This window comes from Bacillota bacterium (assembly GCA_012518215.1).
GTDB lineage: Bacteria > Bacillota > Dethiobacteria > DTU022 > PWGO01 > JAAYSV01.
In genome coordinates this window covers 1-57,671 of record JAAYSV010000046.1, presented here as the reverse complement: position 1 = coordinate 57,671, position 57,671 = coordinate 1, and the positions used below count along the sequence as shown (strand labels likewise).

Here is a 57,671-nt window from a genome sequence, read left to right as displayed (position 1 = left end):
TCAATATTTATGTCAAACAGCTGAAAAAGGTCAATCCCGACTTGAACTGCATGGTGGAAAACCGTTTTGAACAGGCGCGAAACGAGGCGAAAGAAATTGATGCGCAGTTGAAAGAAGGAACTCCCGGAGGGCGATTGTACGGTGTGCCAATCAGCATGAAAGAATCATTTGATGTAGCGGGAATGGTGACATCCGGTGGGCTCCTCCACCGGCGCAACCTCGTTGCCGACAGGGATGCTGACGTGGTTGCCTCCTTGAAAAAAGAAGGGGCGATCATCCTCGGCAAGACGAATACACCTGTGCTCTGTTTCTGCCAGGAGACCGAAAACAAGCTCTTTGGCCGGACCAACAACCCATGGAATCTGGAACGGACGGCCGGTGGTTCCAGCGGTGGTGAGGGTGCGCTGATCGCCGCGGGCGGGGCAGCGGTGGGGGTCGGGTCGGACATCGGCGGGTCGATCCGTTTCCCCAGCCATTTCAACGGGGTGATCGGCTTCAGAAGCGGCAACGGGCAGGTCTCCTCCAACGGTTTTTTCCCCGGGGAAGATCATCCCCTGCAAAGAAGGATGCAGGGCATCGGTGCTCTGGCCAGATCGGTACGTGATGCGCGCCTGATCGATGAAATCATCGCTCTGCGGCAGCCGGCAAGACGTGAGCTGGATGCATTCACCTTGACCATGCCTCTCCGGCAACTCTTTTATCCGGCTGATCGGGCCACGTTGAAGGCGTTGGCCACCGTCAATGAGTTCCTGAAAAGCAATTTTGAAACGATTGACGAGCAACCTCCCTATTATCATCAATCTGCAGTTCTGTGGCAACTGATCATGTCCATCAACAAGGCACATGGCTATGCCAGGCCTGCTTTTGAAGAACGCCCCATCCGGCCGATGATGGAGTACCTGAAGGAGAAAATATTCCGCTCATCGGATCTGCACTGGTATTTCACCTGGGCGCTCTGTGGTGCCGGCCTTGTTGGACCGGGCCCGCAAAAAACAAAAAAGATCGGGCAGATAATTGCCGAGGGTGACCCGAAAGTGATGGCCTACCTCGATCACCGACTGCTGGTTCTGCCCGTTTATCATACCCCTGCTGCTCCTCATGGCCGGGTTTTCCGGGAACTTTTTTCGCTATTGATGACTTATCGCCGTTATATACCCTTCGTTGCCTATGCCAACACCTGGGGCCTTCCGGCCCTGGTGGTTCCGGTTGCCGAAAACGAGGATGGCTTGCCCATCGGGTTGCAGATCATCAGCCGCGTCGGCAATGAGGACGCCATCTTCAAGCTGGGTGAAATCATTGCAGAGGAGTTCAGGGGCTACCGCCGGGCAATACATGTTGGATGATCGGCCGGCAGAAAAAATCGCCGGGTTGTTCATTTGTAACCCCGCTATCCCGCTTGCCTCCTTCCCGTTGGTCTTGAATTGACGCGATGGTATCTGGTATATTGGATCTGGCAACATGAATAACAGGGGGCGGAAGGATTTGAAATATACCAACACCGGAAAAAATCCCGGGAGCAGCAACACCAGAAACAGGAACAGTTATGAACACAAGATCGTTTCCGAAGAGACGATCTTCAGCCATATACATGCCGGAGACCGGATTTTCATCGGCACCGGTTGTGGTGAGCCCCAGTATCTGGTCAAGAAACTGGCCGCCTATGTCGAGGAAAACCCCAAGGCATTTTATGATACGGAGATCATCCATGTCTGGACCCTGGGGGTGGCTCCGTACACCTATGACAAGTTCAAGCACAATTTCAGGCACAATTCTTTCTTCATCGGTCACAATACCAGGGATGCGGTAAACCGGGGAGATGCCGACTATACACCCATATTCCTTTCCGATGTGCCGGCGCTGTTCAGGCGCGGCCTGGTAACGGTGGATGTGGCCCTGATCCAGACATCACCTCCCGATGACCATGGCTACATGAGTCTGGGTGTGAGTGCGGACACCGTCAAAGCCGCCCTGGAAAAAGCATCGCTGGTTATCGCGCAGATCAATACACGCATGCCCAGGGTTCACGGCGACACCTTTATCCATGTTGACGACATCGATTATGCGGTCTTGCATGACGAGGAACTACTTGAATACAACACCTTCGCCCCGGAAGATATCGTGCAGAGGATCGGCCAGAACGTCAGCCGCATCATAGAAGACGGGGACACCATACAGGTAGGTTATGGCAGCATCCCCAATGGCATCCTCTCGTGCCTTGATGGCAAAAAAAACCTGGGCATCCATACGGAGATGCTCGGTGACGGGATCGTTGCCCTGATGAAAAAGGGGGTTGTCAATAACACCCTGAAGACGCTCAATCGTGGCAAGACGATTGCTTCCTTCTGCATGGGCAGCAGGTCAACCTATGATTATATCCACGACAACCCCGGTATTGAATTCAGGACCATCGACTATACGAACAACCCGCTGGTGATTGCCCGGCATAACCGGATGATCGCCATCAACAGTGCGCTGGAGATCGATCTTACCGGTCAGAGTACCGCCGAATCAATCGGCGACTCATTTTACAGCGGTATTGGCGGCCAATCAAATTTCATGCGCGGCGCTGCCCTTGCCCCCGGAGGCAAGGCGGTTCTGGTTCTGCAATCCACAACCACTGACGGCAAGGTCTCGCGGATCACTCCTTGCATACAGGAGGGGGCGGGTATTACCCTGACCAGGGGGGATATCCATTATGTGGTAACCGAATACGGGATCGCCTATCTGCATGGAAAGAACATACGCGAGCGGGCCATGTCGCTTATCGCCATTGCCCATCCCCGGTTTCGCCCATGGCTGATCGAAGAAGCCAAAAAAAGAAATCTTATCTACAGGGACCAGGCGTTCATTACCGGGAAGGAAGGGGAATACCCGCATGAACTGGAGACATACAGAACCACGAAAGATAACAGGGCGATCATGTTCCGTCCTGTCAAGATCAGCGATGAACCTCTGATCAAAAACTTTTTCTACTCGCTCTCGGATGATACCATGTACAAACGCTTTCTTTCCGTGCGCAGGGACATCTCCCACCAGGAACTTCAGAAATCCTTCGTCGTTATCGATTATACCAGAGGGATGGTTCTTCTGGCCGTGATGGAGAAGGACGGAATCGAGCTGATCGTCGGGCTGGCCCAGTACCGGATCATCGAAGGAACTCTGGATGCCGACGTCTCCATCGTCGTCAGGGATGATCATCAGAACCAGGGTATCGGCAGCGCGTTGCTATTTTATATCATACAGGTGGCGCAGAAACAGGGCTTGATGGGTTTCACGGCTGATGTGCTGCACAACAATGCCGCTGTCATGCGTCTGATCGAAAAAGTGGGTTTCAAGGTAAAGAAGAGGTTGGAAGGCGGAGTCTACACGGTCAGGGCCGAGTTACAATAGTTCTGGACGGCCGGGAAATGATCTGTTCCAGGATGCGGTGAAAAGGAAAAGGTGGAAAACACCGCCACCGTGTTCCACCAATGCCGGAAAACCCCCGTTTCATTTCATGACCATGACCTGCATTCACGCATCATCCTGTCTGCGAAGCATTCCAAACAGTAACATCATGTAAAAAATGGTACGCCCGCAGGGATTCGAACCCCGACTTCAGGCTCCGGAGGCCTGCGTGATATCCCTTTCACCACGGGCGCACAGCTTCAAAAATCACATCATTATCTTAACATGGGGCCATCCTTAAGTCAATTTTCAACGGCCTTCCCCCATCGGTTTTTGAATGCCCCGGGGATTCTTTTTTTCAGCGCGGATTTGCCACTCATGACCGGGAAAAAATTTTGCGGATGGGGGGCCGCCAGGCCATGTTCGCGGGCGGTCCGAAGCCAGCGATGAGAAAGTGCCTTTCCCTGTTTATTAATCGGGGATAAAGGGGAAGAATAACTTGAAAAAGGAGGGAAAGGCATAAAATGGGCACAATCTGTTACCTGATAAGGCCCTGTAGCGGGGGGATGCAGAAACATGTGGATGAACTCCTCGGTCATTTTCGGCAATCCTACCGGCTGATTCTGGTTGCTCCGAGGGGAAATCTGCTGGTCAAAAAAGCGCGCCAGCTGGGCATCGATGTTCATGAGTTACCCCTCTCGGAAAATATTTCCCCGTTGAGGGATCTCTACACTCTGAGGCAACTCCTGGTCATCTTGCGCCGGGAACGCCCCCGGCTGCTGCATGTGCACGGTTTCAAGGCAGGGGTGTGGGGGCGCCTTGCCGGGCGTATCATGGACATACCCGTGGTTGTTACCGTTCACAACTATCCGGCTTACCCCGTCCGCGGCTTCGTCCTGCCCCGCCTCTTCCGTACTATTGAAAATGCCCATGGCCATTGGGCTTGCAGATATATCACGGTATCGGAAGCCCTTGCAGGGTATCTTCTGAAGAATACGGCCATAGATGAGGAAAAAATTGAAATCATCCATAACGGGATAAATACAGCTCCCTTCGAACAGGCGCTGCAAACTGATATGCCTGCCGCCAAAACATGCCTTGATTTTATCAAGAAAGAAGGTACCACCCTCGTGGGCACCGTGGCCCGGCTTGTCCCCCAGAAAGGAATCCGGCATCTGATCCGGGCAGCGGCTATCCTGAGCGGAAGGCATCCCCATCTGCGCTTCGTGATCATCGGTGACGGGCCGATGCGCGGCTACCTCGAAGACCTGGCGCAGAGACTGGGAATGCAAGGGAAGGTCTTCTTTACCGGGCAGATGGAAGACGTGCCCTTGCTGATGCCGATGCTGGATATTTTTGTTCTGCCTTCCTGTAGCGAGGGGCTTTCCCTGACGGTACTCGAAGCGTTGGCTGCTTCACGGCCGGTGGTGGCCAGCCGAACGGGAGGAATTCCGGAGATAATTACCCATGACCGGACCGGAAAATTGGTACCGCCCGGTGACAGCCAGGCCCTGGCCCGCGCTATCGAAGAACTGATATCCGACCCGGACAGGGCCGGGGAGATGGCTGCGAGGGGACAGGCCAGGGTGAAAGCCCTTTTTTCCAGGGAAGAAATGTTCAGGCGTACCGGTAGATTGTACCGGAAATTCATGGATACACCCGCATTGACGGAGGTGAGTGACGTCAGATGAAAACCATGTCAAAACTTGCGCAATATCTCATCTCATCGCTGTTGATTATTTTCACCATCCTCGTGGCTTCGCCCGCTTCCGGCCATGCTCAAGACAGGGATCACGAGCAAAAAGTGCTGCTGCTGATCGTGGATCGTCTGACGGTGGAAGACCTCATCGATCATGCGGGCCCGGCGCTGAATGAACTGATTGATCGGGGTGGGCTGGGGCTTCTCAATGTCAAGGGTGGGCGTGTCGGCAGTGAAAGCGGCTACCTGAGCATCGGTACCGGCAACAGGGCGGTGGCTGGCAGCAGCGCCAGGCTTTCTTTCACCGGAGGTGAGGAGTTCAACGGGCAACCGGCTTCCACCGTGTATTATCGTTACATGGGCGAGGAACCCTCCGCAGAAGTGTTCACCCTTTCCCTGCCGGAGCTTGGAAAGGCCAATGAAGCGAGGGGGTATGAAGTGGTTCCGGGCGCCCTGGGCGATGTGATGGCATGCCACGGAAAGAAAATTGCCGTTTTCGGCAATGCCGACACGGATATTGTACGGAGGCCGGGAGTTCTCGCGGCCATGGACCGACGTGGCCTGGTAGCGGTCGGCGATGTAAGTGAAAGAATGCTCATCGAGGATCCCGCATTCCCGTACGGCCGCCGTACCGATGTGGAGGCCCTTGCCAGAGCAGTCACATCCTCTCTTGAGGATGTTTCCCTGGTAGTTGTGGACTGGGGAGACATGACCAGGATAGACGAAGATAGAAACAACTATTTGCCGGCACGTGTGCAGGATCTGATGCATCTGGCTTTCACGGAACTGGACAGATTCCTGGGCAATTACATGGACCGGGTCGGTCCCGATTTTCTTGTTATGATGGTTTCCCCCTCGCCTCCGCTGCAGTACCTCAACGGGGGGCGGCAGCTGACCCCCCTGATAGTTGCCGGGGGGAGATTTGATCCCGGGGTGTTGACCGGTCCCACGACCAGACGCGGGGGGTTGGTGGCCAACATTGACATTCCGGCTACAATACTGGAACATCTCGGCATAAAGGAAATCCCGCCCCATATCGCCGGGTTTCCTCTACACAGCATCTCCCATATGCAGCCACGCGAACACATGATCATGATGGCCGAACGCATAGCACCTGTATACGAACAGAGGCAGGCGCTGCTGAAGGGGTATCTCGTCTATCTTACATTGACTCTCCTTGCCGGTGCCCTGGCCCTGATCTCCGGTTTTGTGATGAAATTCAAAAAAGCAATCGTTGTCCTTGTCGAGGGGGCAATGATCTTTCCCGTGACCCTGCTTCTGCTGGCGGCATTCCGGGGGTTTCCCCCCGGTTCCGTATGGACGACGGCCATGCTGGTCATTGCCTGCAACGGGATCCTTCTGGGATTGGCAAACCTGTTGAAAATGCTGCCTTCCGGAAAATATGTTTTCTGGGCGGTACTGGGTTCCTGCACATCATTGCTACTCGTTGCCGACCTGATCGGTGGGGCTACCTGGCAACAATATTCTTTTCTGGGCTACGACCCTGTTGCCGGGGCCCGCTTCTACGGGATAGGAAATGAATACATGGGCGCCATGATCGGGTCGACCATACTGGGAACCATGGCCCTGCTCGAAATCTTGAAGTCCCGCTCAATGGCAACCGGCATGGGGAAGAGATCCCCTGCAGAAAAAGGAAGTGGCGAAGAACCGCGAATCCGGGGGGTCCCGGTTGTATCTCCCATCATCATCCCCGTGACCCTCTATTACATCGGAATCATCTTCCTGCTGGCCTCCCCGTCGTACGGTGCCAATGTGGGAGGCACCCTGGCTGCGGCGGTTGCTTTCGCCCTGGCTGTCAGCGGCATTATCGGCAAGACCGGGAAATTCAAAGCAAGTCCGGTTTTCCTTGTCGCCATTTCCGCCCTGACTATCATTTTGTTCTGGGTTTTCAACTACCTCCGGGGGCCGGGTCTGCATTGGCACATGCAGTCATTCTGTGAAATGTGGAGCCGCGGAAACCTGGCCGGGATACAGGGGATTCTGGGCCGCAAACTGGCCATGAACATGAGGTTGTTCCGTTATTCTGTCTGGTCCTATGCGCTGGTTGCTTTCATGGGCCTGATGGCGCTCCTTTTCTATTATCCTGTAGGAAGGATAAAGATATTGAAAGAAAGAAACCGTTATCTTTTTACAGGGATCATGGCCATCGTTGCCGGCAGCATGGCTGCCCTTCTGTTCAATGATTCCGGGGTGGTGGCTGCCGCGATGACCCTTCTTTTTGGCGTGCCGCCGTTGCTGGTGTATTATCTGGATATCGGCAACTGTCGGGGGGAAGAAATAGATGAAAGCCCGGTTCCAGATTGAGAGAAAAGGAGGTACAAGCAGGAAATATGGTACTGTTTATGGAAATTAAGATCCTTGGTATCATTATAAACTGACTGAAAGCAGTGGGGAGGGTGTAGACTTGTTTGGAAAGCCGATCGTCAATGAACTTGCCAACGGCATACGTTTCTTCTGGTTGCCCACCGACAAATTCAAAACGGTGACCATGAAGATGTACATTCATCAGGAACTCAGGAAGGAACTGGCCACCGGGACTGCCCTGTTGCCATCGGTATTGAAAAGGGGAACACAAAGGTATCCCGAGACAATCTGCCTGCAGCGGGAGCTTGAGAACCTGTACGGGGCTGAACTTTCCACCAGTGTGGGAAAGAAGGGGGAACGCCAGCTGGTGGAGATTTCGCTGGATATGGTTCACCCCGGTTATCTGGAAGAGGACAATCATTTGCGAAGGGGGCTGGACATATTAAGAAGCATCCTGAGTGAACCGCTGGTTGAAGAGGGCGGGTTCCGGTCTGCATATGTCGAGCAGGAGAAGGTCCAACTGGGACAGGAGATCAAAAGCCTGATCAACAACAAAACTGCCTATGCGCTGGAACGCTGTATCCAGGAGATGTGCAGTCATGAGCGGTTTGGAATATACAAACTGGGCTACGTGGGGGGATTGACGTCGATTGAACCCCGGGGCCTTTATCGCTATTCCCGCGAATTACTCGTTGAGAACCCGATTGATCTTTACATGGTTGGGCTACGCGACCGGGAGAAGATCGAGGAAATAGTTGCCGACACCTTTTCATTTGCCCGGGAAACGACACCCAGGGAATTGCCTCCCACGGAGATTTCGGGCAATGGCCGGGAGGTTCTTGTCAGGGAGGAGTTGATGCCTGTAAATCAGGCCCAGCTCGTTCTTGGCTATCGTACCAACATTACCCTTGACCATGAACTTTACTATCCCCTGGCTTTTTACAACGGCATCCTTGGCGTTTTCCCCCACTCGAAGCTGTTTCAGAACGTAAGGGAAAAAGCAAGCCTGGCCTATTTTGTTTTCTCGCGATTGGAGAAGCACAAAGGGATCATGATCATTGCCGCCGGTATAGATCCTGTGCACTACTGCAAGTCCCTGGAGATTATACAGGCACAGACTGAAGCCATTGCCGATGGTGAAATCACCCGGGATGAGATGGAGAATACGCGCATCGGTTTTATAAACCAGCTGCGATCCCAGGCCGACCATCCGGGCAATATCATCAATTTCCATCTTGATGCCGATATAGGTGGGCGGCACCGGGGGCTTGATGAAGTGATCGAAAAAATACAACAGGTTACAATGGAAGAAGTCGTCGCCGCGGCCCGAAGAGTTAGGTTGGACACCGTCTACTTCTTGCACGGTGACGGAGGGGAGGAGAAAGGCCATGATTCCTGATTGGACCATTTTACGCAACGATCTGCTCAAGGAACAGGTTTACCACGGGGAGGTTCCTCCCGGCCTGAACCTGTATATTCTGCCCAAGAAGGGGTACCAAAAGGGTTATGCTGTTCTGGCCACCTCTTTCGGTTCCATCGATCATCGCTTCATGGTCAACGGGAGGGATGAATACGTCGAAATTCCCGATGGCGTGGCACACTTCCTGGAACATAAATTGTTCGAGGATGACCGGGGTGATGTCTTTCATCGATTTGCGGCACTGGGGGCGCAGGCCAACGCCTTCACCTCTTTTACACAGACGGCGTATCTGTTCTCCAGCACCCAGAACTTTGCTGACAGCCTTGAATTGCTGTTGGACTTTGTTCAGGACCCTTATTTTACCGAAGAGTCGGTCCGGAAAGAACAGGGGATTATTGCGCAGGAAATACGTATGTACGATGACAATCCCCAGTGGCGTATTTTCTTCAACCTTCTGGATGCGCTCTACCGTGAACATCCGGTCAAGATAGATATCGCCGGCACGGTGGAAAGTATCAGCCGCATCACACCGGAAGTTCTTTACCGTTGTTACCACACATTTTACCATCCCGAAAACATGGCCCTTTTCGTTGTCGGCGGGGGGATCGATCCCGATGAGATCGGGCGGCAGGTAGCTCGCAATTACATGGCCCGTGATTACAGCCCGCTCGGCAAGATCAGACGCAGTTATCCGCGGGAACCGTCGGAAATCAACAGGCGCCGGGTGGTGCAATCCATGGTCGTGGCCGAGCCGCTTATCAATATCGGCTTCAAGGACAGATCCCCGGAGTCTCTACCGGCAAGAGAGGCGTTGAAACATGAGATCGTCAACGATCTGGTCATGGATATAATCTTTGCCGAAAGCGAGCCCTTTTACAACGAGCTTTACGAGGAAGGCCTTATCAATGACCAGTTCGAAGCGGGGTACGTGATGGACAAAAACTATGCTTACACGATAATCAGTGCTGAAACCAGGGATCCCGAACTGCTTTACAGCCGCATCATGGAAGGGATAGAGAAGACGAAGGCAGAAGGCTTTGGCCGTGAACAGGTGGAACGGCTGGCAAGGGCCAAGCTGGGCAATTTCATGCGCCGTTTCAATTCTCTTGAATATATCGCCAACAACTTCCTGGCATATCGTTTCAGGGGGTTGGATTTCTTTGCCTATCCGGAACTGTTGAAGGAGGTAACGGCGGAAGAAGCCAACAGATGCCTCCGCGAACACCTCCGCGATGAAAACCATGCCGTTTCCATAATAGAAAAGATAGAATAACGGAACCGAAGCGGGTGGTCTGCCCGTTAAGCCTTCAATTTGAAAAAATTGCAGACCGCCGTTCAACGAAAGGGCGGCGGGGCGATGGGGAGGAAGAGTGATGGTTGACAAAAACGTAGAGAAGGAATTTGTAAAAGAAATCACCTCGCAGTCCGAGGATTACTCCCAGTGGTATGTTGATATTATCCTCAAGGCCGAGTTGATGGATTATGCACCGGTGAAGGGATGCATGGTCATCCGTCCTTACGGCTATGCAATCTGGGAGAATATCCAGAGGTTGCTCGATCGGCGTATCAAGGACACCGGGCACGAAAATGCCTATTTTCCCCTGTTCATACCCCGGAATCTCCTGCAGAAGGAGGCCGATCATGTCGAGGGCTTTGCCCCCGAGGTGGCCTGGGTAACCCGGGGCGGGGACGAGGAACTCGCCGAACCGCTTTTTATCAGGCCGACTTCCGAAGCAATCATCTGTAACATGTATTCCCGGTGGATCCAGTCATGGCGGGATCTGCCGGTCCTGATCAACCAGTGGTGCAATGTCGTCCGCTGGGAAAAATCAACCCGTCCCTTCTTGCGCACATCCGAGTTCTTGTGGCAGGAGGGTCATACCTGTCACCGCGCGGAAGAGGAAGCAGAAGACGAAGCCTTGAAGATGTTGGATGTTTACCGTGAATTCATCGAAGATGAACTGGCCATTCCCGTGTACACCGGCCAGAAAACGGAGAAGGAAAAATTTGCCGGCGCCCTGCATACTTACACGGTGGAAGCACTGATGAGCGATGGCAAAGCGCTGCAGGCCGGAACCTCGCACAATCTGGGCCAGCATTTTGCACGTGTATTTGACATCACTTTCATGGATATGGATGATCAGCTCAAATATGTCTGGCAGACTTCATGGGGGGTGTCGACGCGGCTCATCGGTGCCGTGATCATGGTCCATGGAGATGACCGGGGACTGGTTCTTCCCCCGGCGATTGCCCCGCTGCAGGCCGTGATCATCCCCATCATCACCAAAAAGGATCGGGAAACAGTCCTGGCGGAAGTCGGCAATATTGCGGCAAAGCTGGAAAATATCGTGCGCCTCAAGGTGGATGACCGCGAAGGTTATTCCCCCGGGTGGAAATTCAACGAATGGGAGATGAAGGGGGTTCCCTTGCGCATTGAACTCGGTCCCCGGGACATCAGGAATGGGAGGGTGATTGCCGTACGCAGGGACACGGGCGGGCGGGAAGAAATTCCTTTCGAAGATGTTCCCGCCAGGGTGCCGGAACTTCTGAAAGAAATACAGGGCGATATGTACCGCCGGGCCCGGGCTTTCCTTTCCGAGCATACGGTTACCATGGACGATTATGAACAATTCCAGACCCATATGGCAGACAGCAGGGGGTTCGTCCTGAGCGGATGGTGCGGCAAGGAATCATGCGAGGAGTGTATCAAGGAAGAGACCGGGGCGACGATCAGGTGTATCATTGCCGAACAGGACAACGGGGATGGACCTCGCACCTGCCTCTGTTGCGGGGAGGAAGCGCGTTACCGGGTTTATTTTGCGCGTTCCTACTGATCCGGTCCTTGCCATCGCCCTCTTCATGCAGCAAGGGTCGGGTTCCGGCTACGCGAATTCAAAGCATACCATTGCCGGGGTTGACAATTTGTAACTTTACGAACAACAGGGCAACCAAGGTTGCCCATGGAAGCCGACAAGATAAAATATGGTATATTGTCTTTATCCAGGAAAGGAGTGGAACCGTTGCCGCAGGAAAAGAAGCAATTGCGACGCAAAATTCTGAAAATCAGGGATCTATTCACGGCTGCCGAGATCAGGGAAAAAAGTCTGGCCATCACCGAAAATTTTGTAGGACTGGAGGCTTACCGAAAAGCAGAGACGATCATGTTCTTCGTTCCCTTCAGGAATGAAGTGGACACCCGTTATCTGGCGGAAAGAAGTATGGAATTGCACAAAAAGGTACTGGTGCCGCGAACCATAAAAGAAAAAAGAGAACTTATTCCATCCCTTTTGTTGAATTGGGATGATGATCTTGTTCCCGGGGAATACGGGATCCCCGAGCCCCCGCCCGAAAAATTGCGCCCTGTGGAACCCCGTTTGATCGATATGGTAATTGTACCCGGGGTGGCTTTTGACCTGTCAGGGAACAGGCTCGGTTACGGGGGCGGTTACTATGATCGATTTTTTGAGCGGCTGCAGGAAAACACCCCACTCGTGGCCACGGTTTTTGATCACCAGATAGTGGAACAGGTACCGGTGGATCCCTGGGATCGCCGTGTTGACGCCATCGTCACCGAGGAAAGGGTACTCTCTTTCTAACTCAATATCTTGAACAGGGGCGATTTCTCCCGTTCAGACAGCCCCTGGATAAACAGCTCTGTCAGGGTATCGGTCAGCGGGTCCAGTTCGGATTCCCGGTCATGTACAATCTCCCACAGGAAACTTTCCAGCATCAGGATAATTGCCTTGGCTGACAATTGCAGGTCCAGGTTGCGGGATACCAGGCCAATTTCCCTCCCTTTTTCAAGGTCCCTCTTGATGCGAGCGATGAAGTGATCGATGATTTTGTCCCAGTGTTCAAATACGGCATCGGATTGCCCCAGTGATTTCTGCAGCACTTTGAAAAGGGGGCGCCGGGCATCGGCCATGACCAGGGTGGCGTGGATTTTATCCCGGAAAGTTTCTTTCAGGTCTTCCAGATTGTTGATGGGCTTGTCAATGTTGAGCAAGCTGTTGAAATTTTCCATGGCCCGATCAACAACCCTGTTCATGAGATCTTCTTTTCCGCGAAAATGGCTGTAAACAGTACCGTATCCCACATTTGCCTCCTGACTGATTCTGGTTATTGTGGCTTTGTGGTACCCGTATTCCAGAAATACTTTCTCTGCGGTCTCGATGATCAGTTGCTGGGTGATGCGGCTTCTAAGGTAGGGTCTTTTTTTATAAACTTTTCCTCTCAAGGTGGAAACCTCCTTTTTTCCCTTTGTCGGATTCAGCTGGAGCGGAATGCATTCACCGTTGTTGCAATAATTCCGTACAAAAAGTATATAATATGTATATTGATGCCATTACCAAGATTATGAAAGGGAAGTTTTGTTCATTGTATCACACTTTTCAGAAAATGTGAACTATTGAAATAAAAAAAATTATTTATATATGGAGTGGTGAAAAATGACAACGATATGGGCATTGGCCGATCTTCATCTCCCCGGAGAAGATAACAAACCGATGGACATATTCGGACCGGAGTGGGAAGATCATCCGGACAGGATCATGCAAGGCTGGCAGTCCAACATCAAAGATCATGATCTGGTTATCATTCCCGGGGATATTTCCTGGGCCATGCACCTCGAGGGTGCCCGGGGTGATCTGAACTGGATTGCAGCTCTCCCGGGTCAGAAGATACTGGTGCGGGGCAATCATGACTACTGGTGGAAATCGATTTCCAGGGTGCGGGCTGCCCTTCCGTCTGGAATGTGGGCCATACAGAACGATCATTATTACTTTCAAGGGTGGGCAATCTGTGGAACGAGGGGATGGATCTGCCCGGGGGATTCACGTTTTGACCCCGAAGAAGACCAGAAAATATATCTTCGCGAGACGCAAAGGCTGGAGTTGTCGTTGAAGAGTGCTCATGATCGCGGATATCGGCAGATAATAGCGTCGTTACACTTTCCCCCCTTCAATGTCAAGAGAGAGCCTTCGGGATTCACGGAGCTGCTGGATGCTTACGGGGTCAAGATCTGTATATATGGCCACTTGCATGCCGAAGCCAGGAAGCTTGCCTTTGAAGGGAAACTGGGCGGGACACGTTATATTTTTGTCGCCGCCGATCATCTTGGGTTTGTACCGACGCCAATTGTCACCGGTATAGGGGATCGTGCCGGGCAGGAATGACCTGCGGGATGTCGGAGGGGTTGCCACCTGACATGTGTTCCATATCGGTGACGCTTCAACGCATGTTGAGACGGTAGTATTGATGTCAAGGGCCTAAGACATGGCTCGTGAAAAAGGCTTGATACAAGCCTTTTTCGTAAATTTAAGTCTAAAATTTATTGGGGGGAAATGTGAATTTTTTGCTTTGCGGGAACATGTCAAAACAGGATCAAATGCTTGCGAGTGGTCGATTTAGATGTCAGTGTTTAACCAGTGGTCGATTTAGATAACATGGGTTTGCGAGTGGTCAATTTAGATGTTTTTTTGAAAATGGCGAGGTTGTGTGGTCAGGATGGATGTAGAATTGGTAATTCATTATTATACATTTAAAGTATTATTAAGGCAAGGTGAAGATAATGATTATAGTGAATGACTTGCTCAGGAAAAAAAAGCGTAGAAGAAATACGGGAAAAGTTAAGGTTGATTTATATGCATATGCAACGGAACTCTATGAAGAGTTAGATTCAATCGGAATAATTGAACGCATGAAGGCTGTTCCTCAATTAGGTGTTATAAGGGTCGAAAATAAATTATTGAAAAGTAGATATGATTATGTATTTTTACAATTGTATTTTCATCAATTAATAAAAAGGGAATTACAAGATCAATTAAAATATACATATAATAATCCAGTCAAATCATCAGAATTTTATACGAACTTACAATATCCTAACGGGTGTAAAATACCTACTATTGGAGATCTGCTTCAAATTTTAACAATAGTATATAATATAGGTCATTTTTATAACACCTTCGTCGCGTCTCGTTCAGCGGTATTACTTGCAGACCAAAAAGCAGATTTTCATAAAATGATTGTTTATAGTTCGGATAATGAACGCTTCCATGCTGAAGCTGAAAAAATTTTGAGGGATAATAACTATCAGAGATTTCACTTATTAAATTCGCTGTTAGTTCTCGAACGATGTGATCATAGCAAGCAATCTGTAGTTCTTGCCGAAGAACTTATATATGCATATATAAATGACAAAGTATTCAATGATGAAAAAAAATTAAGTTATATTTTCAAACTTTTCCGTTCTGTCCGGAGTGTTTCTTATATTTCTTACGATTTACAAATAGCAAAAACACCGATTACTATTGATTTATGCGAAGACAAGACAATTCTGATACTGTTTCGGGAATTGTTATCGATTTATAATAATAACAGTTCAACTGAGCAATTATTAAATTCAATTAGTAAAATGTTAAATGATACTGTTTATAATGAAATCTCAAATGCTATTTGCTATTATGCTATTTCCAAGAAAATTATAAAAAAGGTTCTAACCCCACAAAAGAATCCGAAAAAATATTATGAGGATTTTTGGTTAAATAACAATAGCCCTTTTAACATATCGTATCCACAAAAGAAGGATTTTTGCAAAGATGGCATATTAAAGCTGACATTTGATGCTATTGACAACGGGTTGTCTAAAAAACTATTTCAATCATTAGAAAGAATCAATAAATCCCGTGTAGGTTATTATGATAGGCATCAAGGTGAGAGAACCATACTGGTGTCAATAAAAAAGCATTGTGAAGACAAAACGCATGTAGCACTCAATATTTTACGAACTGTTATTATCTATTTGAGGGCTGTTCCCAATATAAACATTAATGATGTTCGTTTTCTCTTGTCAAGCAAGTTCTTTCTTCGATATTTTTTCAATGAATACCCTATATTAATTAAACCTACTATTGATCAAAATATTTGTGTTCTATGTAATAGAGGGAAAAAACAAAGAATTGATGCAGTACAAGCACTTCTAAAAAATAAGATTGGAACCGTAGATGAGCGCCATGAGGCGGATCATCTATGCTACATATTAAGTGAAGATGCAAAAAATGATACTACTATTACAATACCAGCAAGCATCCTCGTTTATAAAAAAAATCAGCCTGGACATAAATTATGTGAATTTGATGGGATTATTATTTTTCCAATGCGCAAAGAAAAACAAGTTGTTTTACTTGAAGCAAAAAATACAAATCATTCGCCCTTGTATAGTAAAAAATGTTTATGTCAAAAGCTCGAAACACTGGGGATTTCCTACAATACAGACGATGTGGAATTGCATGGTAACGATGCCTCACTTTCATTAACCATATAAAAGGCACCCTACGTTATAATTCGTAGGGTGCCTTGCTCTCTTTCAGCCTTATTCTCTCACATCCGCCGTCACGCCAGACTTGAATTCCACGGTGAATTTATCCTCGTAGACGGTGATTTTTTCAACCAGCCGCCGGACAAGTGACTCATCATATTCGGTAATCGCTGTGGGCTGCCCTTTTAGGAATTCACTCATATCGTCAATGTGTTTTTTCAGTTCGTCCCGCCCGATTACCTCAAGCTGTACTTTTTGCTTTTCGTCACGCAGGCGGTAAATTTCCTCGCCCACTTTATCGTAGTCTGCTTTGGAGTTGGCCAGTTTCACAAGCTCTGTTTGAAGCTCCTCCAGCCGTTTGTCGATGCCGGCAAGTTTTGTATCGTTTTCATGACTTATGACGGTCTCAATATTATTTTTAAGAACAGAGAGGAAGGAATCCTTATCGCATAGCGTTTGGTTGATTGCATTGACCAGCACCTGCTCAATGGTGCCTTCCGGTACCGTGCGGGCATTGCAGAACTGGCCGGTGTTTTCGAGCCTGCTGATGCAGCGCCAAACGATGGACTTTTTCCCTCGATTATTCCAATGAATTCTGCGGAAAAATTCTCCACAGCCACCGCAGATAATCATATTTGAAAAGCAGTGCGTACTGCTGAAGGTCCTCTTCTTACCATTTGGGCTGGTGTGGACGATGCGGCGGCGGATAAGTTCTTCTTGCACCTGCATGAAAATTTCTCGCGGGATGATGGCCTCATGGCTGTTCTCTACATAATACTGAGGGACAATGCCATGGTTTTTCACTCGTTTTTTCGTTAGAAAATCAGTAGTATATGTCTTTTGCAAAAGGGCATCGCCTATATATTTTTCATTCCGCAAAATCTGGTTGATGTTGCTGGTGTGCCATTTTTTCCTCCCTGCACCGTTTAGAATACCATCGGCCTCAAGGCCGCGGGCAATTTTTAGCATACTTGCGCCCTCAAGATATTCTCGGTATATTCGTTTTACAACCTCAGCTTCTTCCGGAACAATGATTAGCTTCTTGTTTTCATTCTTGGTATAACCAAGGAACCGTGCACAGTTTATTTGAATTTCACCCTGCTGGTAGCGGTACTGCAGCCCAAGCTTTACGTTCTGGCTTAACGATTGGCTTTCCTGCTGGGCAAGGGATGCCATGATGGTGAGCATAATTTCGCCCTTGGAATCCATGCTATCGATATTTTCTTTCTCAAAATATACGGGTATGTTCTTGTCTTTTAATTGTCTAATGTAGTTCAAGCAATCCACTGTATTCCTTGCAAAGCGGCTTATTGATTTGGTGATTACCTTATCTATTTTGCCTGCCATGCAGTCCTCAATCATGCGGTTGAATTCCTCGCGCTTTTTGGTGTTGGTGCCCGAAATACCATCGTCGGCATAAATACCGGCCAGCTCCCAATCCGGATGCCCGTTTATATAAGCAGTATAATGCGTAATTTGTGCGTCATAACTGGTTTCCTGTTCGTCGCTATCGGTGGAAACGCGGCAGTAAGCAGCTACGCGAAGTTTTGGGTTTTCTTCATCATTTTTTACTGAACACGCTTTTTTCCTTGCCGGAAGCAGCGTTACAGTCATTTTTTCTTCCATTTTTACGGGTCCTCACTTTCTATCAAGCTGTAGGCATATTCCGCCTGCTGGAACGGATCATCAAATTGCTCTGTACCCTGGACGATGCGGAATGTAGAGGGGTAGACGATTTCCTTCTTTATTTCTGATTCATGGATTCGGCCGAGTTTTTCTGCCCGCCTGATGCGTTCTGCTTCAGCGGCTTCAAAAGTGTCGGGTTCAATAATTGCCGGATAATAACCATCACCGAAATAGTATTTATTTCTGAGCATCCTGCCGATTCCTGCGTGGAAGGCCTTAATATCTGCCTTCTTTGCGGCCGAGGTTAACGAATCGCCGCTCAGATAAGATTGAAATAATGTTTTTATTTTCTTAGCAGCTTGTTCATCAACAACGGCTTTTCCATTTTCAATTAGATATCCGTATGGGATATGGCTCATTTATCTTATCAACCTTTCTTTTAGCGTTAAGCCGCATTTTAATTCAAACCCGATTTCCGCCCGGGAATACACAATAATTCGCTCTACGAAGCGGGTGAACAGCTTGCCGTCAAAGGTATCCAACATTTCCGACTTCGTAGCGTACTGCAAAAGTTCGCTGACTTCATGCAGGTTTGTATTGTCGCTGTTTATGAAGCGGGATAAGGATTCTTTTTGGCGTTGTATACGCTCGGCTTCTTGTATAAGCTCATTATTGCTTCTATTGTATACGGCAGGGTCAAGATAACCACGGGTCTGCAGAGCAATCAGCACCTGCCGTTGTTTTTCATTTTCTTTAAGCTTCTCATCAAGGTCGTGAAGCTTTTCTATGCTATCTTCGGATTTGATACCCCGCAGACTCATGAGTAGCGGCTTTAAAATAATCTGATGCCCAAAGATGAGCTTGTTCATCATAGTTACAAACGCATATTCAAAATCCGTCTCCGGAATGTATTTCATTGAGCACCTTTCAATATCCAAGATATGTGTTAAGCAGCACCATGCGATATTATGTCTGCCGGTAGAATGTATTCGGCGCTTAAACTTGCCGCCGCACTCACCGCAAATTATTTTGCCGGAAAAGGGGTAACGGTTCTGATACTTTTTATCCTGTTTTTCCAATCCTTTTTCCTTACCACGCTGCTCTATAATCATCTGCGCAGCTTCGAAATCTTCATGGCTGACAATCGCATCGTGGTGGCTTTTAATCAAGTACTGGTCTTTTTCGCCGTAATTGTAATGGCGGCTGAAGTGTGCGTCGGTATAGGTCTTTTGAAAAATGGCGTCCCCGGTATATTTTTCATTACCGGCTATCCCGCGAATGGTAGTCGCCGTCCAGTGGCCGCCTTTCTTAGAGGGAATGCCCCGCTGATTTAATGCATTCGCAATTTTTTGCGTACCTTTGCCGGATAGAATTTCGGTGAAAATATGGCGGACGATTTCTGCTTGGGGTTCATTTATTACAAGCTTTCCATCTACGGTATCATATCCGTAGGGCGGGCAAGATATTTTGTATGTCCCGTTTTGAAATCTGCGTATTACAGACCATTTACTGTTTTCCGCAATAGAAACCGATTCACTTTCGGCCAGCCCAGATAGGATTGACAGCATGAGTTCGCTTTCCATTGACCCCGTGTTTATGTTTTCCTTCTCAAAATAGATAAAAATGCCGAGGTCAAGCAGTTTTCTGACAAGTTCCAAACAGTCCGTTGTATTCCTTGCAAACCGGCTGATTGATTTCGTTACAATAAGATTGAATTTCCCGCTTTCGCCGTCGGAGACCATTTGAAGTAGTCCTGCTCGCTTTTCCTTTTTTGTGCCTGTAATACCTTCGTCAAAATAGATTCCGGCAAATTCCCAATCAGGATTTGCCTTGATATAGGATTCATAGTGCTTAATCTGAGTATCAAGACTTTCTATCTGTTCGCTGCTGTCAGTGGAAACGCGGCAGTATGCCGCAACTTTTAGCCTTGGATTCTCCGCTGTTTCAGCTGTATTTGGATCAATTTTTGTTACTTTTTTCAAATCCTCACCTCCTTGGTTAGTGTCACATATTACCTCTGCTGCTCAGTAATATCAACGCCTTTCAGGCATTATCTGCGCCAGTGCGGGGGAGAAGGATTTGCGGTTTAGTGCAGTTATCCTGTTAAATTCGTACAAAGAGATAAGCCCATTTTGAAGCATGGAATCGAGTATACTCTGGGCCCGTATATAATCAACTTCGCGCTGTAATTGTTCATGCGGGATAGTGCTTTTTTCGCCAGCAATTTGTTGCCTGTTTTCCAATAGATTATTATTTTGATCATTGATCATAAAAACTCCCTCCTCGCTATACGGAGAAAAGCGGAGTATTTTATACACCCATAAATAAAAAAAGCCCGCAGAGGTTTTATACTCTGCGGGCCTTACAATATCTATTACGAATATTTAATGAAGGCATCGGTAAATCCCGCCGCCTTCGCTTTTTGAAGCATGGCATCGGCGTTTTCTTTAACGGCAAAGGCGCCAATCTGGACACGATAGAGCTTGCCGGAAGGCGCAGGGGGCTCTGGCTTTACAATAGCCGCGTCAAGCAGCTTTTTAACATCTGACCTAAAGGTATCCATATTCTTGCCGTGTTTGGGGAACCAGTGCATCACATCGGAATGGTTACTGGCAATGCCCCGGGTATAGCCTTCAGAGTGGCAGATTAAGACTCCATCTTTTAAAGGATCGAGGCTATATTCTTTGCAAAGGTATGCGCAAAGCTCGCTTGCCTCTTTGTATACGGCGTTAAAATAAACCGGGTCTGCCAGACCGTCTTCGCATATTTCAAACCCTATATGGGTATCGTTTCCCGAACCTTTAGGACCTGAAGCGCAGTGCCAGCCCCGCATATTCCAGGGCAAGGTCTGATAGGTGGCAATCGAGCCATCGGCCAGCTTGCCAATAAACGCGTGCACGCAGACTTGTCTGCCGTCCGGTTTATCTTGGTTCCAATGGTTGCCGTATTGGTTTTTGCCAAGCAGTCCATCATCAGGTCCTACATAGCGTTTCAAATTTGGGTTGTTCGCTCCCGTTGAATGGACCATGACGCCCTTTGGCGTTAGAGGTTTGCCCGCCTTATAGCAGGCATTGTTCGTTAAAATAAGTTTATGAAGATTCATTTTATTCGCCATCCTTTCCATGAAGTTGCGCCAACACATCTTTTAACTTATCCGGCACAGGCAGCCCTATGGCAGCGGCATTTTCCAAAAGGCTTACGCCCTCGTTTGCAATATAGAAGAAAATAACCGCGGTCCGAAGCGGTGCGCCTTCACCGCCTAAAAGATAGGCGTCAATCAGGTGCCCGATGCCTACCACAAGGAAAAGAGCCACTTTTTTTGCAATTCCTTGAGCGCCGATTCGGCTTGATAATTTCCTTTCGACGATGGCGCGCAGTACGCCCGTGATGTAATCGACAACCACAAAGGCTATGAGGGCATAAAGAAAACCGTCAACACCCCCGAAATACCAGCCCAGTATACCGCCTACGCCCGCAATGGCTGTTTGTGTCCATAACCAGATCGTTTTCATTAGGTAATACCTCCGTTTCGTAAAATTTGTATATAAAAAAGCACACCCTGTTATATTAAAGGCGTGCTGAATGTTTAAATAAATATGGTTGCTTGGCTAAGTTTGTTTGGGAAGGGCTGCCCAAAGCCGCAGATCCTCCTGCCCCAGGGACCATAGTGCAAAGCCGCGCAGGCCCCAGCGGTACGCAGCCTCGTTCGCCCAGTAGACAAGACTGTCTACGTCCTGGTAATAAACGATGCCAAAGCCGTCCGCATCCCCGAGAAAAAGCCTTGAGCACCACACATTTATATCCCGCGGGATAAACACAGCGGTATAATCTGCATTGCATGGAATAGAAAGCATGGGCGAATGTACGAAATCGTAGTCCATTGAAATGTCTTCGCTTCGGGTAGCGGATTCTTCAACGTCATTTTGTAAAGTAAATACCTGAAATTCGCTATCCCATAGAACATTCGCACGGTCTATCCTGCCATAGCTTTCAGTAGAGCCATCCGGCATTTTTACATCGAAGGCTTCATACGGTTCGTACGTCCAGGCGTCCCCTAAGCGCAGAAGTTCGCATTTAATCTGTCCGTCGGATTTAAGTCCGCTATAGCCGCTTGAAGGTGAGACCTGGGCAGTAAACCTGAGAGTGTTGCTGTTCCCGGAATAAACCCGCACTTTATTACCGCGTTTTCGCATCTCAAACAGATACATATTAGGTTCATCATGGATATCCTTATCCGGTGTTTTAGAATATGAACCTTGCCATGAGCCAAGTAAAGATGCGCCTTGGTAAAGCTCTATTCTCTGGTTGTCTATATTTATGGCGCAGTATATATCGCCAAGGAATACACCCGCTTTGCCGCCCCCGTTTTGAGGAAACGCTATTCTTGCCCTTATATGAACGTCAGAAAAACCCTCATAGTTCCATGCAAGCTGGCCGCTTCCTTCAAGCTGGGAATACACACGATCCTGTGAATGTTGATCGCTTCTCCATACGGCCCATGAACCCGAGATAACTTTCCAGTAGGTGTTCTGAAGTGTTACAGGGTCACGGAAATCCTCGTACCAAATAAGCGCCGAATCAGGTTTTCGTCTAAGAACTTCGGTAGTCAGTTTAAATCCCTTGTCAGGCACAGCCACGTTTCCATCAACATCTTTGAAGCTTCGAGGCGAGAGCGCAAAAGACGCTGAACCCGAAAAAGGCTTCTCAGAGAATGCGGAGCAGACCCTGAACCCATAGAACTGGGTGCCATAAGCGCCGCCTTTTATGGTTAAGGTGTGCGCTCCTTCGGAAAGCTCAACGCCGGTGGAATGCGGTGCCCAGAAATTTTTTCTAAAGTACGGCCACCACAGCCGGTTTTCTGTGAAGGTGCGGGATATCCCGTCAAGCTCTATCGTTATCTCGTTTCTGTCCCAGAAAGGGAAACATAGTTTTACGGCAATATCGTAAATTCCTGCCTGTTCAATATTAAAATTATATGTGGCTGCACCGTCTTTTGCGGACAATGTAACCATACCGCTGCCTACGATGATACCGTCCGTATAATCATCCGGAGTCCCATCTCTGTCAATGAAAACTGTACCGAACTCCGCTTTTTGTTCCTTGCCGTAGCAGGTAAGATAACGGCGCCGATTATAGGTGTCGCTAATGATTGGCGGTTCTTTCGATGATGCATCGCCGCCTTCGGCATAATCGTATATGTGTGGGAACATATATGGCACTTTGTTGTAATCATCCCAATAGGCAAGCCATGGTATAAAAGGTTCCGGGGGCTCATTGCCGGTAAAATTATAGCCGCCCTCAGCCCAGAGCTTAGCTGCATAGTAGGTCACTGATACGCCGCGGTATTCTTTTCCAAGGTCAGAAGGTAGCGCATATATTTGCCACTCCCAGCCGTATCCCGGAAGGCCCATGAAGATTTTCTTTGGATCCATTGCCTTTACCGCATAGTTATAAATGCCTTCAAGCCAGTCACGTGGAGAAACAGGACCGGGAGCCGAGCCTGCCCATGCCATGCCGTATGACATAATTGCCGCAGTATCACAATAAGCATCAAGGTCAGCATATACGCACCAGTTTTCGCCGCCTACCGAACCTTCCACGCCCGTCATGCCGGGAAGACAGATGTTGACCTGCTTTGCGGCGCTGTAGCCTTTAACTGTGGAATAAATAAGGGAGAAGAGCTGATTTGCTGCATCCTTGTTTTCATATCCGCCGCCGCGCTCAAGGTCTATATCAATCCCCGCGCACCACGGATATTTTTGCATTATCCTGATCAGTTCCGAAAGAAAGGTATCCCTCGCTCCGTTTGTGTTATTGCGAAGGGCAGTGAAAATAGCCGCATCGCCGTTATTCATGCACGTACAGAGCCATTTTATATGGGGCCATTTCGCGCGATAGGCTGAAAGGCTCGAAACAGGGACCCCCGTTTCATTTATAGTGCCGTCTAAATTTATGTTAAAAGAGAACATTCCTACGGTGCCTATTCTGTCCCCGTAGTCATTTATGGCGTCATACATGCGGGTATTGCCCATGAAAGTCCATACCATGTTTTTCTTGCCTTTAAGGTAATCGAAATACATTACAGCACCTGCCCTTTGAGCATTTCAGCATATTCAAGATAGACCCGTGCGGATTTTTTATCCTCAACCTTTATATGATGCTTGCTGTCATAGGCGGCGGTATACTGGAAAAATCCCTTTTTATGGGTCAATAAACCGTTTTTTAAGGACTCCCGGGTAGAGGCTTTAAGCGCAAGCACATCGCCTGCGTTGACGCTCGTCAAAAATCGACAGCTATGCGAACCCATGCCCTGGGAGACTTCAATCATATTTTCTGCCATGTTTTCCTTTGGATAAATAAATATATCAAGACCGGCTGAGGTTTCGCCTGTGTTAAAAAGTATAACAGTCTCCTCCCCGCGGACCACGCCGTTCTGGTACCGGGGCGGATTGCCGGCTTTTTTTAACATTGAGGAGGCGCATACGGTGTACCCTGTGAGTTTATCTCCTTCCTGGAGCTGGATATCGGTGAAATAAATTTCACCGGTGCAATCGGCAATAAGAGGACGAATCGTCGCAGCCGTTATGCGTTTGTCCGATTTTAGCCTTATGATATCAGCAAAGCGGATAAAATTATTAATTTTCATAGATCTATCCATCCTCCGTCCATTGTATTTCTGAGACGTTTCCGATCCAGCCTGTTGCGATCTGGCCCGCCTGGAGCATAAAATCCGTAAACCATACATCCCCTGTGCAATCATGTATCAGAGGACGGATGGTAATACCCACGACCCTTTCAAAGCTTTTCGGGGATGCGTCCCTTACGACCAACTGAAATACTGCCACATCATAACCCCCTTAAAATAAGTCAATAAATCGGGTTTCCGTGCTCCCGTCGTCATATTCGAAAACGACCTCAATACCTACCTGCCCGTTTTCACCTTTTTTAAGATTATCCGAACCTATCTGCGCTGATAACGTAAAGCTTTTGCGTGATGCCGGAACCACCGTCTGCGCCATAGATTTAGTAACTCCCAAAGCTCCCGACGCTTTAAAAGAAGCCTCTCCTGTAACGCCGCTTTCTGTATCTATTTCAAAACCGCTGTTTTGCCAATATGCAAAGCCGTCGTCGGCACGGGAATTCCGAAGCAGGTTAAAAGGGACCATGTCTTTGATTTCCTGTCCCATAAGGCTTGACTGACCAAACTGATCGGCAGTCACATCGGATGATGAATCTCCCAATTCCCTAAGCTTAGTCGAAAGTTCGATTACCGTTTTCCAAGGCTCCTGCAGGTTATATGCCCGTCTTATCACCCGCGTCTTTACAGTCAGATCAAGGTCATTATCGTTCACAGTCACAATATCGCCTAAATCCCAATGTTCATGTTCATACCCTGTCAGAACGGACAGATCCATGGCCGTTAAAACATAAGAGAGCCTCGGCTTTGCATATTCCGCAAGGCGTAAATTGGCGTATTCGAGCATTTGGTACGGGTTGGTGAACGATGAGCAATCGAGAGTGGAAACTCTGACCTCATTTGAATAGGAATAGTCCTCCACATAATTTTTCCCACCGTTTATTGATGCAAATGTCATGCCGTCCTTGCCTACGGCATAAAGCCTCGTTACAAGGCTCCTGGTATCGACAACGCGCTTTATGCCGGTTAGATTTTTCCTGTATGAAAAAAGCGCGCCGCTGTCACTGCCGCTGAACGTCAAAAGATCAACGGTACGGCTATCGTTTCTAAAAACGAGATCGCCTCCGTGGATCTGTTGGACTTTTCGTAATATGGCAAGAGAGTTTTTCTCCTGACAGCTCCACGACCGAAGCGTTGAAACGTTTATCCTTCCGACTTTCCAGTCAGTGCCTTCAAGGGCGTACTCCATAGCCTCATTGGGTAAAGCCGCATTAAATTCCTTTTGTTCTTTCTCCTGCGAAAAGGTAAGGTCATAAAATGCCGCCTCAGCATAAACTGTTGTGACTACCCCGTCGATATCAGATCCTTTTTCATCAGTAAGAGTTCGCACCCGATAAATTTCACCCGCTATTTGGACCTGTTTTTCGTTGTCCAGCACCATACGCTTTGCATCCGAGTATGGCAGTTTAAATTCCAATGTGTCAGCCCCGTTGACCTCGCCTGTTACTACGACATCATAGGCGTTTTCAAGCACTACCTCCCAGGCGCCGGTTTTATCTAAAACCACTGGCCGAGCAAACCCAAGTTTTTTATAAGGGGCAATCGGGATATCGTTTAGCGAAATATCAAGGAGCTTCGGGGTATAGGATGGGTTGTTTGTAGACAAAGTCACACGGTACCTTATATATTTGCGGTTAGGCGATGCAAGCTCACCGTTTGAACCTACGGACTGCCATACCGACCAGTCGCCTAAGTCGTCCGATGTTGAAGTCTCAATAAGGCTTACCGATGTGACGCCCGCCGTATACTCGCTTGTTACGGATACCCGCCCGTTGCCCGAAAGGGAACATTCTGCGGCTATTGTCACAAGCTGCCCGCTTAGCGGATAATTGCCCGACGAATCTTTACGGAGAACGACTGCGCCCCGGACGGAAACGGCATCCACCTGCCCGGCGGTATCACCGCCATTTGCCATCATCGCCATTTTAAAATACCTGCCGAGATCCTCCACGGTCAGATCGGTGTCGGTTTCGAAAAACCAGTCGTCAAAACCCCCTGCGTAATAATAAGTATCTGCAAGCATTCCCATCACTATATCGGCAACGCATGATTGGTTCAAGGTGCCTGTCAACGTACGGACAGGTGCGTACCAAACCGTTCCGTCTGAACGGTTACATACTACCATTTGGGAAGTGCCGCTTTTGACGTTGATTATACCGCCTATAAAATACCAACCGTTATTTACGAGAGTAAACGGCGGCGTTTCGCTCGCATCAAGGACAAGCGTGCCTGCTGAGTTATAAAGCATCATGCGGGGCCTGCCCTGATAGAGGGATATATATATGAGGGGCTGTCCCGGACCCTGTCTTGTGTTAAAAATAGGGCTGTATGTCTGGCCGACGGAATAGGTTGTCGGGTTGATCCATCCGCCGACTGCTATTTTTTCACCAAGATGGGAGAAGAATGAGCCGTCGTTTTTCGCGGTTAAGTATGTTTTCTCCGATGTGGGATTATTTAAATTCTGCTTGAAATACCGCCCGTGCCTGCCGTTTACGAGAGAGGCGGTCGTTCCGCTCCAGCCTGAAATAGTAAAATGTCTGCCGTTTCCGGAGGAGTCGGCAAGGCGCAGCTCGCTGTCAGGCACGGTTTCGTTGAACCTCCAAATGGCAGAGGTTTTTGGTGTTACGGGAATTTCACCGGTAAAGTCGGTTTGCAGAGTCAGAATAGATTTTAACGCCATTTTGCCACCTCCTGTTCACCGTGTAATTTGGTATAAAATAAAATAGGCCCGTAAACTGCTGAAGCCTGTTCAAAGCTTACCTCCATCTGCTCTTTGCCTGGATGGATAGCTGCGAAAAGGTAGCGTCTTTTTCCGAAATTACAACTTCATTTGCACCTTTTCTAAACACGGGAAAACTCAATTCCAAAAGCAGAGGCAGGCCGTTTCTTAAAGTTTCGCCGGAATCGTCCACAACCTTGGCCGTCATAAGAGCACTGTCTATTATGAGGGTTTCATCGGCTCCAAGTGGGCCAGTGACCTTTAATTCAGCGCCGTTTATGGCAATAGAAACATAGGTTGAATTTCCCGAAGGGATATTCGCCTTAAGACGGTAGACAGGCAGAGAATCTGTGTTGCCCTTTACCCTTGTTAAAGTTGATTTGCCTGCAGCGGTTATATCGAAAGTTTCGTCTGCAATGGAATATCCGTAAGGATCAGGGCACACAAAGTTAAGGTCAAAGGCGCCAGCTGATAAAACGAGCCTTTCACAGTCCAAAGCGTCTGAAAGCCGGGCCATAAAATAGCGGTCAGGCACATCGTCTAAAATAAGTTGTCTTAAACCATTATCAGGGTTAAGCCATTCTGCGATGCCGTCGAGAACAGATACAAGGGAGGAGAATACAAGCCTTGGATATATGTTGCACTTTATAGTGATTATACGCTCCGCACCATCACTCCCGAAATCGGCTACTCCGGCTTTACCGGGTATCTGTAAAAACGAATTTCTAAGGTTTGGCACGGCAATCCATTTTTCAAGCCGCGCTTTCATCCCCATATCTTGAGATGGCGTTCCGTTAAAAATAAAACCCATAATTTAACCTCCCATTAAGCAGGATTGAATCTTCCCTGTGCTCTGGAACCTGTCTGCATCAGATTGTAGAGCTCTTGCGAGATTTTGCGGATATCGTCTTCGCTCCGGACTATCATCTGCTGTATGGTAATAAGGGAAGGCCAAGAGCTTGAGGCGGAGTTTGCCGCCCCAAAACCGTCGGCTTTGATTCCGGGAACGTCAAAAGCGGTTGGCACAGCGTTTTGCATATCCTCGCTGACCTGCGCCATAGTTTTTTCAAAACCGACACCTAAACCTTCAGCCATATTGTCTCCAAGGCCGGCAAAGAGGGCAGATGGAGAATGTATACCGAAAAAGCCCTTTATCTTGTCAACCACGCCGCCGAAGAAACCGCTGATTTTGTTCCAGAGCCAAGCTCCTGCGTCTGATATGCCCTGCCAAAGGCCTTTAATCAGATTACCGCCCACTTGGACAATCTGCCCTATGCTGCCGGTGAAGCCCTTAACAAGCGCCGAAATTATCTGGGGAACCGCTTTAACGATTTCTACTATGATTGCGGGCAGATTCTTTATAAGGGAAACAAAGAGTTCTATGCCGGCTTTGACAAGCTGCGGAATAGAGCCTATCACCGCTTTTATCAAAGAAGCGATGATCTGTGGTATTGCCGCGACGATAGTTGTGATAATGAGCGGCAAATTTTCCACAAGGGAAACAAGCAGTTTAATTCCGGCGTCAATAAGCTGCGGGATTGAACCGAGAATAGCTGTTACAAGGCCCTCTATAATTTGAGGTATAGCCTCAACGATTGCAGAAATAATCTCCGGCAGGGCCTGAACAAGAGACACTAAAAGCTGAATACCCGCGTCTATAATTTGGGGAATTGAGCCTATTATAAAGGCTATGATGCCGTTTATAATTGCCGGCAGAGCCGCTATTAATTGTGGCAGGGCATTTAAAAGCCCCTGCGCCAGACCGAGTATTAACTTTAGAGCTGCGTCAAGGAGCATGGGAAGATTATCAATTAGTCCCTGCACTATCGTCATTAACGCATTTACTGCCGCCGGCACCAGATTTGGCATGGCATCGGCAATGCCTTTAACAAGGGTAGTTATCACTTCAGCCGCGGCGCTTAAAACGGCAGGAAGGTTCTTTAATATTCCGTCTGTAAGTGCAAGCACAAGCTGCAGAGCCCCTTTAGTCAGTTCAGGCAAAGCTTTAACGATACCTTTTACAAGCGACATTACAAGGGTGGTCGCGGCATCTATTATGGATGAAAGGTTGCTCGTAATGCCGGATATAAGGGCGCTTATAAGGTCGGGGGCGATATCTGCGACAGTGCTTATAATTGCTTTTACCGTATCTATCAGACCGGGGAGTATTTTAGAGATAGAATCAACAATGCTTTTTGCGCCTTCCTTTATAGATTTTGCGGCATTTTCATTCCCGCTTAAAAGCTCGGAAAATCCGGTCGTAAGCTGTGTTAGCCCCGGCAGGAGCTGAGAGCTTATGGAGTCTTTAACGCCTGCAAAGGTTCTTTTCAATGTGTCCATAGAGTCAGTGAAATCCACCGACGCTTTTACGGCTTCATCATCTAAAATCATTCCAAGATCATGGGCCTTTTGTTTTAGCGCGTCTGTGCTTTCGGCCGTTGAATTTAAAAGGGGCATAAGTTCCTGCCCCTGTTTGCCGAACAGTTTAAGGGCGGCCGCGGTTTTTTCAGCCCCTGCTGGCATATTCTGCAATGCCTTGACTGTCATATCAAAAGCTTCCTCTGGGGATTTGCCTTTTATATCGTCAAAGGAGATGCCTATAGCTTTAAATGCTTTGACTGAACTGTCGCCATCTTCCGTAAGGCCCGCCATCGTTTTTTGAAGGGTTTTCATTCCGACCCCGAGACTATCTATGCTGCCCCCCGCTTGGGAAATAACATAATCCCACTCCTGGTACGCCTTTGCCGACATCCCGAGCCTTTGGGAATCCTTATCGACTCGATCGCCTGCCGCCGCCGTATCAGTTGCCATGTCATACAGTTTTTTTCCGGCAGCGACAGCGGCGGTCCCAATCGCAGTCATGGCGGCGCCGATGGCGATACCTACGCCTTTGACTACCGAGCCGAGCTTTTCAAATTTTCCCCCGGCGGCATCCGCGTCTTTTGAGGATTCGGTTATTTCCTTGCCGAAATCTTTAGCTTCTTTGCCGGCCTCATCAAATTCCTCTGCTCCTTCTTCGAGAGTTTTATTGTTATCGTTTAACTCCCGCTCCATCCCGTTTAATTCAGCCTTGGCATTGTTTAATTGTATTGCCCAGCTTTGCGTGCGCTTGTCGTTTTCTCCGAAATTTTCCGAGGCGTTTTTAAGGGCTGCCTCGAGGGTTTCGATTTTACTCTTTTGCGCATCTATGGCCTTGTTTAATACCTCGTTGCGCGCGGTTATTGCCTGAACGCTTTTGTCATTTTTATCGAACTCGGAGGAGACGAGTTTCATCTCAGATCCTAAAACCTTAAAGGATTGATTGATGTCGCGCAGGGCGCTTTTAAACTCTTTTTCCCCTTCAAGTCCTATTTTTAGTCCAAAATTGTCAGCCACGACATCACCTCCTAAATTAGGTCGCTTGGTATAATTTCATCGACAAAAAGCTCTCTTTTGGGTTTTGCCAATCTGAGGAACTGTCTGTGGCACTCCCACAGATCAAGTAAAAATCCTACCGGAGTAAGCCATGTCTCCTCCTCGGTGCGGTTTAAATGAACAGTTCCAAAATATAAAAGTCGGGTAAAGACTTCAGCGTCCGTTACCCGATTCATGCGTTTTTTGGTTCTTCTTCGCTTTCTATGTTCCTGGCGGTTCCCTTAAACATAGCTTCCGTAATCGCCGCCTTGTAGGTTGACAGCTCCAGCGGCGAGGTTAGCAGCTCAACTTCGTCCTCCGTCAAAAGCGCTTTTGGCTCCTCTTTGCTTTTAAGGTTGTAAATCAATATAGACTGATTGGCAAGGAGGGTTATAAGCCAGATTATTTCATCCAGTGCGAGCTCAAAATTTTCAGCCTTTAATAATTTCTCGCCAAGGTTTTCAAGTCCGCCGTAGCGTCTGGCTATTTCCTTGGTAGCCCGCGTTGTCAGGATCAGTTCGTACTCTGAACCGCCTATGCGGATTTTTGCACTTCTATCGCCATCCATAGAGATTTGCCTCCTTAATCCTGTGAGAATGTCGGCTCATATACGCTCGTATACCAACCGCTTATCACATTTTCACTGATATCGGTGTCGTCTTCGTCTACTTCGGCTTTCCAGGGATGCAGGTTATCATTTCCGTCCGCCGCTTTATTTCTCCTTAGCACCGTTCCTTCAATGGTCGGGGTAGAAAAAGTGATGCTGTCGCCCTTTGTAGCAAGATTAGTGCTTGGAACACCGAATTTTACCCTGTAGAGCCAAAAGTAACGGTAGCGGCCGTTTGCTTTCTTAGCCCTAAATCCTATGGCGACAGGTGCTCCGCCATCCTCCGAAGCGGAGATCAACACGCCGTTTTCATCAACCTTAGAACCCGTCAGCGCCGCCGCCACACTTCTTCCTATGCTGTCCACTCCGAGGGTCAGCTTTCCGCTTTTAAATTCTTTTACAACTTCCGCCGCACCATCGTCGGCGTATAGAGTGGCCTCCGCCAATTCAACCGAAAGCTCTGCGCTTATGGCTTTTGCAAGCATCATAGGGGTCCCGTAGGTCTCAGCACCTGTCAAAGGCTCTTCGGTTATAGGGGCGTAGTAAAGTTTGTCAAGTCCGATTGTAGCCATATTTATTCCTCCAATTCATAAAATTTTGCCACGTCTATGGCAAAGTGATGATAGCCGCTGTCATCCTCGTGGCCGATATAGCGGCGGTCCGTAATTGTGAAGCCTGCATTTAAAAGGATGCCTATGAGCCTTTGCTTTATTTGCTGGTAATTGCCTTTTGAAAAAAGTGAGATCCGCACCTCCGAAACATCTATAGCCGGTTCATTGTCGCAAAAGAGCGCAAATTCGTCGGTCATAGGCGTTAAAACAAGATACTCGTCCGGAGGAACACCACTAAAAACGCCCGTTTCAACAGGAAGGACGGGCGCCAAGATCGTATTTAATTCGGTCAGTATGCTCATATATCATTGACCTCCGATTCGAATCTCATTTTCATGGCTTCAATGGCGGCGTTTTTACTTGAAGTCTTAGCTGGTTTTAAAAACGGCTTTGCCGGTTGCCCATGTCTGCCGTATTCTAATATATTTGCAATCTTGGCATTGGAATCCCCGTCGCTTCTCGGCTCTTTAAAGCCAATCTTGATATCCCAGCCCGTACCGTCCCGCTTTTGCATGGCAGGGGAAAGGCCCAGGGATCTTTCAAGTTCTCCCGTCGAGCGGCTTTCTCTTTTTGTGTCTTTGCCAATCACGGAGGAAAGATTGCTTTTAACTTTGGCAAGCACCACTTCGCCGCCCGTTTCAAGCACTTTTTGTATTATCTCGTCAGTCTTTTCGTTAAGGCGAGAGAGACGCATTTCAAATTCATCAGGTAGTTTGAATTCAACCTTAGCCATTATTTTACGCTCCCTTCAAACTTTTCGCAGACACATTCCACATACATACCGCGGCCGCGCACATCCTCGGATGAAATAACGCGGTACCTGCCGGCGGAGCAGGTTATGATATGCGCCGCGCTAACGTCAACTCCGGGTATTTTGCGAAAACGAAATAATGCCGATGCTTCGGAAAATACGGCCATATTTGCCCAACGCTCGGAACCGTGCTTATCTTCCTTGTAGGCCCTGGTGGAAGCAAGAACAACTTCGCCAGTCCCGGCAAAGCCTTCCGGGTCCTTAATGGGAGACGTGGCCACAATATCTATAAAGGTATTCATTTTTCCAAAACTCATATTTACACCTTCCAGTCCCGGTCAAGCCGGAGCAGCAAATTCACAGTGCTCCAGACCTGCTGACCCGCCTGTACGTTATCAGAGTAAAAACCTGCCGTCGAGCCATCCCGGCTTTCATAGAAATGGCTCGACAGCATGATTACAGCCTGTTCAGTGGTAGGCGGCATTATGTTTTCTTTGTAATATCCCTGAGCGATATGCTGGTAGCTTTCCGCATAGGAGACGGCAGCCCCTATATATTGCGAAAGCAGGTTGTCGTCCTCGCCATGGGTGAGAATGAGGTTTGCCTTTACTTTTGGAAGAAGATCGTTAGTTGACATAGCTGCCGCCTCCTTTTAATCATTCTCCGTCTTTGGCCATTATCCCGGCTGCCTTTAGTTTGGCAAGCAGTAAGTTAAAATCTGCGGCAAGGCCTCCCGCGTCCTCGGCTGTACTTTCCGCTTGATTTTCCGCAACAGGGATCTCCGGATAGGCAGGGACATAGAGAATATTGTCTTCGCCTATTTTGGCCGGGACGGTATCGGTTTTTGTTTTTTCAGCCGCCTTTATGCCGCCGAGGGCGTTTGCGGCAGCAGGCAAAAGGGGATCAGCGGACAGCCCCGTTACGGAGGCTCCGGGGAGAACTTCCAGAGTACCGCCGATAGTCCATTTTTCGCCGCCTTGTTCCATATGGTTTTTCGTGTTATATCCCACAGTTTTGACCTCCTTACGCTTTTTGCTGGAGAACCTTTATAGCCTCCGGTAGAATTAATTTTCCGTCAACCCGCTGAGTCGCCATAAATCCAACCTGACCGGTGGTGGCAAAGAGCTCGTTTAATCTTTTAAAAGATCTGCCTTGCCTGTCCGCAATCCAGTAGTACCCGAAATCCCCGAAGGCCATGGATTTTGCGCCTGCCGCTATTGTCGGAACGAAAGAGGAAGTATAAACGGGGCGGTTCAGGATAGTATCGGGCGTGCCTGCTGTCAGCGAGGGCTGCCACAAATATTGGCCCTGTCCGTCTTTTAACTTCCTGATTGCCTTTACTGTGGAATCGTTCATAACAAATACCGCTTTTTTGCGGTAAGGAGATTTAAGCGAATAGAAAAGATCCATGACTTCGTCTATTGTAATGGCAGTTGAACTGGCAGCTGTGACCCCGATCTGCGCACCGCCGGTTGCGGCAAATATCCCTGTGGGTTTACCCGAACCGTCGCCAATAAAGAAAGCCTCTTCTTCCTTAGAACCTATTCTTCTGGCAAACTCGGTGCTTATATAGTTTTGAAGGTCGAATACCGAATCGTTTAAAAGCTCATCGGAAACCTTTATGAAGGTGCCGAGTTTATACGCCCCGATGGAGGTCTGGCCGAATGCTTCATCGCTTTCGGGGTAAAGTTCCTCTTCATCGAGCCATGAAGCCGAACCATGGGTTGTAACTACGGGTATTTTGCGGTCCCCGCTTGACGTTTGGATGATTTTAGCAAGGCTCCTGAAAATGTTCTCCTCCTCAAGGGCCTGTACGAGGGTACGCTCAAACTCATCGGGTACGAGAAAACCGCCTTCACTGTCAGTGCCGACTTGAAGAGCGTTTTGCAGATCATAATGCATATTTTTATTGCGCATCGCATTCCAAAAGGCTCTTTTATATTCATCTGAAGCCCTTCCTGTTTTCATATCTGAGCCGGGAAGTGAAGGCTTCCCTGTAAGAGGGGCGTTAAGAGGCTTTGACATTTCGCGGTCCAGGGCCTCCTGTCTTTCAAGTCTGTCTATTTCTTTTCCGAGTGCTACGACATCAGCCTCCATTTTCTCATAGGTGGCGGTGTCATCGGCGGAAACAATTCCGTCCGTGCCGCGTTTACTGTCAAGAAAGGCCTTTGCCGCCTCCCATGCCTTCGCACGTTTTTCACGCAGTTCAAGAATTTTATTCATATTGATATCCTCCTAAATTTTAGTGTGAAATTAAAGAAAGCCGCTTTTCAAGCGACTCAATGGGTGTACCTTTGTTCTGTTTAGGTATCTTGGGCTTGACCTTATTTAGCAGCGAGTTCGTTACCGCTCTGCGGCTGAAAGCATAAGTTACACCGTCCGGTTGTACTCTCTTTTTCTCATCCTCCAAAGTTCCATCGGCAAACCCTAATTCAATTGCTTTGTTGGCGTTTAACCATGTTTCCGCATCCATGAGGTGAGATAGTTTCGCGCGGGATTGCCCCGTCTTGATTTCATAAGCATTGATGATGCTTTCTTTGACCTCGTCAAGCATGGCGATTGCTTTTTGCATTTCCTCACTGTCACCTATAGCAACCGTCAGTGGATTGTGCACCATCATAAGTGCAGTGGGGGCCATTAACACTTCTGTTCCCGCCATAGCGACGACGCTTGCCGCCGAGGCCGCAATGCCGTCGATCTTGACCGTTACTTTGCCTTTGTAATCTATGAGCATTGCGTAAATCTGGCTTGCCGCGATACAGTCTCCGCCGGGCGAATTAAGCCATATTACGATATCGCCATCTCCGGCATTTAATTCAGCTTTAAAAGCTTTCGGCGTGATATCATCGTCAAACCATGATTCTTCTGCTATTACGCCGTCAATATAAAGAGTGCGCATTCCGGTTTCCTCATCTTTTGCCCATCTCCAAAATTTGCGTGAAGCAGCCGAAGTTGTATTGCCTTGTGTAGGTTTAGACAGTTCTGCTTGCTGTGGTAGTTTCATCTGAAATTTCCTCCTTTCTTGCTTTGTTAGCCGTAGAGCCAGTTTGTTTTGAAAACGCCCCGGCATCCTGTAGTTTTGTCATCGCCCCGTTCACGAGATAAAGGTCGCCGCCGAGTTCAGCCGGAATCCTGTTAAGGTTCTCAAGTTCCCTAATATCATTTGCACTCATCCAGCCGTTTTGTCTTGCGGTTGCATATCCGTTCATGCGGCTTGCATAATCACCTCGAAGAAGGCCGTCTACATTAAATTTAATAAAGACTATAGGTTTCTCGCTCTCCGAAAGCAAAGAACGGCACATGGACTGTTCCCACCGGACCACCCATGGGTCAAGCGTATATTTCACAAACTCAAGACTCTGCTGCTCGATGTTGCTGAAGCTTGATTTCTCGAGGTCTGCCAGCATATGGGGAGGCACCCTAAAAATACGGGCTATCTCATTAATCTGAAACTTCCTTGTTTCAAGAAATTGAGCCTGTTCCGGAGATATGCCGATGGGCTGGTACTTCATTCCTTCCTCTAAAACTGCCACGCGATGGGAGTTTTGCGACCCTTGGTATGCAGCGTTCCAGCTTTCTTTTACCTTTTGCGGGTCCTTGATAGTTCCGGGATGCTCGAGAACGCCCCCTGGAGCGGCGCCGTTTGCGAAAAATTTAGCTCCGTATTCTTCGGTGGCAATGGCAAGCCCCACTGCGTTTTTAGCCATAGCAATAGGGGAATAGCCAATAAGCCCGTCAAAACCAAGGCCCGGGATATGCAAAACATCGGAAGGCGCAAGGTATATCTGGCTGTCACTGCCAAGGGTAGGCACATCCTCGCTTGATCTGGAATAAAGATAAAAAAGCCGCCCTTTACTATCCCGGTCAACCGTCATTTTATTTGGCATGAGGGGATAGAGAGCTATCACTTCACCCCGCGCATTTCTAATTATCTGTGCGTATGCATTTCCCCATAATAAAAGATGACTCATCAGCGTTTCACGAAACGCGAAGGAAGTCATCTCTGGGTTCGGCTCATCATGGATTAATTTATAGAGCGGATGATTAAGGTATTTTTCTTTTCCGCCCGAATCGTTATATCTGTATACATGAAGCGGTAGTCCGGCTAATGTTTCAGACAGTATTCTCACGCATGAATATACTGCTGTCATTTGCATAGCTGTGTATTCGTTTACTGCTTTTCCTGCAGATGTTGCTCCAAATAGGAAACTGTAGCGGCCGCCGCCAATAGCATCCTTAGGCTTATCACGAGCCTTGAAGATTCCATGCAAAAATCCCATAATATCAACCTCCTTTTCTAAAAAATTAGCATACCCCGTTTGTCATAAATACTTTCGCTGTTGTCGTTCCCGCACCTTATAGCCCGGTCAAGAGCCATGATAGTTGCGACCGCACCGTCAATCTTCTCCGTCGATTTCTCTTTATCAGGCTTGATGTTTCCGGCAGGGTCCGTGCGGATAAAGATATTATCCATCATCCAGCGTAGTACCGGATGTCCTCCGTGAGCGATTTTTTGCTCAAGGGTCAATTTCATCAGTTCTTTAGTTGGCGGGGACATATCTTTAAAGCCCTGGCCAAAAGGGACCACAGTAAAGCCCAGGCCCTCGAGGTTTTGCACCATTTGGACGGCTCCCCAACGGTCAAAGGCAATTTCCCGAATGTTATACTTAATTCCAAGCTCCTCAATAAAAGTTTCTATAAAGCCATAATGCACCACATTGCCTTCAGTGGTTTTAAGGAAACCTTGTTTCTGCCACAAATCATAATTTACATGATCCCTTCGGACGCGGAGGTCAACATTATCTTCCGGTATCCAAAAGAAGGGCATAACAGTGTATTTATCATCCTCATCCAATGGTGGAAAGACGAGCACAAATGCCGTTATATCGGTGGAAGAGGAGAGGTCAAGGCCGCCATAACAGACCCGCCCTTTTAAAGCTTCTGAGTCAACCGCAAAAGCGCAGGTATCCCACTTATCCATGGGCATCCAGCGTACAGCCTGCTTTACCCATTGATTAAGCCTTAGCTGCCTGAAACTATTCTCCTCGGCAGGGTTTTGCATTGCACTTTCACAAGCTGTCTTCACCTTGTCCAATCCTATTGTGATACCAAGGGAAGGATTTGCTTTCTTCCATACCTTTGGATCCGTCCAGTCGTCCGTTTCTGCGGCTCCAAAGATGACAGGATAAAATGTTTTATCTGTCTTTCGCCCTGATAGAATATCCATTGCTTTTTGATGCACTTCATAACAAATAGAGCTCGAATTGTCACCAGCAGTGGTTATTAAAAAATACAGTGGCTGCATACGGGCATCTCCGCTGCCCTTGGTCATTACATCAAAGAGCTTTCTATTAGGCTGCGCATGCAGCTCGTCGAATATAACGCCATGTGTATTGAAGCCATGCTTATTTGCCACGTCAGCCGAGAGCACCTGATAAGTACTTTCCGTAGGCAAATATATAAGGGTCTTTGTCGATTCAGTGATCTTGACACGCTTAGACAATGCCGGTGATTTTCGCACCATCGCCATAGCGACATCAAACACAATCTTTGCTTGGTTTTTATCCGAAGCACAGCTATACACCTTTGCGCGCTGTTCGCCATCGCCACACGTCAATAAAAGTGCAACTGCTGCAGCAAGCTCTGACTTTCCATTCTTTTTTGGTATTTCTATATATGCTGTATTAAACTGACGGTAGCCGTTTGGCTTCAGAATACCAAATACATCTCGAATGATCTGTTCCTGCCAATCTATAAGCTCAAAAGGCCGACCGTCCCATATGCCGCTGGTATGGCGCAAGGCCTGAATGAAAGCGACAGCATAATCGGCGGCTTCCTTACAGTAAACGGAATCCTTAGCCATAAAACGGGTTGGAGTGTATTTCTTGAGCTTTCGTATACCAGCCGCCTCCTTTAAAAATAGTATAAAAAACGACCTGCCATAGGCAAGCCTTCTAAAACCGTTTGTACGAGAGACAACCCCTTTCGGGGTGTTCTCGAATGTTTAAGATTTTAGGTTAAGGTTTTTCCATTAGTTTGCCATCTACTAGAATGTAGCGGTGTTCGTAATCTTGCGTATCTTTGGCGATAATTCTTAATTCTCCGTTTTCAAAAGCGTTGTATACCTTAACAAAAGTGTATCCGCCGCCAAGCTGCTCGCTGATAAGTTTTCGGTAGTCCATGTTTTTCTCCTTTCTAATCGAGGTTTATAAACCCGCTTTTGTGTCGTGAAATCTTGGCGGGATTCACATCGGCCGGTTCGCACATGGCTGCGCTTGCAAGCCATTTGGTACCGTCATTCCAAAGCGGGCGAAGTATTGGGTCGCCTGTGACTTCATGGAAACCGATAATCTTGGCGAGGACGCCGAGATTGCGAACTGTCTGGTTCAGGTGAAGTTGGTTTGTCATGTTGTTGGCCTCCTTATAGTGTGTTTTCCCTTTCGGTAGGTTACATATAGCCATAGAAAACACAGCATAGCAAGACGATCACACGATATAAATCGGCATATACTACACAATTTTTGCTGTTAATAAAGCAGCAGTAATTGTGTATTCTATAGTAAAATTTTTCTGCAACTATCCTCGCCATATACGACATGAAGCGAGCTGCCGTTATCCCACAAAACCATTATGCTTCCAATGTCGTCCACACCCGTGACAGTGCCTTTTGTGCCAATAGGAGGAGCCTGCAAGTCATCCATTTTTACCAGCTCTACGCGACATCCGACGGGATATTGAGCGCGAATACGTTCGATGATTTCTCTTGAAGGAAATCTATTGTTCATCGCCTGCATCACCTTTCGGAGATTTGAATGCGCTGCTGCCGGAGAGGTTTTTCAGCAGGATTTTTCTGCTAACCTTGTATTCGTCACCAATAAAGCCGAGGGAGAGGAGCCAGCAGCGCATGGCGTACTTTGGATTATCAACCTCACGTTCTTTGGCATTGACTCGCAGCTTTTCTTTTGCCGTTTCACAGAGTTTCGTTATTAGTGTAGTATAGGCGTGAACCGAATTGCTGTCTAAGCTTCCTTTGAACCATGGGAAGCGTATAGTGTTTTCTGTCTGCTGAATAGGCAAATCTTCAGCATCTAATGCTGCCTTGAGAAGCGATCCCTTTGCGGTGACCAGTTTAGCAAGGTTCTCAAGCTTTTCAGGAGTGAACCCCGCCAGCGGCATCTCAATAACAAGCTTGTCGCCATCATTAGAGTCACCGCCGTTCTTTTCTGCTTCAAAGCCCAATTCATGCAGCTTCTCTATGAGCTTTTCGATTTCCAAACTATCACTGCGGTTATTAAAAACAACGGTGCCATTTTTATCAACAGTGAAATAATCAATCTCGTAAGCGAAGCTCGGAGCACCCAAGTATTTTGGTGCAGCTTGCAAAATGTCGCCCATTGCCCGGACGAGACGCTTACGCTCATCGCCGGTAACATTAAACCGGACTTCAAATGTGTTTTGTTCCATTGCATTTGCCACCTTTCTGCGTTATACGCAGATCATATAGAGCCATAAAATCTGTAGAATGGCAAGCATTATTTCACAGGTTTTTCGATATCTCTATATGCAGTTTTTTGTGTATCACGCATTAGGTAAACGTCGGTATCCGAGCTTTTTTGCTCTATGTACCGTTTTACAATAACGTCGGCATAACGCTCATCCAATTCAATCGTATAGCAAATGCGCCTTGTCTGCTGACAGGCAATGAGAGTACTGCCGCTGCCGCCAAAGGGGTCAAGCACGATATTATTTGGCAGTGAGCTGTTTATAATCGGATATGCGCATAAAGCTACCGGTTTCATGGTAGGATGATGTTTGCTCTTAGTCGGCCTGTCAAAATTCCATGTCGTACGCTGTTTACGGTCGGCATACCAGTTATGACCGGCTGTTGGCTTCCAGCCAACGAGAATAGGTTCATGGTTGTATTGATAATCACAGCGCCCCAAGACAGGTGTATTCTTTATCCATATACAGGTCTGGTGACAAAAGAAACCTGCTTCGGTAAATGCTGTTCTGAAATTGACGGTCTCACGATCGGCGTGGAAAACATAAATGCCGCCACCGTCTACGAGTGCATCATACATATACCGATAAGCTGAAAGCAGGAAGTCATGAAATTTAGTGCTTTCCATATTGTCATTCTTAAGTTTTCCCGCAGTGCCTTTATAATTCACGTTGTATGGGGGATCTGTAATCACGAGATTTGCTTGCTGGCCGTCCAGCAGATTTTTATATGTTTCCGCTTTTGTAGCATCGCCGCAGATTAGGCGATGCCGTCCAAGCAGCCAGATGTCTCCCTGCTTAGAAATGGACGTTTGGGGTAATGGTTCGTCAAAATCATCCTCTTTGATTCCTCCGACTATACTATCCCTGAACAACGCATCCATCTCTGTAGCGTCGAAGCCCGTAAGAGATACATCAAATCCGCTTGCACCGATGTCTTTCAAAAGGTCGGTCAAAAGCGGGATATCGAACTCACCGGATATCTTGTTAAGCGCCACATTTAAGGCCTTTTCCTTTTGCTCATCGATGTCCAGCACCACGCAATCTGCATTCGTATACCCAAGTGCCACCAGTACTTTGTATCTTTGATGGCCACCAACAATATTTCCCGTGCGCTTATTCCAGATAATAGGCTCAACGTAACCGAATTCCTCGATGGAGCGGCGCAGCTTTTCATATTCAGCATCGCCGGGTTTGAGGTCTTTGCGCGGATTGTATGCCGCAGGGTTTAATTTTTCTATTGGTAATTTCTGTATATCCATATCATACCTCCAGCTTCACGGCAGTTTTACCGGTGAATGTTTCCCAGCGCTTTATAATGAGGTCACAATATACCGGTGATATCTCCATCGCATAGCACCTGCGCTCAGTCTGTTCACAGGCGATGAGAGTCGTTCCACAGCCCGCAAAAGGTTCTAATACAATACCGCCCCGGTCAGAGTGCATTTTTATGCATCGCCACGGAAGCTCTACAGGAAACATAGCAGGGTGATCTTTATTGGCTCGCACAGTAGATATTTCCCAAATACCGGCATAGCCCCATTTTTTACGTTCATCTTTGGTGAGCCGCTTTACAAACTTATATGAATGACCGGCGAAAGCTGAAACCCAGGCGAACTCTTGGTCGTTGTACTCCTCGGTTACCTGCGCAGCCAGTGCCGTGATATATTCGTACTGCTGCACCGGTTTATTTGTCACAAGGTGATAGGGTGCGTTGCCGAAATTCATGCCTTGCTTTTTCCAAATGCGAATCCAAATGGGACGAAAGCCGTTGTCGCCAAATAGCCCAATGCTATACATTTCGGTTGGTTCAATAAACTGGGTTCCCGTTGCATATAGGTCTCCTATATTCCAACAGACGATATCTGCGTTTTTACAGATGTTTTTTATAGCGGGTCGCATAGTTTCAAACCAAGGTTCAATCCCGGCCTTTTCATATTCTTTTCCGACACCATATGGAGGAGAGGTAACAGCGCATTGGGCATGAGCACCGTCCATCAGACGGTTAAAATCTACCTCGCTTGTGCTGTCGCCGCACAATAGCCGATGCTGTCCAAGCAGCCATATATCGCCTGAATGAGTTCGTGTTTCGCCAGCAGCCTCAATGGCTTCCCTTTCTTTGTCTACGTCGAAGTCATCCTGTATGGCTTCTTTCGAGTAAAATTTATTTAAAAGCGCATCAACTTCGTCGGCATCAAAGCCAGTGAGGGATACGTCAAATGTAGACGCGTCAAATTCCGCCATAAGTGAGGCCAGCTTTGTTTCATCCCAATCACCTTGTATTTTATTAAGAGCAAGGTTGAGTGCCTTTTCGCGGTTGTCATCAAGCTCCACGACTACGCAATCAATTTCTGATACACCAAGGTCGAGTAATACTTTCAACCGTTGGTGACCGCCGACCACGTTACCAGTAGCCTTATTCCAGATGACCGGTTCCACATAACCAAACTCCGCAATAGAGCGCTTGAGCTTTTCATATTCTTTGTCGCCGGGCTTCAGATCTTTTCGTGGGTTATATGCAGATGGATTAAGTTTTATTGCGGGTATTTTTTCAATCAGCATATTCTTTAGCCGCCTTTCTTAACTCCTTATGGCAATCCAAGTTCTCCCATGTAAAGAGACATGAGTTGAAATGCCCATATGCCGCAGTGTTTTCATATATGGCGGTTCTCAAACGCAGTTTTTCGATGATGGCGGCAGGGCGCAAATTAAAGACTTCCTGTACAATAGAGGTAAGTTGTTCATCTGTTAGTCTGCTTGTCCCAAATGAAGTAACTGCTACCGCCACGGGGTTTGCTTTGCCGATGGCATAAGAAAGGGCGACCTCGCATTTTTCAGCTAAGTCGCTCCATACAATATTCTTTGCGATGTACCGTGCCATGTATGCGCCGCTGCGGTCAACCTTCGTCGGATCTTTGCCGCAGAGGGCACCACCACCGTGAGACGCAAGCCCGCCATAAGTATCTACCATAATTTTTCTGCCCGTTAGCCCCGTATCGGCAGCGGGACCGCCTTTGACAAATCTGCCAGAGGGGTTAATAAGTATTTCGGTATCATCGTCTAGTGGAAAATCTTCAAAGCATTGCCATAAGACATTATTCATAATATCCGTGCGCAGCTGCTCTTGTGTTTTGTTCGTCTCATGCTGGACAGAAATAACCACGGTTTTCACACGTTTTGGCTTGCCATCTTCATATTCGACCGTGATCTGACACTTGCCGTCTGGTAAAATGCCCTTGATGAGCTTTCCTTCGCGGCAGTCATCAATGCGCTTGGCAATACGATGCGAAAGAACCAATGGTAAAGGCAAATACTCATGGGTTTCCTTTGTTGCATATCCGTATACTGTGCCTTGATCACCTGCGCCGATAGAGCCATAAGGATCGCAGGTACCGTTTCGTGCTTCGAGCGCAGTATCAACACCGGCTGCGATGTCAGCGCTCTGTCGATGAACGAATACTAACACTATAAATTTCCAAGGACTATATCCGGCCTTTCGCAGGACTTCTCGCACGATAAAACGAATATTCACTTTTTCGCTACAGGTGATTTCGCCCGCTACGATGATTTTTCCCTTAGTCGCCATTACCTCGCAAGCCACGCGAGATGCTCTATCCTTTCTAAGACAGGCATCCAAGATGCTGTCGGCGATTAGATCGCAAAGTTTGTCTGGATGGCCTTTACAAACACTTTCCGCTGTTTTGTAAGTTGTCATTTAAAATTCCTCCGTTTTTAACAGTGTGCCCCGACGGGCATTGAGCAGCTTTTCCATTACATCGTCTTGGGGCGTTGCACCGCGATATTCTGTAGTGCAGTTTTCCCGCACTACTTGATAAATCTGGAACCAGATGTTGTTGACCTGCTTCATGAAGTTTTGAGACATCGAAACATAGGGGGATGGAATAGCATTGCCGGTGGTGGGGTGCTTTGCAAGAAAGCCAAACTCGCTGATTGCCTGTTCGCACTGAATCCACCGAGCCACACTCTGAGCGTACTGTTCTATAAGCTGGGTGGTTACTAATTGCGCGCAACCCCGTTCCTTGAGCCATTGCCATGTATTATTGAAAATTTCCGCCGCCAGTGTCGTGGAACCGTCTTTTTGTTTTGCTATAAGGTAGCCTCTTGGTTTTGGCATTGAGTCTCCGGTCAGATCCGCTGTGTTTGAAAAATCCATGATGGTCAATTTTCGATTACCGGGATTGCCGTCTAAAATTTTGTCGGCGAGGGCTTTCTTTTTTTGTCCTGAGCCGATTCTTGCACCACCCCTGTTGGTGCCGTCTTTTGCCATATTCAACACACTCCTTAATGGTGGGGGATATACGCCGTTTGAAACCGCGATTTCACACGCGAAGCCCCACGCCGCTGTCCGCTAAAAATAGTTTTAGAGATTTGACCGCCCCCACCTGTCGCCGCTCTCTGCAGTAATGCGTGAATGACACGATTTGCAAAGCGACATAAGATTGCTCACATCATTTGTTCCTCCGCGACTGAGCGGGAGAATATGGTGTACCTCTTCTGCGGGGGTTAAGCGATCAGCTTTTTTACACTCCTCACATAGCGGGTGTGCCTTGATGTAACGGTCGCGTATGCGTTTCCATGCACGGCCATATTTTTTGTTGGTTTCAGGCTCGCGCTGGAAATGATTATAGTGGCGAGTTGCCTGCCGTTGATGTTCCACACAATACAAACCATCCGTCAGTTTTGGGCAACCAGGGTATCGACACGGCCGCTTTGGTTTCTTTGGCATAGAGTCACCTCCTCGGGCATAAAAAAAGCCACGGGGGATTTTCCCTCGAGGCTCTGGTTTATTATGCGTTCCTAAATATATACTATCACAAAGGAGTTCATGACAAACAGTGACATTTACTGCTGAGTTTGCGGAACAGAAATATTTTTTATTGCCTCATCGTGAAGTCGGTATACATGGCGTACATTATAGCCCATATCAACAGCTATCTGCTCCCAAGTTTTAAAGCAGAGGTAGCGCAGCTCCAGAAGCGTCTGATGTTCTGTGTTATCTACGGTTTTGATGAGCCTTACAATTTCACGCTTAAGGTCGACAAGCCTATCGATGTCGCGATTGATTTCCGCTTGCAGGTCGATAATCTTTGCCACAGCATCGGCTATCGTTGATGTACTGCGATTTGGATTGCGGGGCATTCCCGTTAGGGTGTAGGTGCATTTTGTCGCCAGTTCATTTAGAGAAGCAATCTGCTCCAGTTTGGAATTTATACGCTGGTCGAGCCTGTATGCCTGCCTGAGATATGCTTTAACAGTCATGACATCACCTCAGCTTTCAGCTTGGTGATTAGCATTTCCGGGTCGATGCTCGTCAGCACTCCAAACCAGCCAGAACGGAAGAATTGTTCAATGCGCCTGCGCTCATACTGTGCTGAACGGTTGTTGGGGTGACGAAAGAGGGTACGCAATTCCTTGCGATAATCCTTCACAGCTTGAAGAATGATGGCGTTAGCTAAATTATTATAATTGTCAATCATGTGTGACACGCTCCTTATTTTTTATTCTTGAAAGAAGCGCTGCCGCATTGTTGGCGTTGTATACGTAGAGCACGGATGCATTATTTTCAAAATCATTGCAGGGAGCCGTTTATAACAGCTCGCACCTCGTCAACTGAACGGACGACCGAAACGGCGCCGCCACAGGCGAGGATTTTACGAATAGTTGCTTCTTGAAGTTTTGTTGTTTTGCCAATAGGTGTTTTTACTTCAAAGGCGTAAAACCTGCCGTCGATGCAGGCGATGATATCCGGGATGCCGGCTGTTCCATAAATACCGCCGTGTTCCTTCCAAGCGAAGCACTTCGGAACGGTTTTTAAATAACGAAGGATTTTTGATGCAATTTCTTTTTCAGACATTGGAACCTCCTTGTAACTTATTTGCAGCTAATAACCTCGTAACTTGAAAATATATAGGTGTGCATATATTTACACGCACATACGCGCTCGCGATGGGGAATTGTTGCTTTCGCGTGTATACCCATAATTTTAGAAGTTACAAAGTTACAAAAAATAAGAAAACTCAAATTGTGCTTTTATATAGCGGTTTTTGGGCGTAACTTTTCTTGTAACTTTTCCTCTTCGGAAAGTTGCGTATTGGCCTGTAAGGTTACATTTAAATTGTTCATAACGGTTCTATATCTGTGATCTCAAACCCGGATACATCACATCGAGCTTTCATCAGCTCATAATTGAGTGTCCAAACACGCCGATTTTCTGATCCGATGCGTTTTTGCACATTGCTTTCAAGAAAATAATCCGAGTGAGCAAGCTGCTTTTTAAACTGAGCGTAGGTCAGTGTTTCGCCGACAACGGCGTAATCCTTGCGGTATTTAGTATATTTGTCGTATACGGGGTTGAGCCTAAGCGCCAGCACGGTGTCACCATCGCAGAGGGTGTATTCACTTTTTGGGTCCAGCCCCATGCGCGACATAATTTCGAGTGTCTGTTCAACTACACTTTTATTGCTTAAGCCGCCATCTAGCAAATATTCCTTTGCCGCAAATTCGACATACCTTGTGCAGTGTTCGATGCTATATGGGAGTGCCTCATGCCAAGAAAGCCCGAGCGCCTTGCATAGCTTTTCGAGCAGCCGCAGACCGGTTAGCATACAGGCGAGGTTATTAACGATACGCGACGGAAGCTCATTGCTGAAGAATCCGAGCGCTTCTTTATACCATGAATAGCACTCGCTTGCAGTTATTTTCAGTGCAATATTCAATAAACTATGCCCGAAGCTGCCGAGTAAATCGGCGCATCGGCATAACTCCTGAAAATTCATACGATATCCTACGGGTTTTAGATCTCTCTTAGAAAACAAAAGCTCGATGGTGCGCTCCCTGATTGCCGCTTCATCAGCCGATTCCTCACCGGCGACCACAAGCGGGGCAAGAAGCTCATAACTTACAATGCTTTGGTCGGCACGCCCACGAATACCTTCTTGCCCGTCATAACTATTACGAAAATGGTTTAGCAGCGCATCAAGTCGATGTTTATCAATCTTTGACGGCTTGAATTCATCCAATGCCATCGGAATAACATTAGAGGATGCCGCATCTTTCATTAGAGTGAATGCCGTTGTCTGGCCGGCTGCGATGATTTTTGTCCTTGAAAACACTGGCATAATGATCCGCTCCAGTGTATTGCTTTTACCGCTGCCTGCTTCGCCGATGAGCATGAGATGAGGAAACTTGACGTTCTTTTTTCGTAGGTGTTCTTTTATGAAGCAACCGCATATCCATGCTAATATAGAAATCGTTTTTGCAGGTTCATTGTAAGACATCAGTCTTTCACCTAATTTCTGAAGCTGGAGTGCCGTTAAGGGCTTTACTGAGAGTATAGCGGAGTCAATGCTGCGGTATTTTTCTAATTGAATGATGTTATCGATTGCTGCGCCGCTTGCATCAACCGCACCGTCCATAGAAACAAATACCATCTCTTTTCCTCGTTCGTAGATGCCCATTGCCTTAACGCCTACTTTTACCGGCCAATCTAAGTCGGAGATATATGCTTTGAGCAGTTCCAAATCACCATCAGAGCCGGTGTAGCTAAGAGCAATGGTGCGCTTGTTAAGTGCATTTTTAAATTTCTGCTGGTTGGCAAAATCCGTTGTCATGAAAGTCAACCGATGTTTTTCGCCGCGTATGGTCACAAGGTCGGCAGTAAGCTGTGTTTCCTCATCGGCAACAATCATTTCAACTGGCACAAACACGAAGTTTGTAAGCAAGTAGATGTTATCGTTTCTTTTGCGGTAATATTGTCCCTTATATTCAAATATAGGTGCATCACCGCCGAGAGCATATACATCTTCGGTGATGTCGCAGGCCTTTGACAGTGTTTCTTCACCATAGGTTGCCCCGCTTGCATGATGCCGTGTATCCCATTTTTCACGAAACAGGCCGCTTTGCCGAAAGAGCCTATCCATCTGCTCCTTATTTTTGCCAGACCAGAATGCCAGCTTGCAGCAGAGTGCCATATCCGCTTCGGATTGACTGGCATAGTTTTCTTGCCAGTCACCTTCCCATAGTTTCGTAAATGCCTCGCCGTTTTCGGCATTCTTTGCAAGCTCTAAAAGGTCATTGTCTGTAAGTTGTACGGATATATTCCTTTGCGCCTTTTTATTTTTTCTTCTTGGGGGGCGGATATATGTTTCGTGAATCCATTTAAGCGTTCCGTAATCCTCAGCAACGGTATTAATAGCACAGTCAAGCTTATTACCTGTCATGGTGAAGTAGCGGGTATGCTCGTACATTTCCACGCCGGTTTTAGTATTCTTGTTGCCGGTACCAGGTATTTTGCCTTTATAAAAAAGATGAACGCCAGTGCCTGAGGGCGAAAATTCCATGTATGTTGGTTGTCTTGCGATGATAGCCTTTGCCATATCGTTAAATGTCTTTGTCTTAGGGTCATAACAGTGATCAATGTCTACGCCTACAAAATCATCGTCACGAGAGAACATAAAGCCCACACCCGTAAAACCATAGCGACCTACTGCGTCAAAAGCGGTTGCATAATCTGTCCATGTCGCCGGGTTATTGGATGCGGCACCCTTGCCTGACACCGGATTAAACGGCATTTTTTTATCCCTGCCGCCATCCTTATCAGGGACAAGCCGCCAGTTGACCCATTGCTTTCGTTCCATCAGCTCTTTTGGGTAGGGCATATCGCTTTCACCTCACAATCTTCCGTAAAATAGCGTATCGGTATATTTTTCTTCCGTGCTTTGCGTATTTCATAGCTCATGCCCTCGGATACGTTATCGCCAAAGATCCAAAGTTCCTGGCATTTTCCAAGCAGAACACGACCAAAGAATAGACCAAGGCTACGGCTATCCGGATCATGCTCATCCATAAACTGCGGGTATAGCAGGTGGGGTGCGACAGGGATTGCATATTGCTCCACAGCGAAGCGGCAATAGTTTTTAGTGCGCTCTGTATTTGCTTTTATATCTCCGGCAAATGGCGAACATATGAATACAAGAGGGCGGTGCCCCGTACCATAACAGCGTTCTAATTCATCGCGCAGTATTTTTCGCATGGCCTTGTATGCCGTTGGGTCATAATAACCTTCAGAATTACATTTATCTATCCACATCACGCACCCTCCATTTCAATCAGATTACCGAAATTCGCGCCGTATGCAGCCTCAGCAATGATCGGCACGTCGAAATCTCTAAAGGGTGTCTCTTCCATGCAAGTTTTAACGAAAGAGACTGCTTCATCGAGTTTGCCCGCTGGAATTTCAAATACCAGCTCATCGTGGATTTGTAAAAAAGGTTTGAGCCACGGACGTGCCTTGATCCCTTGGACTATGCGCCCCATTGCCAGTTTGATTATATCGGCGGCAGTACCTTGAATCGGGGTGTTCATAGCGCAGCGTTCGGCAAAAGAATGCTTGCCCCAGTCAGGCGAGAGGATGCTAACGATGTATCTTCGGCGGCCAAGCCATGTTTCCGCATATAACGTAATGGCGGCTCGCTTTTTTGTTTCATCCTGCCACTGCGTCAAGCGCGGATAGCCGCTTTTTAAGTTGTCGATGATTCCTGCACATTGTTCCTTGGACATATCGAGCCCCGCCTTGAATTTCAGCGTTTTTTGAAGCCCACTTGGAAATAACCCGTAAAAGACTCCGAAATTACAATTTTTTGCGATAGTACGGCGCTCCTTGTAATGTGGCGAATTTTTATCCGCCGCCGTTTCGAACGGAATATGAAATATGACCGAAGTCGTGGACGCATGAATATCACCGCCGGCTCGATAGGTTTGCAGCATTTGTTCATCACGACAATAGAAAGCGCCGACGCGTAATTCTATCTGGGAAAAATCTAAAGAGACAATAAAGCTGTCCTTTGGCGCTGCGATGAAGTTTCGCACACCTATCGGGTCGTTATCCTTGCGCGGGCAGTTTTGCAAGTTCGGGTTACGCGATGCAAAACGCCCTGTCTCTGTACCGAGGGGCATGAGGTCAGGATGGATTCGCCCTGTCGCCGTATTGATATGTGTTAAGTACCCGTCAATGTAAGTGCTTTTGAGTTTGCCCCATTTACGGTATTCCTGTACCAGTTCAAACAGGCGAACAAGCTCCGGACGCTTGTCTTTGCAATATTCGGCAAGCATTATCATTGTCGAATCATCCGCCGCCTCCTGATGTTTTTCTGTTGTTTTCAATACCGGAAGACTAAGGTCACTAAAGAGGTACTTTTTGAACGCTGATGTAGATGCGTTTGCCCCGATGTCTACGCCACCGGTCATCTCGCCGATTTCATTACGGAGGGCAGTAAGCTTTTCCTCGGCTTCCTTCTGTCTTTTCAGCATTGTATCAACATCCATCGGAACACCGTTATATTTCATAATGCCGCAATAAACTGCAGTAGGCGATTCAATGCGCTCCACGATTTCTCTGTGATGCGGCAGGTTTTTGGCAAACCATTCGTTGAATTTATGATACAGCCGCAAGGTGTAGTCACTATCGGCACAAGCATAGCGAAGGGTTTCTTTATCTTCTGGGTCCATCTCATCAAAATGCCTGCCCGCCGTCACCGTTTCAAAGGACGGCATATCTGCACCGAATAAAGATGTCGAAAGCAGCTTTAAACCGCTGTCCGACAGGTTGCGAAACTCAAATTTACTCTTAAGCGTCAGTTGCGCTGCCGCGATGGTATCATAGCAAGGCTCGCATACGACGATACCCAGCGCATATAGGAACATTGCCTCAAAGGAGAGATTGTGCGCCACCTTGATTATTCTTGGATTTTCAAACAGGGATTCTCTTAGGTATTCCGCCACTCCAGTGGGGTTAATGGCATTAATTCCAACCTTATGTGAGAGGGGTATGTACACAGCGCTGTCCTCTTTGACTGAAAGGCTAATGCCAATAATATGTGCCTTATGCGCATCCAGTGCCGCCTTCGGCTCGTCGCGCCATTCATCGTCCGGCGCTGTTTCAAAGTCAAATGCAACGATGCCCGCACCGCTGATATAATCGTGTATCTCTTTATTTGTATAAATAATGTTGTAATCCATAAATTGCTCCAATCTGTCGCATGGGGTCGGGTAGCACATGACCACCCGACCTGCGGCTTTATTCTTTAAGCGAGCGGCTCTATAACTTCACCTGTTTCGGGGTCAATGTTTGCAGCTACATCAACGGAGGATTCGTTGTCGTGGCCGACACGAACGGAGAAAGCTTTGACTTGTTCGGTAAGTCCTGAAATAAGCGCAAATTCCTCATTGGTTAAATCACGGTCGACTGAGAATTGCGCTTGGGAATATGCGATACCGCTGTTGTTGGTAGCCTTTTTTAGGGTGAATTTAGTGACTACCGCGTTGGATTTTTTACCTTTTGAGAGCAGACGCATAATGTAACGGGTAAAGTCCTTAAGCGATCCGGTTGGAAGGGAGAGGATCATCGGAAAAATCTCGCCCTCCCTTAGCAGATAAATGCGGCGGCGGTTTTTACAGGCTTTCGCTCCGTTCTCGCCTGAACCGAATTTGTTAAACGGACACTTGGAGCAATCTCCGCCGGGGTTACCTACACCGGTGATGCCGTCAAAACTGCCGCAATCAGGGGGATTTGAACCACCTGTATACTTGTCAGTATAATAGGCATACAGCGGATGGTGGTGCAGGATAACTGCCGAAAACTCCTTAACAGTTTCGGGACTGTCGGGATTTTCACCGGGAATTTCAAATACCGTCATACCGGCTGCAGGAATTTTAATGCGCTCAAAGCTGCCTGATAAACCGGAAAGCTCCTCAGTGAGCGCATCGTTTAAGTCAAAGTCCTTTAGTGCCATAAACGCACTGTTCTTGGTGGTAAGAGTCCTATTTTCATTGTTTTTCATGATATTTTCATCCTTTCATTAATTGCGGGTAGCTTTGCGGACACCCACGGTTGTTTTTTCAAATACATTGACCAGACCATTAAGCCAATCGGGTAAAACGTCATTGTTTATTGATATCTGTTCTCTTACAAAAGCCGATAAGCTGTTGGCGTTGACGGTTTCGTAAATCAGCCCGCCATGCCCTTCGGTACGAAGCGCTTCGAACAAAGCTTCTTTGCGGTTGGCCATCGCTGATGCACGTGTGGTACCCATAAGACAGAACATAGTGCCTGAGCGGGTGAAATTCTGCGTCTCGGTATCAGTCATTAGCTGAGCCAGTGCAGCGTCGACCTCCTCCAGTTCAGCATTAATATCTTTGAGGTTTTGCTCAATTTCCTTTTTCTCATCGCGCAGAGCTTTAAGCTTATCTGCAAGTTCAAACATTTTTTCTGAATTGTCCATAATAAAAATCTCCTTCATTAAACAAATGGGTTATTCCCGTAGCGATAATCATCAACCAGCGCCTTGGCGAGGTTTGCCTTGTTCTTTAATGCTTTCAGTACTTTTTCGTCGACTGTACCCTGCGCGGTGAGATAGATGTAAGTGCATGGCATACGCTGACCGGCGCGATGAATACGGGCTTTGCATTGTTCGAAATTAGACATCGAATAATCTAAAGAATAAAACACCATTGTGCTTGCCGCTGTGAGTGTGATGCCCAATCCCGCAGTCGCCACCTGTCCTACAAAGATAGGTACATCGAGGTCATTCTGAAATCTTGCAACCTGTTCGTCGCGGTCTTTTACACCGCCTTTGATGAGCGAATAGTTGATGCGTTTTTTCTCAAGCATGGCGCAGATTGCATCCAGTTCCGGCACAAATCGGGCGATAATGACGAGTTTACGGTTCTCCTCCAAAGCTGAATCGATGATATCCTCAAGCACGTCCAGTTTTGCAGTGCTGACTTGTTCAGTGGTGCTGCTCTCGTCACTGCCGATGAAACCACCTGTAAGTTGGGAGAGTCGCAGTAACTTGGTCAGAACATTGGTGATGGTGACCTCACCATTAGCCAGCTCGGCATAGCTTTCTTTGACAAGGCCATGATACAGTTTCAGTGACTTCGGCTCCAGTTCAACTTTTCGGATAATGTCGATCGTTTCCGGCAGGTCAAGGCAATCCTTTTTTGTTGCACGAAACGCGATAGAGTGCATACGGCGAGTGAGTTCATCCTCCATGCTCTTTTTCAAAACGGGTGTGTGATTGCCGTAACCGGTCATGAAAAAGAAGTGGTTTCTGAAGCTGTAAAAACTCTGACCGAAGATACGTGGGTCGAGAAACTTGTACTGGCTGAATACATCGATTGCCTTGTTAGTCACAGGCGTTCCCGTTAAGAGCAGCCGATATTTAGCAACTAATCCTAACCGGTGCATTGCTTTTGAAGCGGCGATATTATGCGTTTTGATTTTGTGTCCTTCGTCGGCGATGATAAGGTCAGGCTTCCATGCCGCAAGCTCGCGTTCTAGCCGCCATGCCGATTCATAGTTCACAACGACAATCTGAAGCGGCTGACCGGTCATATGCCTGAGAGTATCGAGCTTTTTTTCGCCACTTCCTTTGAGTACAGCCAGCGTGTAATCAAAATCTGCGTATGCATCGTGTTCATCTTTCCATACGCCCGTAACTGAAAGCGGAGATACAACCAGCGCTCTGCGGATACGTCCGGCTTGATACAAAGCGCCTTCGACAGCTATCGCCGTGAGAGTTTTTCCGGTACCCATTTCCATGAGAAGCGCAGCTCCATAGCTAGCTGGCGAATACGCGCCCTCCGGCAGAAGTCCGAATTTCCTAAAAACAAAGTTGAAAGCTGTGATCTGATGAGTATAAGGCTTTACCTTAATTGGCATTGTCAGCATTGGCGCATTGTCGCTTCTCATCGTCAATGTCACCCCCGCCCGGCACTTCCGTAATAGACACACACTCAACGCTGTCGCCTGGCACGATTACCATCACACGGCGCTTTTCACCGAAGAAATGTCGAAGTAGTCGTTCGCGCATTGATACACGCCGACATCTGACGACACCGCCCTCAGGGGGCTTCTTCGAAACACTGATTTTTAAATTGTGCTTCATTATTTATCTCCGTCCTTTCCGAGGGACGCTGCAGATGTGTCCCTCGGTATACGGAGAAAAGGCGGGTGTTTTATACACCCAATTCTAAAAATGCTTTTTAAATTTTTTCTTTGCGCCTTCAATTGATTTCCACGCAGCGTTTGGGGCGACGTCTTCGATACGGGCAATCTCATTAACCGACAAGCCATCCGATAACATAAATAAGCGACGCTTCTGCGTTTCTGAAAGCTTGTCCAGTGCAGTATTGATACGGGCGGCTTCTTCTTCACGTATCAACTCCGTTTCGGGAGTAGTACCTGTCGCATACTCGGGTCCCTTGTAATCGATAGCGTCGAGCGAATAGCAGTGGTAACGTTCTTTGCGGGCGAGATTGCTTTCCTCGCGTCGTGATGCTGTGATGTAATTTCCGATTTCCTCGTTGACCTCAACTTCTGATGTGGTTCCGTCTGCAAATTTCCATTGAATTTTCATGCGTTGTGTCCTTTCCGCCTGTGTGCGGATCAGGGCAGCAAGGACACATAAAAAGCCGGTGCTTCGATGTACACCGACCGTTATGCCTGAAAATGGGCATGACAAGGCACGGTGGGTACATCTGAGGCTCCGAAGACGGCGTTTGCCGTGCTTGGAACTTCCTATGTATCCCGCCGCCTTAATGCGCATCTCAGGCATTGAGATTTATTTGTTCAGCAAAAAGCGTTCAATTTTGCATTTAGTATGTTTACGAAGATGAACTAACTATTGACATTTGCGAAGTCCTGGTATATAATACCTTTGTTTATTGCATCAAATGTCGTAACAAGCCTCGTATTGTTTTTTTTGTCCTGACATGAACTATCTTGCTGACGATATAATTGTATTTGATAATCTGATTTCGCCACGGAACGCAACGGACTTGTTCGGACCATTTCGGATTTTATGTAGTGAAAGGGGAGACGCTTGTGAAGCCGGATGAATATTTTAAAATGATGTATCCGTATATCGGACAAGCCAAACAGCCAGCAGAGTATTTAGATGACCTACTCTGCAATTTTGTTGTGGATGATGCAAACTTCACAGGAAGCCCTTTGACCGATAAAACTGCAGATTATAAAAATCGTATATATAATGGGGCGAAGCCGTTTCCAATATCACTTGCGGCACAGCTCCTTGATGTAAGTGACCCTATGCGTTTCTCTGCTTATATAAATGACTGTCTTTCTGATGATCTTGCAGAAAATCTTGAAATGGAATTAACGGGGCTGGACATTGATATTCAAGGCTATGATGTGGCCGATAAATGCGCTAAGCTTTTTGTTTTGATTTTGACAGAAACTGCGAGGCGAACAAAAAGAAAAGACACCCCCGCTGGTGTTGCTTCATATGAGAAACAGAAACCAACAGGAGTGCCAATAGCAACTGTATATGTAAGGGATGGGAAAATCTCAATTAACGGTCAGGTATTTAACTTACATAAAAAAATAACGCCGCCCGAAGATATTGCTCAAGAGGAATTGCCATACATTAAGGCGTTATTTGCTGCGTACGCACAGGCTACCGGAATGGCATGTGTAACGAAAGATGATTTGCCTTCACTTAATGCCAAATATCGTCGTAATTACTCGGATCAGCGTGAAAACTATTATAATGCTGTTCGGGTAGAGCGTTCAGTGCGTGAAATATTCGAGAATGGTGATGTGGAATTCGGCAAGATAAAAGAAGATGCTTACAACGGTATCATTGATGTATGTTGGAATGATTTTGATGACGGGTTTAAACGCCTATTGGCTGTTTTAAATCAGGTATCGCAGATAACGCTAACAAAATCTTTTCTCACGCAAATTAAAGACCTTATAAACAACAGCGAAAAGAAAGGCATTTGCCATATGCTGGTGAATGACGGGAAAATCCAGTGGGTATTTGATAATGACTGAGCTGTTTAATACCCCGTTCGAAACTTCGCTCCGCGTTCTTCTGACACTTCGCGTATTTGGAGAAAATATGACATTGGACAAAATTGCTGCCGCTGATTTTATGACAATTTATTCTCGTGATTTTGGCCTTGCCGCGTACAACCTGAATGGTGACAACAGCTTAAGTTTTAGTGAGGTGGCGTCAAAGAGAGTGCTTGTTGGCAAGGCAATTAAGCAGCTTGTACTTAATAGGCTCATATCGGCAGTACAAAACCGAAGCGGCTTTACATACGAAATAACAGCACAAGGAGCGCACATATGTGACGAGCTGACTTCAGACTATACTGAAGAGTATATTGTCATGTCTCAAGCGGTTTGCAAATACTTTGAAAGCAAGTCAGAAGTTGAAATTCTCGCAGAAATTAATAAAAGAGCGCTTAAAGGAAAGGAGGAGTGAACTTGGCAGATTTTCATATTAAAAAGCTTGTAGTCGAGGGTGTAAATAAAAAGGATGCTGTTGCAGAGTTTGACAGAGAGCTTACGATTATATCGGGTCCCTCAAATACAGGAAAAACTACAATCCTTCGTTGTATTGATTATATTTTTGGTAGTGATAATCTCCCGTTTGCGAGTACCACGGGTTATGATACTATTATGCTTTTTGTCGGCACGGAAAATGGCTCGATTCAATTTACGCGTAAACTGGAATCAAACAACATTGACGTAGTTAGTTCTGACGATAGAATCGAAAGCGGTACATATAAAGCCAGAAGCGCGACAAAAACCATGGAATCTATCAGCAAGGTTTGGCTTGCTTTAATTGGTATAGAAGATGACCATGACATAATTGCCAACGAAAATTTTAGACCACAACATCTGACATGGCGCACCATCCTGCCTATTATCCTAATAAAAGAACGTCAGATAGAACGTGAGAGTTCTATCCTTATGCCTGAAGGCGGTGCAAAAAGCATACAGGGGCGCACAGCTTTCCTCTCATCTCTATTGTTTTTGATATACGGCAATGACTTCTCCGATTTTGATGAACGCGAAAGCAAAAAAGAACGTGCTATACGAAAAGCAGCAGTAGAAAAGTATATCAACAAAGAGCTTTCCGGAGTTGCAGACCGGAAACAATGTATCCTTGATATGATTGGTGCATTTGACGGGTTGGACGTCCAAAAAGAAATTGACAGTGCAGTTCAGGCATTATCTGATATCGAAGAAAAAATATCAGCCGCGATGTCAAACAGCCAGTCGTTACTCAACAGCATGATAGCGAAGAAAGAGCGCCTGACAGAATGCCAAATGCTTATATCACGCTACGCTGCACTGAAAACGCAGTACAGCGCAGACATAAAGCGGCTTTCCTTTATCGTTGATGGCGAAACCGTTATGAAACATGTGTCGCATGATTCTACCTGCCCGTTTTGTAACGGGAAAATCCCGACGCAGAATACGAAATCCTACATTGAGGCTGCCCGCTCCGAGCTTTCAAGGATAGTTGCTCAATATAACGACCTTGTTGGCGCAGAAAAAGATATCGAACAACAAATACAGGAATTACAAACAGAGATTACGCTGCTGACAGAACAGAAAAGCAGTGCGGAAGAGCTGATAGCCAAAGATCTAAAACCACAAGCCAGAGCTCTTTCTGAGACCATTGATGCTTATCGCGTATATATACAGTTAAACTATGAGCTCGATGTAATACACCGCCTCGCTGATGGATGGTATAGCGACCTGCGTGATATGCAGAACG

57 protein-coding genes and 1 tRNA gene (1 of these 58 running past the window's edge) are annotated in these 57,671 nt (G+C 47.4%); 13 read left to right on the top strand and 45 right to left on the bottom strand.

All coding sequences use genetic code 11. The annotated features are described in order from the left end of the window. Both GX364_07355 and GX364_07350 read left to right on the top strand, forming a co-directional pair. Positions 1 to 1,343 carry the 3' portion of an amidase gene (locus GX364_07355; GenBank protein NLI70662.1) on the top strand. Its footprint begins 97 nt before the window's first position, so the window shows 1,343 of its 1,440 coding nt (coding positions 98-1,440); its start codon lies off the left edge, out of view; its stop codon occupies positions 1,341 to 1,343. A 115-nt stretch (positions 1,344 to 1,458) separates the two neighbouring features. Next, complete coding sequence (locus GX364_07350; protein ID NLI70661.1) at positions 1,459 to 3,390, top strand: GNAT family N-acetyltransferase; 1,932 nt, start codon at positions 1,459 to 1,461, stop codon at positions 3,388 to 3,390. A gap of 176 nt (positions 3,391 to 3,566) precedes the next feature. Here GX364_07350 and GX364_07345 read toward each other — a convergent pair. After that, positions 3,567 to 3,641: transfer RNA gene (locus GX364_07345), tRNA-Arg, on the bottom strand. Between the two features lie 270 nt (positions 3,642 to 3,911). Between GX364_07345 and GX364_07340 the strand changes: the two genes are divergently transcribed. The 6 genes from GX364_07340 (at position 3,912) to GX364_07315 (ending at position 12,427) form a co-directional block, all read left to right on the top strand. Beyond that, the gene (locus GX364_07340; protein NLI70660.1) at positions 3,912 to 5,078 is read left to right on the top strand and encodes a glycosyltransferase family 4 protein; all 1,167 of its coding nucleotides are present in this window, start codon (positions 3,912 to 3,914) and stop codon (positions 5,076 to 5,078) included. Further along, positions 5,075 to 7,411, top strand: coding sequence for a hypothetical protein (locus tag GX364_07335; GenBank protein ID NLI70659.1), 2,337 nt, complete (start codon positions 5,075 to 5,077; stop codon positions 7,409 to 7,411). The genes GX364_07340 and GX364_07335 overlap by 4 nt, the downstream gene beginning before the upstream one ends. Positions 7,412 to 7,511: 100 nt before the next feature. Next, positions 7,512 to 8,810, top strand: coding sequence for an insulinase family protein (locus tag GX364_07330; GenBank protein NLI70658.1), 1,299 nt, complete (start codon positions 7,512 to 7,514; stop codon positions 8,808 to 8,810). Further along, a complete protein-coding gene (locus GX364_07325) occupies positions 8,800 to 10,104 on the top strand; it encodes an insulinase family protein (protein ID NLI70657.1) in 1,305 nt (434 codons plus the stop codon). The genes GX364_07330 and GX364_07325 overlap by 11 nt, the downstream gene beginning before the upstream one ends. A 100-nt stretch (positions 10,105 to 10,204) precedes the next feature. After that, positions 10,205 to 11,665, top strand: coding sequence for a proline--tRNA ligase (locus tag GX364_07320; protein ID NLI70656.1), 1,461 nt, complete (start codon positions 10,205 to 10,207; stop codon positions 11,663 to 11,665). 126 nt (positions 11,666 to 11,791) lie between these two features. Beyond that, positions 11,792 to 12,427, top strand: a complete 636-nt coding sequence (locus GX364_07315; protein NLI70655.1) for a 5-formyltetrahydrofolate cyclo-ligase — start codon at positions 11,792 to 11,794, stop codon at positions 12,425 to 12,427. On the opposite strand, the gene GX364_07310 is transcribed toward GX364_07315, so the two are convergent. Further along, the gene (locus GX364_07310; GenBank protein ID NLI70654.1) at positions 12,424 to 13,068 is read right to left on the bottom strand and encodes a TetR/AcrR family transcriptional regulator; all 645 of its coding nucleotides are present in this window, start codon (positions 13,066 to 13,068) and stop codon (positions 12,424 to 12,426) included. The genes GX364_07315 and GX364_07310 overlap by 4 nt on opposite strands. A gap of 211 nt (positions 13,069 to 13,279) precedes the next feature. Between GX364_07310 and GX364_07305 the strand changes: the two genes are divergently transcribed. After that, positions 13,280 to 14,005, top strand: coding sequence for a serine/threonine protein phosphatase (locus tag GX364_07305; GenBank protein NLI70653.1), 726 nt, complete (start codon positions 13,280 to 13,282; stop codon positions 14,003 to 14,005). A 392-nt stretch (positions 14,006 to 14,397) separates the two neighbouring features. After that, a complete protein-coding gene (locus tag GX364_07300; GenBank protein NLI70652.1) occupies positions 14,398 to 16,155 on the top strand; it encodes a hypothetical protein in 1,758 nt (585 codons plus the stop codon). 48 nt (positions 16,156 to 16,203) lie between these two features. Here the strand turns inward: GX364_07300 and GX364_07295 are convergent, their stop codons facing one another. The 43 genes from GX364_07295 to GX364_07085 form a co-directional block, all read right to left on the bottom strand. After that, entirely contained in the window at positions 16,204 to 17,763 is a 1,560-nt protein-coding gene (locus GX364_07295) for a recombinase family protein (GenBank protein ID NLI70651.1), read from the bottom strand. A 14-nt stretch (positions 17,764 to 17,777) separates the two neighbouring features. Then, a complete protein-coding gene (locus tag GX364_07290) occupies positions 17,778 to 18,194 on the bottom strand; it encodes a recombinase (GenBank protein NLI70650.1) in 417 nt (138 codons plus the stop codon). Further along, the gene (locus GX364_07285; protein NLI70649.1) at positions 18,195 to 19,757 is read right to left on the bottom strand and encodes a recombinase family protein; all 1,563 of its coding nucleotides are present in this window, start codon (positions 19,755 to 19,757) and stop codon (positions 18,195 to 18,197) included. Positions 19,758 to 19,808: 51 nt separating this feature from the next. Further along, positions 19,809 to 20,000 carry a hypothetical protein gene (locus GX364_07280; GenBank protein ID NLI70648.1) on the bottom strand — a complete coding sequence of 64 codons (192 nt, stop codon included), beginning with the start codon at positions 19,998 to 20,000 and terminating at the stop codon, positions 19,809 to 19,811. A gap of 149 nt (positions 20,001 to 20,149) precedes the next feature. Next, on the bottom strand, positions 20,150 to 20,878 hold the full coding sequence (locus tag GX364_07275) for an amidase (protein ID NLI70647.1): 729 nt from the start codon (positions 20,876 to 20,878) through the stop codon (positions 20,150 to 20,152). A gap of 1 nt (position 20,879) precedes the next feature. Further along, positions 20,880 to 21,287, bottom strand: a complete 408-nt coding sequence (locus tag GX364_07270; protein NLI70646.1) for a phage holin family protein — start codon at positions 21,285 to 21,287, stop codon at positions 20,880 to 20,882. 96 nt (positions 21,288 to 21,383) lie between these two features. Beyond that, positions 21,384 to 23,807: a glycosyl hydrolase gene (locus tag GX364_07265; GenBank protein NLI70645.1), complete on the bottom strand. Its 2,424-nt coding sequence runs from the start codon at positions 23,805 to 23,807 to the stop codon at positions 21,384 to 21,386. 47 nt (positions 23,808 to 23,854) lie between these two features. After that, complete coding sequence (locus GX364_07260) at positions 23,855 to 24,421, bottom strand: hypothetical protein (GenBank protein NLI70644.1); 567 nt, start codon at positions 24,419 to 24,421, stop codon at positions 23,855 to 23,857. 4 nt (positions 24,422 to 24,425) lie between these two features. Continuing rightward, positions 24,426 to 24,620 (bottom strand): hypothetical protein, encoded by a 195-nt coding sequence (locus GX364_07255; GenBank protein NLI70643.1) that lies wholly within the window; start codon positions 24,618 to 24,620, stop codon positions 24,426 to 24,428. 12 nt (positions 24,621 to 24,632) lie between these two features. Beyond that, the gene (locus GX364_07250) at positions 24,633 to 27,152 is read right to left on the bottom strand and encodes a hypothetical protein (protein ID NLI70642.1); all 2,520 of its coding nucleotides are present in this window, start codon (positions 27,150 to 27,152) and stop codon (positions 24,633 to 24,635) included. 76 nt (positions 27,153 to 27,228) lie between these two features. Then, a complete protein-coding gene (locus GX364_07245; GenBank protein ID NLI70641.1) occupies positions 27,229 to 28,002 on the bottom strand; it encodes a phage tail family protein in 774 nt (257 codons plus the stop codon). A gap of 14 nt (positions 28,003 to 28,016) precedes the next feature. Then, on the bottom strand, positions 28,017 to 30,566 hold the full coding sequence (locus GX364_07240) for a phage tail protein (GenBank protein ID NLI70640.1): 2,550 nt from the start codon (positions 30,564 to 30,566) through the stop codon (positions 28,017 to 28,019). Positions 30,567 to 30,577: 11 nt separating this feature from the next. Beyond that, positions 30,578 to 30,781: a hypothetical protein gene (locus GX364_07235; protein NLI70639.1), complete on the bottom strand. Its 204-nt coding sequence runs from the start codon at positions 30,779 to 30,781 to the stop codon at positions 30,578 to 30,580. Continuing rightward, positions 30,778 to 31,152, bottom strand: a complete 375-nt coding sequence (locus tag GX364_07230; protein ID NLI70638.1) for a hypothetical protein — start codon at positions 31,150 to 31,152, stop codon at positions 30,778 to 30,780. The genes GX364_07235 and GX364_07230 overlap by 4 nt, the downstream gene beginning before the upstream one ends. A 14-nt stretch (positions 31,153 to 31,166) precedes the next feature. Continuing rightward, complete coding sequence (locus tag GX364_07225) at positions 31,167 to 31,763, bottom strand: phage tail protein (protein ID NLI70637.1); 597 nt, start codon at positions 31,761 to 31,763, stop codon at positions 31,167 to 31,169. Between the two features lie 2 nt (positions 31,764 to 31,765). Beyond that, positions 31,766 to 32,104, bottom strand: a complete 339-nt coding sequence (locus tag GX364_07220) for a hypothetical protein (GenBank protein NLI70636.1) — start codon at positions 32,102 to 32,104, stop codon at positions 31,766 to 31,768. Next, positions 32,101 to 32,535, bottom strand: coding sequence for an HK97 gp10 family phage protein (locus GX364_07215; GenBank protein ID NLI70635.1), 435 nt, complete (start codon positions 32,533 to 32,535; stop codon positions 32,101 to 32,103). Before GX364_07215 ends, GX364_07220 begins: the two co-directional genes overlap by 4 nt. After that, the gene (locus GX364_07210) at positions 32,535 to 32,870 is read right to left on the bottom strand and encodes a head-tail adaptor protein (protein NLI70634.1); all 336 of its coding nucleotides are present in this window, start codon (positions 32,868 to 32,870) and stop codon (positions 32,535 to 32,537) included. The genes GX364_07215 and GX364_07210 overlap by 1 nt, the downstream gene beginning before the upstream one ends. A gap of 2 nt (positions 32,871 to 32,872) precedes the next feature. Continuing rightward, on the bottom strand, positions 32,873 to 33,190 hold the full coding sequence (locus GX364_07205) for a phage gp6-like head-tail connector protein (GenBank protein NLI70633.1): 318 nt from the start codon (positions 33,188 to 33,190) through the stop codon (positions 32,873 to 32,875). Positions 33,191 to 33,209: 19 nt separating this feature from the next. Continuing rightward, positions 33,210 to 33,563, bottom strand: a complete 354-nt coding sequence (locus GX364_07200; GenBank protein NLI70632.1) for a hypothetical protein — start codon at positions 33,561 to 33,563, stop codon at positions 33,210 to 33,212. Positions 33,564 to 33,576: 13 nt separating this feature from the next. Next, positions 33,577 to 34,776, bottom strand: a complete 1,200-nt coding sequence (locus GX364_07195; GenBank protein ID NLI70631.1) for a phage major capsid protein — start codon at positions 34,774 to 34,776, stop codon at positions 33,577 to 33,579. 19 nt (positions 34,777 to 34,795) lie between these two features. Continuing rightward, positions 34,796 to 35,557: a Clp protease ClpP gene (locus tag GX364_07190; GenBank protein NLI70630.1), complete on the bottom strand. Its 762-nt coding sequence runs from the start codon at positions 35,555 to 35,557 to the stop codon at positions 34,796 to 34,798. Continuing rightward, a complete protein-coding gene (locus GX364_07185; GenBank protein ID NLI70629.1) occupies positions 35,526 to 36,833 on the bottom strand; it encodes a phage portal protein in 1,308 nt (435 codons plus the stop codon). Before GX364_07185 ends, GX364_07190 begins: the two co-directional genes overlap by 32 nt. 17 nt (positions 36,834 to 36,850) lie before the next feature. Further along, positions 36,851 to 38,452: a terminase large subunit gene (locus tag GX364_07180; GenBank protein NLI70628.1), complete on the bottom strand. Its 1,602-nt coding sequence runs from the start codon at positions 38,450 to 38,452 to the stop codon at positions 36,851 to 36,853. A 118-nt stretch (positions 38,453 to 38,570) separates the two neighbouring features. Next, positions 38,571 to 38,735 (bottom strand): hypothetical protein, encoded by a 165-nt coding sequence (locus tag GX364_07175; GenBank protein NLI70627.1) that lies wholly within the window; start codon positions 38,733 to 38,735, stop codon positions 38,571 to 38,573. A gap of 13 nt (positions 38,736 to 38,748) precedes the next feature. Continuing rightward, positions 38,749 to 38,961 (bottom strand): hypothetical protein, encoded by a 213-nt coding sequence (locus GX364_07170; GenBank protein NLI70626.1) that lies wholly within the window; start codon positions 38,959 to 38,961, stop codon positions 38,749 to 38,751. Positions 38,962 to 39,107: 146 nt separating this feature from the next. Then, positions 39,108 to 39,338, bottom strand: a complete 231-nt coding sequence (locus tag GX364_07165) for a DUF4314 domain-containing protein (protein NLI70625.1) — start codon at positions 39,336 to 39,338, stop codon at positions 39,108 to 39,110. Further along, complete coding sequence (locus tag GX364_07160) at positions 39,328 to 40,017, bottom strand: virulence protein (protein ID NLI70624.1); 690 nt, start codon at positions 40,015 to 40,017, stop codon at positions 39,328 to 39,330. The genes GX364_07165 and GX364_07160 overlap by 11 nt, the downstream gene beginning before the upstream one ends. Before the next feature lie 68 nt (positions 40,018 to 40,085). Further along, positions 40,086 to 41,315 (bottom strand): DNA modification methylase, encoded by a 1,230-nt coding sequence (locus tag GX364_07155; protein NLI70623.1) that lies wholly within the window; start codon positions 41,313 to 41,315, stop codon positions 40,086 to 40,088. Between the two features lies 1 nt (position 41,316). Next, positions 41,317 to 42,615: a DNA modification methylase gene (locus tag GX364_07150; GenBank protein ID NLI70622.1), complete on the bottom strand. Its 1,299-nt coding sequence runs from the start codon at positions 42,613 to 42,615 to the stop codon at positions 41,317 to 41,319. Further along, positions 42,605 to 43,768, bottom strand: coding sequence for a methionine adenosyltransferase (locus tag GX364_07145; protein NLI70621.1), 1,164 nt, complete (start codon positions 43,766 to 43,768; stop codon positions 42,605 to 42,607). Before GX364_07145 ends, GX364_07150 begins: the two co-directional genes overlap by 11 nt. Beyond that, on the bottom strand, positions 43,769 to 44,341 hold the full coding sequence (locus GX364_07140) for a P27 family phage terminase small subunit (protein NLI70620.1): 573 nt from the start codon (positions 44,339 to 44,341) through the stop codon (positions 43,769 to 43,771). A gap of 93 nt (positions 44,342 to 44,434) precedes the next feature. Beyond that, on the bottom strand, positions 44,435 to 44,800 hold the full coding sequence (locus tag GX364_07135; protein NLI70619.1) for an HNH endonuclease: 366 nt from the start codon (positions 44,798 to 44,800) through the stop codon (positions 44,435 to 44,437). 116 nt (positions 44,801 to 44,916) lie between these two features. Next, entirely contained in the window at positions 44,917 to 45,333 is a 417-nt protein-coding gene (locus GX364_07130) for a DUF1492 domain-containing protein (GenBank protein ID NLI70618.1), read from the bottom strand. Further along, positions 45,330 to 45,551 carry a hypothetical protein gene (locus tag GX364_07125; protein NLI70617.1) on the bottom strand — a complete coding sequence of 74 codons (222 nt, stop codon included), beginning with the start codon at positions 45,549 to 45,551 and terminating at the stop codon, positions 45,330 to 45,332. Before GX364_07125 ends, GX364_07130 begins: the two co-directional genes overlap by 4 nt. Before the next feature lie 92 nt (positions 45,552 to 45,643). After that, entirely contained in the window at positions 45,644 to 45,928 is a 285-nt protein-coding gene (locus tag GX364_07120) for a VRR-NUC domain-containing protein (GenBank protein ID NLI70616.1), read from the bottom strand. A 265-nt stretch (positions 45,929 to 46,193) separates the two neighbouring features. After that, a complete protein-coding gene (locus tag GX364_07115; GenBank protein NLI70615.1) occupies positions 46,194 to 48,731 on the bottom strand; it encodes a DNA primase in 2,538 nt (845 codons plus the stop codon). Beyond that, positions 48,710 to 49,162 (bottom strand): DUF4406 domain-containing protein, encoded by a 453-nt coding sequence (locus GX364_07110; protein NLI70614.1) that lies wholly within the window; start codon positions 49,160 to 49,162, stop codon positions 48,710 to 48,712. Before GX364_07110 ends, GX364_07115 begins: the two co-directional genes overlap by 22 nt. After that, positions 49,162 to 51,090, bottom strand: coding sequence for a bifunctional 3'-5' exonuclease/DNA polymerase (locus GX364_07105; protein ID NLI70613.1), 1,929 nt, complete (start codon positions 51,088 to 51,090; stop codon positions 49,162 to 49,164). The genes GX364_07110 and GX364_07105 overlap by 1 nt, the downstream gene beginning before the upstream one ends. A gap of 65 nt (positions 51,091 to 51,155) precedes the next feature. Then, positions 51,156 to 51,911 (bottom strand): hypothetical protein, encoded by a 756-nt coding sequence (locus tag GX364_07100; protein ID NLI70612.1) that lies wholly within the window; start codon positions 51,909 to 51,911, stop codon positions 51,156 to 51,158. An 18-nt stretch (positions 51,912 to 51,929) separates the two neighbouring features. After that, positions 51,930 to 52,370: a hypothetical protein gene (locus GX364_07095; protein NLI70611.1), complete on the bottom strand. Its 441-nt coding sequence runs from the start codon at positions 52,368 to 52,370 to the stop codon at positions 51,930 to 51,932. Continuing rightward, a complete protein-coding gene (locus tag GX364_07090) occupies positions 52,370 to 53,794 on the bottom strand; it encodes a DEAD/DEAH box helicase (GenBank protein ID NLI70610.1) in 1,425 nt (474 codons plus the stop codon). The genes GX364_07095 and GX364_07090 overlap by 1 nt, the downstream gene beginning before the upstream one ends. 310 nt (positions 53,795 to 54,104) lie before the next feature. Beyond that, a complete protein-coding gene (locus tag GX364_07085) occupies positions 54,105 to 54,491 on the bottom strand; it encodes a hypothetical protein (GenBank protein ID NLI70609.1) in 387 nt (128 codons plus the stop codon). Between the two features lie 467 nt (positions 54,492 to 54,958). Between GX364_07085 and GX364_07080 the strand changes: the two genes are divergently transcribed. The 3 genes from GX364_07080 to GX364_07070 form a co-directional block, all read left to right on the top strand. After that, positions 54,959 to 55,930, top strand: a complete 972-nt coding sequence (locus GX364_07080) for a hypothetical protein (GenBank protein ID NLI70608.1) — start codon at positions 54,959 to 54,961, stop codon at positions 55,928 to 55,930. Continuing rightward, entirely contained in the window at positions 55,923 to 56,366 is a 444-nt protein-coding gene (locus GX364_07075; protein ID NLI70607.1) for a hypothetical protein, read from the top strand. Before GX364_07080 ends, GX364_07075 begins: the two co-directional genes overlap by 8 nt. 2 nt (positions 56,367 to 56,368) lie before the next feature. Beyond that, positions 56,369 to 57,671: hypothetical protein (locus tag GX364_07070; GenBank protein ID NLI70606.1), on the top strand; the 1,303-nt coding region annotated here is incomplete at its 3' end.

What these genes read in the sequence shown, in the direction of transcription:
- GX364_07220 (NLI70636.1), bottom strand. Translation starts at nt 32,104, where the DNA reads ATGAGCATACTGACCGAATTAAATACGATCTTGGCGCCCGTCCTTCCT.
- GX364_07175 (NLI70627.1), bottom strand. Translation starts at nt 38,735, where the DNA reads ATGGACTACCGAAAACTTATCAGCGAGCAGCTTGGCGGCGGATACACT.
- GX364_07305 (NLI70653.1), top strand. Translation starts at nt 13,280, where the DNA reads ATGACAACGATATGGGCATTGGCCGATCTTCATCTCCCCGGAGAAGAT.
- GX364_07100 (NLI70612.1), bottom strand. Translation starts at nt 51,911, where the DNA reads ATGAAAAACAATGAAAATAGGACTCTTACCACCAAGAACAGTGCGTTT.
- GX364_07120 (NLI70616.1), bottom strand. Translation starts at nt 45,928, where the DNA reads ATGTCTGAAAAAGAAATTGCATCAAAAATCCTTCGTTATTTAAAAACC.
- GX364_07275 (NLI70647.1), bottom strand. Translation starts at nt 20,878, where the DNA reads ATGAATCTTCATAAACTTATTTTAACGAACAATGCCTGCTATAAGGCG.
- GX364_07085 (NLI70609.1), bottom strand. Translation starts at nt 54,491, where the DNA reads ATGAAAATTCAATGGAAATTTGCAGACGGAACCACATCAGAAGTTGAG.
- GX364_07165 (NLI70625.1), bottom strand. Translation starts at nt 39,338, where the DNA reads ATGAACAATAGATTTCCTTCAAGAGAAATCATCGAACGTATTCGCGCT.
- GX364_07350 (NLI70661.1), top strand. Translation starts at nt 1,459, where the DNA reads ATGAATAACAGGGGGCGGAAGGATTTGAAATATACCAACACCGGAAAA.
- GX364_07075 (NLI70607.1), top strand. Translation starts at nt 55,923, where the DNA reads ATGACTGAGCTGTTTAATACCCCGTTCGAAACTTCGCTCCGCGTTCTT.
- GX364_07210 (NLI70634.1), bottom strand. Translation starts at nt 32,870, where the DNA reads ATGAGTTTTGGAAAAATGAATACCTTTATAGATATTGTGGCCACGTCT.
- GX364_07115 (NLI70615.1), bottom strand. Translation starts at nt 48,731, where the DNA reads ATGCCCTACCCAAAAGAGCTGATGGAACGAAAGCAATGGGTCAACTGG.
- GX364_07270 (NLI70646.1), bottom strand. Translation starts at nt 21,287, where the DNA reads ATGAAAACGATCTGGTTATGGACACAAACAGCCATTGCGGGCGTAGGC.
- GX364_07190 (NLI70630.1), bottom strand. Translation starts at nt 35,557, where the DNA reads ATGAAACTACCACAGCAAGCAGAACTGTCTAAACCTACACAAGGCAAT.
- GX364_07160 (NLI70624.1), bottom strand. Translation starts at nt 40,017, where the DNA reads ATGGAACAAAACACATTTGAAGTCCGGTTTAATGTTACCGGCGATGAG.
- GX364_07215 (NLI70635.1), bottom strand. Translation starts at nt 32,535, where the DNA reads ATGGCTAAGGTTGAATTCAAACTACCTGATGAATTTGAAATGCGTCTC.
- GX364_07245 (NLI70641.1), bottom strand. Translation starts at nt 28,002, where the DNA reads ATGGGTTTTATTTTTAACGGAACGCCATCTCAAGATATGGGGATGAAA.
- GX364_07260 (NLI70644.1), bottom strand. Translation starts at nt 24,421, where the DNA reads ATGAAAATTAATAATTTTATCCGCTTTGCTGATATCATAAGGCTAAAA.
- GX364_07315 (NLI70655.1), top strand. Translation starts at nt 11,792, where the DNA reads ATGGAAGCCGACAAGATAAAATATGGTATATTGTCTTTATCCAGGAAA.
- GX364_07320 (NLI70656.1), top strand. Translation starts at nt 10,205, where the DNA reads ATGGTTGACAAAAACGTAGAGAAGGAATTTGTAAAAGAAATCACCTCG.
- GX364_07095 (NLI70611.1), bottom strand. Translation starts at nt 52,370, where the DNA reads ATGAAGGAGATTTTTATTATGGACAATTCAGAAAAAATGTTTGAACTT.
- GX364_07205 (NLI70633.1), bottom strand. Translation starts at nt 33,190, where the DNA reads ATGTCAACTAACGATCTTCTTCCAAAAGTAAAGGCAAACCTCATTCTC.
- GX364_07135 (NLI70619.1), bottom strand. Translation starts at nt 44,800, where the DNA reads ATGCCAAAGAAACCAAAGCGGCCGTGTCGATACCCTGGTTGCCCAAAA.
- GX364_07250 (NLI70642.1), bottom strand. Translation starts at nt 27,152, where the DNA reads ATGGCGTTAAAATCTATTCTGACTCTGCAAACCGACTTTACCGGTGAA.
- GX364_07295 (NLI70651.1), bottom strand. Translation starts at nt 17,763, where the DNA reads ATGACTGTAACGCTGCTTCCGGCAAGGAAAAAAGCGTGTTCAGTAAAA.
- GX364_07090 (NLI70610.1), bottom strand. Translation starts at nt 53,794, where the DNA reads ATGCCAATTAAGGTAAAGCCTTATACTCATCAGATCACAGCTTTCAAC.
- GX364_07230 (NLI70638.1), bottom strand. Translation starts at nt 31,152, where the DNA reads ATGGATGGCGATAGAAGTGCAAAAATCCGCATAGGCGGTTCAGAGTAC.
- GX364_07290 (NLI70650.1), bottom strand. Translation starts at nt 18,194, where the DNA reads ATGAGCCATATCCCATACGGATATCTAATTGAAAATGGAAAAGCCGTT.
- GX364_07185 (NLI70629.1), bottom strand. Translation starts at nt 36,833, where the DNA reads ATGGGATTTTTGCATGGAATCTTCAAGGCTCGTGATAAGCCTAAGGAT.
- GX364_07325 (NLI70657.1), top strand. Translation starts at nt 8,800, where the DNA reads ATGATTCCTGATTGGACCATTTTACGCAACGATCTGCTCAAGGAACAG.
- GX364_07335 (NLI70659.1), top strand. Translation starts at nt 5,075, where the DNA reads ATGAAAACCATGTCAAAACTTGCGCAATATCTCATCTCATCGCTGTTG.
- GX364_07340 (NLI70660.1), top strand. Translation starts at nt 3,912, where the DNA reads ATGGGCACAATCTGTTACCTGATAAGGCCCTGTAGCGGGGGGATGCAG.
- GX364_07170 (NLI70626.1), bottom strand. Translation starts at nt 38,961, where the DNA reads ATGACAAACCAACTTCACCTGAACCAGACAGTTCGCAATCTCGGCGTC.
- GX364_07105 (NLI70613.1), bottom strand. Translation starts at nt 51,090, where the DNA reads ATGGATTACAACATTATTTATACAAATAAAGAGATACACGATTATATC.
- GX364_07225 (NLI70637.1), bottom strand. Translation starts at nt 31,763, where the DNA reads ATGGCTACAATCGGACTTGACAAACTTTACTACGCCCCTATAACCGAA.
- GX364_07150 (NLI70622.1), bottom strand. Translation starts at nt 42,615, where the DNA reads ATGCTGATTGAAAAAATACCCGCAATAAAACTTAATCCATCTGCATAT.
- GX364_07265 (NLI70645.1), bottom strand. Translation starts at nt 23,807, where the DNA reads ATGGGCAATACCCGCATGTATGACGCCATAAATGACTACGGGGACAGA.
- GX364_07125 (NLI70617.1), bottom strand. Translation starts at nt 45,551, where the DNA reads ATGATTGACAATTATAATAATTTAGCTAACGCCATCATTCTTCAAGCT.
- GX364_07140 (NLI70620.1), bottom strand. Translation starts at nt 44,341, where the DNA reads ATGGCAAAAGACGGCACCAACAGGGGTGGTGCAAGAATCGGCTCAGGA.
- GX364_07145 (NLI70621.1), bottom strand. Translation starts at nt 43,768, where the DNA reads ATGACAACTTACAAAACAGCGGAAAGTGTTTGTAAAGGCCATCCAGAC.
- GX364_07195 (NLI70631.1), bottom strand. Translation starts at nt 34,776, where the DNA reads ATGAATAAAATTCTTGAACTGCGTGAAAAACGTGCGAAGGCATGGGAG.
- GX364_07235 (NLI70639.1), bottom strand. Translation starts at nt 30,781, where the DNA reads ATGAATCGGGTAACGGACGCTGAAGTCTTTACCCGACTTTTATATTTT.
- GX364_07155 (NLI70623.1), bottom strand. Translation starts at nt 41,315, where the DNA reads ATGGATATACAGAAATTACCAATAGAAAAATTAAACCCTGCGGCATAC.
- GX364_07110 (NLI70614.1), bottom strand. Translation starts at nt 49,162, where the DNA reads ATGTGGATAGATAAATGTAATTCTGAAGGTTATTATGACCCAACGGCA.
- GX364_07130 (NLI70618.1), bottom strand. Translation starts at nt 45,333, where the DNA reads ATGACTGTTAAAGCATATCTCAGGCAGGCATACAGGCTCGACCAGCGT.